This is a genomic window from Curvibacter microcysteis (genome assembly GCF_028649455.1).
GTDB lineage: Bacteria > Pseudomonadota > Gammaproteobacteria > Burkholderiales > Burkholderiaceae_C > Curvibacter > Curvibacter microcysteis.
This window is the reverse complement of sequence record NZ_JAQSIO010000001.1, coordinates 113,736-170,909: the sequence shown is the minus strand read 5'-3', so window position 1 is coordinate 170,909 and position 57,174 is coordinate 113,736. Positions and strand designations below refer to the sequence as shown.

The following is a 57,174-nucleotide window of genomic DNA, read 5'->3' as shown; positions in this document are numbered from 1 at the left end:
CCAGGCCCGGCATGCCGGTCATGGCGATCTCCAGGGGCACGGTGACGAAGCGCTCAATTTCTTCGGGCGAGCGGCCCGGCGCTTCGGTGGCCACCTGCACCTGCACATTGGTGACGTCGGGGAAGGCATCCACCGACAAACGCATGGCGGCGCGCATGCCGAAGGCGCACAGCACCAGGGCCAGCACGACCACCACCAGCCGCTGACTGAGCGCGGCACGGATCATGGAAACCATCATGGCCTTACTCCAGTTCAGCGCGCTTGCGCTCGTTGTTCAGGTGGAAAGCGCCTTCGACCACCACTTCGGTGCCTTCGCTCACGCCCTTGAGCACCGGGCGCAGCGCGCCGCTGGCGGCGCCCAGCTCCACCGGGGTCAGGCGGTACTGGCCTTCTCCGGTCTTGACGTAGACGTGGTCGCGGTCGTTTTCACGCACCACCGCCGCGCTGGGCAGGGCCAGCTGGCGCTGGGTGGCGCCCACGATGTGCATGGTGGCCAGCATTTGCGGCTTGAGTTCGCGCTGGGCGTTGTCCACCTGGGTGCGGATGGAGACGGTGCGGGTCTCAGGCGACACGGTGTCGCCCACCTGCACGATCTTGCCTTGCAGGCGCTTGGTGCCCAAGGCAGGCACCTCGATCTCCACGCCCTGGCCCGGCTGCACCGAGCGGGCCGATTGCTCCGGCAGGCCGCCCACCACCCACACATTGCCCAGGTCGGCCACGGTGAACAGCGGGTCGCCCGGCTGGGCCACCTGGCCTGAGCTGACCTTGCGCTCGATCACCACGCCCGACAGCGTGGCCAGCACGGCGGTTTGCGGGGCCAGTGTGCCGTCGGTGCGCAGCTTGTCGATGGCGGCTTGGCCCAGGCCCATCAGGCGCAGCTGGTCGCCGGCAGCGCGCAGCTCGGCACGGGCAATCGACAGTTCCGATTCGCGGCGTTGCAGTTCGGCCGAGCCGATCACGTCGGCCTGGATCAGCTGGCGTGCGCGCTCCACCGCGCGCTCGGCCAGCTGGCTGGCCGCGTTGGCGCGCAGGTAGCCCAGTTGGGCGGTGGTCAGTTCGGGGCTGGCCACATAGGCCAGGGCCTGGCCGGGCTTGACCCGGTCGCCGACCTCGGCCAGCACCTCGGTCACGCGGCCGGTGACGGAGGCGCCGATGCGGGTCACCAGGCGGTCATTGGCCTCGATGCGGCCCGCGATGTCCTGCGTGGGGGCCAGGTCGGCCTGGGCCAGCTTTTGCACCTGGAAGTTCTTGGCCATGTCGGCCTTGATGTTCACTTCCATCGGGTCTTGGCGCTGGGCCGGGGCGGCGGCTTCGGGGGCCGACTTGGCGCCGCAGGCGACCAGCAGCCAGGCCGTGCCCAGGGCGGCGCAGAGCAGGCTCAGGCGCAGCATGGCGGGGCGGGGGTCGGTGGCACGGGCCACGCGCAGCGGGCCGGTGGACTTCAGGGACGGTGTGGTGTTCGACATGTTGGGTTCAGCTGGGGGTTAGCGTGAAAAAAAGGGGGGCTTGGGGCCGGACGGGGCCCGGCTCAGGGCCGGTAGCTTTCGGCGTGGCGAGCGGCCAGCAGCTCCAGCTCGATGCGGGCGGCCTGCTGCTGGTAGCGTGCTTCCAGCAGGTCGGCGCGCACGCTGCGCAGCAGGCGCTGGGCGTCCAGCACGTCGAGGATGCCGCGCTCGCCAAAGCGGTAAGCGGCCTGGGCCACGCGCAGCGCGGCTTCGGCTTCGCGCACGGCGCCCAGGCTCAGGGCCTCGGTGCGCACGCGGGCGATTTCCAGCGACTTCCAGGCCAGCAGGATCTGCTGGCGCAGCTCGGCGCGGCGTCCGTCCAGGCGGCCTTGCAGGCGCTCCAATTCAGAGCTGGCCTCGGCGGTGGGGCCGGTGCGCTGGTCAAACAAGGGAATCTGCATGCTCACGCCCACTTGCTGCTGGCGGATCTCGGGGTCGCGCGTCTGGCTGTAGCGCAGCTCCACGCCCGGCAGCCGGCTGGCCTTGGCCTCGGCCAGGCGGGCCTGGGCGCGGTTGACCTCGGCTTGCAGGGCGCGCAGTTCGGGGTTGAATTGCTCAGCGCGCACGCGGGTTTCTTCCAGGCCGGGCAGGCCAGGATCGTCGTCCAGCGAGCCTTGCAGGCTCCAGCGGGCAGGCAGTTGGCCGGCGGCCAGGCGGTTCAGGGTCAGCAGGGCCTGTTCGGCTTGCAGCGAGGCGTTCTGCTGGCGCTGGCGGGCGTTGATGATTTCAGCGTCGGCCTTGATCATTTCGTAGCGCGGCGCTTCGCCGCTGTCCACGCGCAGGCGCACCCGCTCGCGCACCTGCTCCAGCAACAGCACCGACTCTTGGGCCGCCGCGGCCTCGGCGCGGCGCAGCAAGGCCTCGTAGGCGCGCAGGTGGACCTGGCTGATCAGCTCGTTGCGGGTTTGCTCGATTTGCTCGGCCGTGCTGCGTTCGCCAGCGCGGGCGGCGTCCTGGCGGGCGCTGCGCAGGCTGGGGTTTTCAATCAGCTGTGCCAAAGCCCAGCTTTGCACCTGACCCGGTGTGGCCGAAGCCAGCCGGGCGTTGTTGCGGCCGCCCGACCATTCCAGCTTGGGGTTGGGCAGTGCGCCAGCGCTGATCACCCCGGCGGCGGCCGTGTTGCGGGCGCGTTGGGCGGCCAGCAGCTCGGGGTTGTGGGCCAGCACGGTGCGGGTCAGCTGCTCCAGCGTCAGCGCCGCGCCCGTGCCGGACTCGGCGGCAGGGCGGGCCTCGGTCGGGGCCTGGGGCAGGGTCAGCAGGTCAGCGCTGGGCGCCTGGGCGGCCGGCATGCTGGGGCTTTGGGCGTGGCTCGGCAGGCTCCAGGCCAGGCAGGCGGCGGTCAGCAGCGACAAGGCCCAGGTCGGGGCCAGGCGCGAGGGCCGGGTGTTCGCCAAGAGGAGGACGTTCGCTTGTGAGGTCATGGTGAGGCAGCCCTGGGGGCAGCAAACAAAAAATGGGAGCAGGCCCGCACGCCAGGCGAAAGGCCGGTGGCGGGCGTGGTGAGGCGCATCAGCGCCAAGGCGTTGGCCGATGCCCTTGCAAGCGGTTGTAACCGCGGGGGGACATCCAGATCAAGGTGGGGAGAACGCGCAGCCGGACGGGGTCAGGCTGGGCGGGCCGCAGGGGCGGCTCAGGCTTGGCGCGGGGGGCGCAGCAGGGGCTGGGGCCAGACCGGCCGCGACTGCAGCGGGTGGGTTTCGGCCACCGGCACGCTGGCGCGTGGGGGCTCAGGATCGGCGACCGGGCTCCAGAACAGCTCGGTGCGGTCGTCGTTGGTGACTGGGGGTTGGTACAGCTGGATGCTGACGCGAAGGGCTTCTTCCAGCACATCGGGCTCGGCGGTCAGCACTTCGCAGGGCGAGGCTTCGGCCAGGACGTCGCCCATCAACGGGGTGTCGGGCTCGTCGCTCCAGACCACGGCGGTCGCTTCACCCTGAAACAAGGCGGCGGTCAGCAGCAGCACGGACAGCAGGTAAGCGAGCAACAAGCGCATGGGGCGTCGACAAGGTCCCAAAAGGGTTTTGTAACAGGGGAAGTCCCTTATTGTGTTCGGTCAGACCCCACAAGTTCCCGGGAACGCAAAAAAGACTGGGCTTTTGCAGGGCATCGTGGCGCCCCTGGCGCGTTTTGGCACGAATGCTGCACCGAAGCGGTGCGATGCCACCGTGTCCGTGGCGCCGTGCGCCACCACCTGGGCGCCCCTGTTTGTTTGCAGCCACGGAGCTCACCACCCATGAGGGCCATTCCCCCCATCGTTGCCGCCGCCCCTGAAGGGGACGGGGTGGGCGCGCCCGCCGAGGCCGCGCCCCAGCAGGTGGTCAAGATCCGGCGTGACTACAACAGCTGGGTGGCCAGCGAGACCCTGGAGGATTACGCCCTGCGTTTTGCGCCGCAGCGCTTTCGGCGCTGGTCGGTGTTCCGGGTCGCCAACACCGCGTTTGGCGCGGCGTCCTTCCTGATCCTGGAGGCGGTGGGCGCCACCTTGCTGGTGCAATACGGGTTTTTGAACGCGTTTTGGGCCATTTTGGCGACCGGGCTGGTGATCTTCCTGGCCGGGCTGCCCATCAGCGTGTACGCCGCGCGCTACGGGGTGGACATGGATTTGCTGACCCGGGGCGCTGGGTTTGGCTACATCGGCTCGACCCTGACCTCGCTGATCTACGCGTCCTTCACCTTCATCTTTTTTGCGCTCGAGGCCGCTGTCATGGCCTACGCGCTGGAGCTGGCGCTGGGCATTCCACCCTCCTGGGGCTACCTGATTTGTGCTTTGGTGGTGATCCCGCTGGTGACCCATGGGGTGTCGGTGATCAGCCGGCTGCAGGTCTGGACCCAGCCTTTGTGGCTGCTGATGCTGGTCGTGCCCTATGCCTTTGTGCTGCTGCGCGATCCTGGTGCGTTTGCTGGCATCACGCACTACGGTGGTGAATCGGGTGGCCATGTGGGCTTTGATTTGCACTTGTTTGGTGCTGCCTCGACGGTGGGCATCGCCTTGATCACCCAGATGGGCGAGCAGGCCGATTACCTGCGCTTCATGCCCCGGCCCGACCCGGCACGGCGCTGGCGCTGGTGGGCCGGCGTGCTGGCTGGCGGCCCGGGCTGGGTGCTGGTGGGGGTGGCCAAGATGCTGGGCGGCGCCTCGCTGGCCTACCTGGCCATCACCCACATGGTGCCGCCCGACCGCGCGGTCGACCCCAACCAGATGTACCTGGCGGCCTACGAGTACGTGTTTCCGAACTACGGCTGGGCGGTGGCGGCCACGGCCATCTTCGTCGTGCTGTCCCAGTTGAAGATCAACGTGACCAATGCCTATGCGGGCTCGCTGGCCTGGTCCAACTTCTTCTCGCGCGTCACGCACAGCCACCCGGGGCGGGTGGTGTGGGTGGTGTTCAACACCTTGATCGCCTTCATGCTGATGGAGATGAATGTGTTCGAGGCCCTGGGCGATGTGCTGGGCCTGTACTCCAACATCGCCATCGCCTGGATGATGACGGTGGTGGCCGACCTGGTGATCAACAAGCCGCTGGGCCTGTCGCCGCCGGGCATCGAGTTCAAGCGCGCCCACCTGTACGACATCAACCCGGTGGGGGTGGGCGCCATGGCCCTGGCCTCGGCCCTGTCCATCTCGTCCCACCTGGGGCTGTTCGGGCCGACCGCGCAGGCGTTTTCGGCCTTGATCGCGCTGGGCACGGCCCTGGTCACTTCCCCGCTGCTGGCCTGGGCCACGGGCGGGCGCTACTACATCGCGCGCCAGCCTGAGCCCGACACCGTGCCCGACGGGGCCAGCGGCAACGGCGCCTACCTGGGCAGCAGCCTGCGCCGCTGCGTGATCTGCGAGCGCGAGTACGAATCCCCCGACATGGCGCATTGCCCGGCCTACCGAGGCCCCATTTGCTCGCTGTGCTGCACCCTGGATGCGCGCTGCGGCGACCTGTGCAAACCCCACGCCAGCCTGTCCACGCAGTGGTCCTCGGCGCTGCGCTGGGTGCTGCCGCGCGGCATCTGGCCCTACCTGGACACCGGGCTGAGCCACTTCTTGCTGCTGGCCCTGATCATCGTGCCGGTGCTGGCCACGGTGTTTGGCCTGCTCTACCACCAGGAGCTGCGCACCTTGAGCGAGCTGGTGCCCGGCCTGTCGCTGGGCCAGGGCGCGCTGCGCTCGGGCTTTTTGAAGGCCTACATGGCCATGCTGGTGATCGCCGGCATCGTGGCCTGGTGGCTGGTGCTGGCGCACAAGAGCCGCCAGGTGGCCCAGGAAGAGTCGAACCGCCAGACCCGTTTGCTGATGCGCGAGATCGAGCTGCACCGCCAGACCGACGAGGCCTTGCAGACCGCGCGACAGGTGGCCGAGCGGGCCCGCCAGCAGGCCGACCAGGCCAACCAGGCCAAGAGCCGTTACATCAGCGCCATCAGCCACGAGCTGCGCACCCCGCTCAACAGCATCCTGGGCTATGCCCAGCTGATGGGCGAAGACGCGGGGGTGCCACCGCACCGCAAGCAAGCGGTGAACGTGATCCGGCGCGGCGGCGAGCACCTGCTGGGCCTGATCGAGGGCACGCTGGACATCGCCCGCATCGAGTCCGGCAAGATGACCCTCGAAGTGCGGCCCATGCGTTTTGCCGACTGCGTCAACGACGTGGCGGCCCTGTTTGACCTGCAGGCCGCGGCCAAGGGCCTGCGCTTCCAGTTCGAGGCCCGGGGCGAGTTGCCCGAGGCCGTGCGCGCCGACGAAAAGCGCCTGCGCCAGATCCTCATCAACCTGCTGGGCAATGCCATCAAGTTCACCAGCCGGGGGCAGGTGAGTTTTCGGGTGCGGCACCAGCGTGAAATGGCCACGCTGGAAATCGAAGACACCGGCCCCGGCATGAGCGCCGCCGAGCTGCAGCAGATCTTCGAGCCCTTTGCGCGCGGCAACACCGCCAGCGCGGGCTCGGGCGGCGCTGGCCTGGGCCTGACGATCGCCAAGATGCTGACCGACCTCATGGGCGGCGAGCTGACGGTGGACAGCACCCCCGGCCAGGGCTCGGTGTTCCGTGTGCGTCTGTTCCTGCCCGAGGTGCCCGCCCACACCGTGGCCGGCCCCAGCGCCCAGGCCCCGGCGCACGCGCCGCGCAGCGGCTACGAAGGCCGGCGCCGGCGCCTGCTGGTGGTCGACAACGAGGAACCCGACCGCGAGCTGCTGGTTCAGCTGCTGCAGCCCTTGGGCTTTGAACTGCGCACCGCCGCCAGCGGCCACGACGCGCTGGACCTGCTGGCCGCCGGCTACCAGCCCGACGCGGTCTTCATGGACCTGGCCATGCCCGGCATCGACGGCTGGGAGACGGTGCGCCGCCTGCGTGCCGCCGGCCACACCGAGGCGCGGGTGGCGATCGTGTCGGCCAATGCCTTTGACAAGGGCCTGGACAACGACGTGGGCATTGCCAGCGAAGACTTCCTGGTCAAGCCCGTGCGCCACACCGAGCTGCTGGACTGGCTGGAGCGCCGTCTGAGCCTGGTCTGGCAGCGAGGCAGCGCCGAAGCCGCGGAGCCCCGCGTGCCCGAGCGCTCGGCCACCGTCGCGGCCACCTTGTCCGCCGGCGCGGACGAGGTGCCGGCCTTGGCCCGTGAATTCCTGCCCGGCAGCGAGGCCCCCACCAAGCCCCAATGGCCCTCGGCGGCGCGCCTCAAAACACTGCTGGAGGCGGTCAACCTGGGCTATTACCGGGGCGTGATGAATGGCCTGGCCGACATCGAACGGCACGAGCCCGCCTGCACCGCTTGGGTCGAGGCCTGGCGCCTGATGGCGCGGCAGTTCCAGTTCGAGCGCCTGGCCGAAGAGATCGCGCGACAATCGCAGTCCCCGACCGAGCCCCATCGCCCATGACCCCCACCCCCCTCGACCAGACCCTGGACCGTGCCAATAGCGATGTGGTGCTGGTGGTGGACGACGTGCCCGACAACCTGGCCGTGCTGCACGACGCGCTGGACGAATCGGGCTACACGGTGCTGGTGGCCACCTCGGGCGAGGCTGCTTTGCAGCGCGCCCAACAAGCCCTGCCCGACGTGGTGCTGCTGGACGCCATGATGCCCGGCATGGACGGCTTCGAGGTGGCGCGCCGCCTCAAGGCCGACCCGCGCACCGCGCCCATCCCCATCATCTTCATGACCGGCCTGACCGAGACCGAGCACCTGGTGGCGGCGCTGGAAAGCGGCGGCGTGGACTATGTGACCAAGCCCATCAAGCCCAAAGAGGTGTTGGCGCGCATGAACGTGCACTTGCAGGGCGCGCGCCGGGCCCGGCAAGAGGCGCGTCAGGCGGGCCAGGCCCGCAATGCGCTGGACGCCTTTGGCTACGCCAGCATCACGGTGCGCGTCAGCGACGGGCGCCTGATGTGGCAGACCGCCTTGGCGCGCGACCTGTTGCAGCGCTACTTCGGCACCAGCGCCCCGGTCACGCCCGAGCCGGTGGTGGACTGGTTGCGCCGCCACCTGGCCGAGGCCCAGGCGGCCATCGAGCCGCCGCGCCTGAGCTTTGACCAGGGTTCGCGCCGCATCACCTTCCGCCTGCACCAGCAAACGGGCGACAGCGAGGGCGGCGGCGACTGGTTGATCGTCATGCAGGAGGTGTCGGACGAGGCCGTCATCGAGGCCATGAGCTTTTCGTTCAAGCTCACGGCGCGCGAGGCCGAGGTGCTGTACTGGGTGGTCAAGGGCAAGATCAACCGCGACATTGGCGACATCCTCGGCGCCAGCCCGGCCACCATCAAGAAGCACCTGGAGCGCGTGTTCGCCAAGCTCGGCGTGGAGACGCGCACCGCAGCGGCCGCCATGGCCATGAACCGCATCCGCCAGCTCAACCCCCAGTTCGAGGGCTGAGGCGCCGTCCCCTTAAACCTGGGCGTTGCCGTGCCCCCACACCAGCAGCCAGTTGTTGGCGGGCAGGGCGTGGCGCGCCTGCAGGCGCAGGCCGGCGCGCTGGGCTTCGGCCTGCACCGCGTCGAGCGCGCGCAGGCCCCAGGCCGGGTTGCGCGCCTTCAGGTCGGCGTCAAACGCCAGGTTGCTGGGCGCGGTGGGCAGGTCTGCAAACAGGTAGGGGCCGTAGGTGATCAGCTGGCCCCCATCGCGCAGCACGCGCGCAGCGCCTTGCATCAAGGCCGCGCAGCTGGACCAGGGCGCGATGTGCAGCATGTTGGCGCAAAACACCAGGTCCACGCGGTGGCCGGCGGGTAGCCAGTCGGCCTGGTGCACATCGAGTGCCAGCGGCGCGCCCAGGCGGGCTTGCAAAGCGGGCTCGGCCAGCGCGCGGCGCGCCTGCAAGGTGGCCAGGGCGCTGGGGTCGGGGTCGCTCATTTGCCAGTGCCAGCCGGGCAGGCCGGCACTGAAGTGCAGCGCGTGCTGGCCGGTGCCGCTGGCGATCTCCAGCGCCTGGCCCTGGGGCGGCAGCAGCGCCTGCAACTGGGCCAGGATGGGGCCCTGGTTGCGCTCGGCGGCGGGGGAGAACGGCAGCTCGGTGGGGTGGGTCATGGGTCGGGCTCGCTCAGGGCGGTTCAGGACTGGCCCGCGCGCGCGGCTGCCAAAGCGGCGGCTTCGCGCAGCTTGTCCTTCTTGCTCTTGCGCGCGCCCTTGATGCCGCCCGTGGCCTGCTCGGGCGTGGCGACCTCGCTGGGCTCAAAGCCGGCCAGTTGCTCGCGCGGCACGCGCTGCTGCTGGCGCTTTTCGATCAGGCGGAAGTGCGACTCCTGCGCGGCCGTGACAAAGCTCACCGCCAGGCCCGAGGCGCCGGCACGCCCGGTGCGGCCAATGCGGTGGGTGTAGTCGGCGGCGGCGCGCGGCAGGTCGTAATTGACGACCACGGGCAGGCGCACGATGTCGATGCCGCGCGCAGCCAGGTCGGTGGTCACCAGCACGCGGGCGCTGCGGTCCTTGAAGGCCTGCAACACCTCGCTGCGCTTACCCTGGCTCAGCTCGCCGTGCAGCGAAGCGGCATGCAGGCCGGCGCGCTGCAGCTTCAGGGCCACGGCTTCGGTGGCGTAGCGCGTGGCCACGAACACCAGCACCTGGGTCCAGCCCTCGGTCTCGATCAGGTGGCGCAGCAGCTGGGTGCGGCGCGACTCGTCCACCGCGATGGCGCGCTGCACGATGTCGGGCGCGGCCTGCTCGGTGGTGCTCAGCTCGATGTGGATGGGCTCGTGCAGCAGGCCGGCGATCAGCGCGTCCAGCGCCGCTGGGAAGGTGGCCGAGAACAGCAGGTTCTGGCGCTGCGTGGGCAGCAGGGCCAGCACGCGTTGCAGTTCTTCGGCAAAGCCCAGGTCCAGCAGGCGGTCGGCCTCGTCCAACACCAGGTGGGCCACCTGGTCGAGTTGCAGGGCGCGCTGCTCCACCAGGTCGAGCAGCCGGCCCGGCGTGGCCACCACCACCTCGGCGCCGCCGCGCAGGGCCAGCATCTGTGGGTTGATGGAGACGCCGCCGTAGAGCACGGCCAGGCGCAGTGGGTCGGCGCAGCGGCGCGCCAAGAGGTAGATGAACTCACCCACTTGCTGGGCCAGCTCGCGCGTGGGCACCAGGATCAGCACCCGCGTGGCGCGGCGTTCGCGCGCCGCACGCGGGGCCTCCAGGGCGGGCAACAGCTTTTGCAGCAGGGGCAGGGCGTAGGCGGCGGTTTTGCCGGAGCCGGTTTGGGCGCACACGCGCAGGTCGTGGCCGGCCAGCACCTGGGGAATGGCCAAAGCCTGCACCGGCGAGGGCTGGTCATAGCCGTGGGTCAGGGCCGCCTGGGCCAGGGCTGGCAGCAGGCCGAGCGCGCCAAAGTTCGAGGCCGTGGGCGATGCGGGAGGCGTCACCGAGGGCGTCGCAGCCGCGGGCGTGGCGTCGCCATCAAGCGCTGGGGTCTGGGGGCCGGGGGCGGCGGGGGAGGGGGAGCTGGACATTCAAGACCCGGTTGGTGGCTGGCGGCCGCGAGTGCGGCCCAAGTCGCTATTGTCGCAAACCGGCCTGCGGGGGCGGGGCAGCCCCCGGCGGGCGGGGGGCGCATCGGCGAGAATCACGCCTTTCGTCTCTCACCTCACCCCGGTAATTTTTCAATGGCCATTTTGTTGGCGCCCATGGAGGGCCTGCTGGATTTCGTGCTGCGCGACGTGCTGACCCGGGTGGGGGGCATTGACCGCTGTGTGTCGGAATTCATCCGCGTCACCGACGCCGTGCTGCCCGAGCGCGCCTTCTTCCGCATCGTGCCCGAGCTGCGCCATGGTGGCCGCACGCCCGCCGGGGTGCCGGTGCGCGCGCAGCTGCTGGGCTCGGACCCGGCCTGCCTGGCCGACAACGCGGCGCGCCTGGCCTCGCTGGGGCCGGCGGGCATCGACCTCAACTTCGGTTGCCCGGCCAAGGTGGTGAACCGCCACGGCGGCGGCGCCGCCTTGCTGCAAGAGCCGGAGCTGCTGCACCGCATCGTGTCGGCGGTGCGCCGCGCGGTGCCGGCGTCCATGCCGGTGTCGGCCAAGATGCGACTGGGTTTCAACGACGACCAACTGGCCGAGGACTGTGCCCGCGCCATCGCCGAGGCCGGGGCCGACGAGCTGGTGGTGCATGGCCGCACCAAGGCCCAGGGTTACAAGCCGCCCGCTTATTGGGACCGCATTGCCGACGTGCGCGCGGTGGTCCGCATCCCGGTGGTGGCCAACGGCGAGGTCTGGTCGGTGGCCGATGCGCGCCGCTGCCGCGCCGAGTCCGGCTGCCAGGACCTGATGCTGGGGCGCGGCATGGTGGCCCAGCCCGGTCTGGCGCTGGCCATCCTGGCCGACCAGGGCGTGGCGGCGGGGCGGGTGCCTGATTGGGCGGACGTGCAGCGCCTGCTGCTGTACTTCTGGCAGCTCAACCAGTCGCACATCGAGCCGCGCTCGCGCCCGGGCCGGCTCAAGCAGTGGCTCAATTACCTGCGCCGCAACCACCCCGAGGCCGAAGAGGCCTACCAAAGCCTGCGCACGGTCAATGACCCGCTCCAGGTCGAGGCCTGGTTGGACCGCCTGCCGGTCAATCAGGCGCCCGAGGCCGCGCTGGCCTGAGGCGGCGCGCGCGGTTCGCTTCAGGGTTTGGCGCTGGCCGCGGGCTGGGCGCTGCTTTGGGGGCTCAGTTGCAGCCGGTCCAGGTCAAAGCCTTGGGCGCTCAGGCGTTGCAGCAAGGCCTGGTAGGCCTGCGGGTCGACCTGGGGCTGGCGCGACAGCACCCACAAAAATTCACGTTGCGGCTCGCTCACGGCCACCAATTGGTAGGCCGGGTCCAGGTCGATCACCCAATAATCGCCCCAGACGGCGCTCAACCAGCCCAGCCAGACCGGGGCAAAGCGCACCTGCAGGCGGGGCGAGTCGGTGCCGCCCACCAGGCGGGCCGCGCCCTCGGCGCTGTCCACGCTGCCGTCGGCGCGTCGGCATTGGTTGAGCACGCGCACCTGGCCGTCGGGCCGCAGCTGGTAGTCGGCGCGGGTGTCGGCCACGCATTTTTGTTGGAAGCGGTTGGGGTACTTGGCGATTTCGTACCAAGTGCCCAGGTAGCGCGGCAGGTCCAGGCGGGCCACGGTTTGCAGCGGCGCGCTGGGGGCCGTGGCAGGCGCCGCGTGGCTCAAGGCGCCCGCGCCCAGCAGCAGGGCGGCAGCGGCCAGGGCGCGCCAGCGGGCGCGGGGCAGGGCAGAGGTCAGGGTTGAGGACATGGTCTCAAGGGGTTGGAGGGCCGGGGGCGGCCGAGGCGGTGGACACATTGTGCGGTGCGCCGGTCAAGCCTCGGTGAAGCCCGCCCAGCGCATCACAGGGTCATTTGAAAAATGGAATGGTGTTCCAAAAAATACTTGGGTAAACCCTGATTTGTCACGATCTGCTGCTAGACTTTTGGCCGCTGGCGCCATCCCAGGCGCCCACCCCCTGATAGGAGACCTGAGCGCATGAGCCCGACCGACCGCATCCGCAGCCCCGAACTTTTGGCCAAGGTGATGAGCGCCGCCGAGGCCGCCGCCCTGATCCCGGTGGGGGCGAACGTGGGCATGAGTGGTTTCACCGGTGCGGGCTACCCCAAGGCCGTGCCCCAGGCCCTGGCCGACCGGCTGGCTGCGCTGCACGCGGCGGGCGACACCTCGGCACGCATTGGCTTGTGGACCGGCGCGTCCACCGCCCCAGAGCTGGACGGCGCCTTGGCCAAGGCCGATGGCATCGAGATGCGCCTGCCCTACCAGTCCGACCCGACCTGCCGTGCGCTGATCAACGCCGGCAAGATGCACTACACCGACATGCACCTGTCCCATGTGGCGCAGTTCGCCTGGTTTGGCTTCTTGGGCAAGCTTGACGTGGCGGTGGTCGAGGTGGTGGCCATCCTGCCCGACGGGCGCCTCGTGCCATCCACCTCGGTGGGCAACAACAAGACCTGGCTGGACCAGGCCGACAAAATCATCATCGAAGTCAATGAGCTGCAAAGCGCTGGCCTCGAGGGCATGCACGACATCTACTACGGCACCGAGATCCCGCCGCACCGCAAGCCCATCCCGATGCTGCACACCGGCGACCGCATTGGCGAGCCCTACCTGCGCTGCGACCCCAAGAAGGTGGTGGCCGTGGTCCGCACCAGCCAGGCCGACCGCAACTCGGTGTTTGCCGCGCCGGACGCCGTGTCCGAACAAATTGCCGGCCACATCATGGAATTCCTGCAGCACGAGGTGAAGGCGGGCCGCCTGCCGCCCGAGTTGCTGCCCCTGCAGTCGGGCGTGGGCAATGTGGCCAATGCCGTGCTCAGCGGGCTCAACCAAGGGCCGTTCGAGAACCTGACCGCTTTCACCGAGGTGCTGCAGGACGGCATGCTCGAGATGCTGCGCTCGGGCAAGCTGAGCTTTGCCTCGGCCACCGCGCTGTCACTGAGCCCGGCGGCCACGGCTGAGTTCAATGCCAACATCGACTTCTACCGCCAACGCATCGTGTTGCGCCCGCAGGAGATCAGCAACCACCCCGAGCTGGTGCGCCGCCTGGGCGTGATCGCGATGAACGCGATGATCGAGGCCGATCTCTACGGCAACGTCAACTCCACCCACATCATGGGCTCGAGCATCATGAACGGCATTGGCGGCTCGGGCGACTTTGCGCGCAACGGCTACCTGTCTTTCTTTGTGACGCCCTCGGTGGCCAAGGGCGGGGCCATCTCGTGCATCGTGCCCATGGTCTCGCATGTGGACCACACCGAGCACGATGTGCAGGTCATCGTCACCGAACAAGGCCTGGCCGACCTGCGCGGCCTGGCCCCGACGCAGCGCGCCAAGCTGATCGTCGAGCGCTGCGCCCACCCCAGCTTCCGGCCCCAGTTGCAGGACTACATCGACCGTGCTGCGCGCGGCGCCCCGGGCCTGCACACGCCCCACCTGCTGAGCGAGGCCTTGAGTTGGCACACCCGCTTCCTCGAAACCGGCCACATGTGAAGTCCGCCCGCCGGGCCGGGCCAAGCGGAGCCAAGCCATGATCGTGCGCGACCGCCCCAACGGGCTGCAGCTGTTCCTTTTGATGCGCGGCTCCATCATGCCGCGCATCAGCCGCCTGCTGCTGATCAACATCGCGCTGGCCACGGTGGTCACGCTCAGCCACGGCGCGCTGTTCCACACCAAGATCACGCTGACGGCGATCCCCTTCACCTTGATCGGCCTGCCGCTGGCGATCTTTTTGGGCTTTCGCAACACCGCCGCATATGACCGCTACTGGGAGGCGCGCAAGCTCTGGGGCGAATTGGTGCTGCGCAGCCGCAACCTGGCGCGCCAGTGCCTGTGCCACATCGGGCCACCGCCCCCCAGCCAGCCCGACCTGCGCCAGGCCATGGTGCGGCGCGCCGGCGCGTTTTGCCACGCGCTGCGCCTGCTGCTGCGCGACACCCGCGACACCGCCCCGGTCCAGGCCGCGCTGCCCGCGGGCGAGTGGGCTGCCGTTGCCTCCAGCCGGAACCTGCCCCAGGCCTTGATGATGCGCATGGGCGCCGACCTGGCGGCCTGCCAGCGCGCGGGCCAGGTGGACGCGCAGATGGTGGTGCAGATCGACAACACCTTGTCGGCCATGACGGCCGCGGCGGCGTCTTGCGAGCGCATCAAGAGCACACCGGTGCCCTTTTCCTACACCTTGCTGCTGCACCGCACGGCCTACGTCTACTGTTTCTTGCTGCCTTTTGGTCTGGTCGACACCCTGGGCTTCATGACCCCGGTGGTCGTGGCCGTGGTGGCCTACACCTTCTTTGGCCTGGATGCGCTGGGCGATGAAATCGAAGAGCCCTTCGGCCTGCTGCCCAACGACTTGCCGCTGGACGCGCTGTGCCGGCACATCGACATCCAGCTGCTCGAAGCCCTGGGCGAGACCGACTTGCCCGCCCCTTTGCAGCCGGTCGACTACTGCTTGATGTAGGGGGGATGAGCGGTCAGAGCCCTGGGCCATACTGCAGGCCATGCTGTTCACGCTGACCCCTTTTGACTGGTGGACCCTGCACGGCTTGGTCACGGTGCTGGCGCTGCTGGTCTACATCATCACCTCCCATGTGGCGCGCCAGCGCCGCCAACCCGCGGCCGCCATCGCCTGGGTGTTCTTCATCCTGCTGATGCCGTATGTGGCCTTGCCGGCCTACCTGAGCTTTGGCTCGCGCAAGCGCAAGCGCCCGGGTCTGCACGCCGTGCCCCACGCCCTGGCCGCGCCCGGGGATGGCCACTGGGTGACCCGCACCCTGTGCGCGCTGGGCCAGCCGGCGCCCGCCACCTACCGTGACCTGAACCTGCACGCCGACGGGCGCGCGGCCCGCGAGGCTTTGCTCGCCGCCATCGCCCAGGCCCGGCACCGCATCGAGATCGCCACCTTCATCCTGAAAGACGACCTGCTGGGCACCGAGGTGATTGACGCCCTGTGCGTCCAGGCGCGCGCCGGCGTCCGCGTGCGCCTGCTGCTTGACGGCCTGGGCAGCCTGATGGCGGGCCGCCCGCGCTTGCAGCGCTTCACCGACGCGGGCGGCGAGCTGCTGCTGTTTGTGCCGCCCCTGCATTCGCCGCTCAAGGGGCGCACCAATTTGCGCAACCACCGCAAGCTGGTGCTGGCCGACGCCGGCCACCCGCAGGCCCGGCTGTGGTGCGGTGGACGCAACCTGGCGGCCGAGTACTTCGAGGGCCAGCCCGGGGTGCCCGTCTGGTGCGACCTGAGCTACGACCTGCGCGGCGCCCTGGTGCAGCAGGCCAGCCAGTTGTTTGAGCACGACTGGGCTTTTGCGGGGGGGCAGGCCCACCCGGCCGCCCTCTTGCCCACCGAGCCCGGCCACACCCAGGCCGCGCGGGCCCAGTGGGCCGCCTCCGGCCCCGACCAGGCCGACGACACGGTCTATGCCTTGCTGCTCACCGCCGTCTACCGGGCGCGCCAGAGCCTGAGCCTGGTCACCCCATACTTCGTGCCCGACCCGGCCCTGCTGATGGCCTTGTGCCTGGCGGCGCGCCGGGGGGTGGTGGTGGATTTGCTGCTGCCAGCGCGCTCCAACCACGGCCTGTCTGACTTGGCGCGCAACCGCGCTCTGCGCCTGCTGGTGCAGGCCGGTGGCCGGGTCTGGTTCTGTCCGGGCATGTTGCACGCCAAGCTGGTGATCGTGGACGACGAACTGGCCCTGGCCGGCTCCTCCAACCTGGACAGCCGCAGCCTGTTCCTCAACTACGAGTTGATGCTGGCCTTCCAGCCTGGCGAGGCGGTGCAGCGCTTCCAAGCCTGGTTCGACGAACACCGCGCCCAGGCCCAGCCTCACCACCCCCGGCCGGCCGGCCTGGTCCGTGACGTGCTGGAGGGCATGTTGCTGTGGACCGGCTTCGAGTTGTGAGGCCGCAGGGGGTGGGTCCAGCCTGATGAGTCAGGGCTTGCGCAGCGCTTAAAGTCGGGGCTTCAGGTCGATTGCAGGCCTGGTTTCGACGGAGTAGTCATGCGTTCCTATTTGCCGCGCCCGCTGGGCGATTCCGCCTCGCCTGAGGCCCCCATGGATTCATCCCGCCGCCGCGCCTGGCAGGCCCTGGGTGCTCTGGGCGCCAGTGCCTGGGCTGGCGTCGCTGCTGCCCAGACCGCCCTCGAAGGCGGCCCGCTGAAGATCGTGGTGCCTTACCCGCCTGGGGGCTCGTCCGACCGCGCGGCCCGCCTGGTGTCCGACGCCATCGCACCGCGCCTGGGTGTGCCGGTGATCGTGGAAAACCGTGTCGGCGCCGGGGGCCGCCTGGCCGCCCAGCAACTGCACCGCGACACCTCGGGCCACAACCAGGTTTTGCTGGCCAACCCCGCCACCATGGTGGTCGCTCCCCTGGTGTTCAAGGACAACGGCTACGACCCTGAACGCGATTACCAGCCCCTGGCCCAGGTCACGCGCTACGCCTTTGGTGTGGCCGTGGGGGCGGGTGTGCCGGTGCGCGAGTTCAGCCACCTGCGCGCTTGGATGCAGGTCAACCAGGCGCAAATCGCGGCTGGCGTGCCCGCCACGGGCAGCCTGCCGCACTTTTTTGTGCTGATGCTGGGCGAGCAACTGGGCCTGAAGATGCCGGTGGTCGGCTACCGGGGCTCGGCCCCCTTGCTGAACGACCTGATGGGCGGCCATGTGCCGATCGCGGTCGACACCCTGGACTCGCTGGAGCCCCTGCACAAGGCCGGCAAGCTGCGCATCCTGGCCGTGTCCAGCGAACGCCGCACCGCCTCCTTGCCCACCGTGCCCACCTTCCGCGACGTCGGCCTCAAGTTGTCGGCCGAAGGCTGGAACGTGCTCTACGCCCCCAGCAGCCTGCCAGCGGCGCGCGCCCAGCGCATCGCCCAGGCGGTGGCCGAGGCCATGGCCGACAAGGCCTTGCAGGCGCGTTTTGTGGCGGCGGACATGGAACCCGTGAGCAGCGGCCCCGAGGCCACGCGCCGCATGTTGACGGCTTTCCAGGCCCAGTGGGCCCCGGTGGTGCGCCAGTCGGGCTTCCAGCCTTGAGCTGGCCCAGCCTGACCCGGCCCCAAAGTTGCTAACAGCCCCCCAAGTCGATGTTTTGATGCACCGGCAAACCAACAACAGGGAGGAGCGCAGCATGCAAGCTGACGCAGTGCTGGAAGAAAACGGCCTCACGGCGCCCACGGTGATCGACATCGAGGCGTCCGGTTTTGGCCGTGGCAGTTACCCCATTGAGGTGGGCTTTGTGCTGGCGGATGGCGAATCGTGGTGCAGCCTGGTGCGGCCCGAGCCGGACTGGCTGCATTGGGACATCAGCGCGGCGGCGGTGCACCGCATCCCGCGCGACAGCCTGCTGCGCCACGGCCGCAGCTGCGCTGACGTGGCGCAGTTGTTGAACCAGCGCCTGCGTGGCCAGACGGTCTACACCGACTGCTGGGCCCACGACTACGCCTGGATCGCCCGCCTGTACGACGCCGCCGAGCGCAGCCCCAGTTTCAGGCTGGCCAATTTGCAAGGCCTGCTCAACGACACCCAACTGGCGCGCTGGGACCAGACCCGGGCCGAGGTCGCGGCCCGGCTGCGCCTGCACCGGCACCGCGCCAGTGCCGACGCGCGGGTGTTGCAACAAACCCTGGTGACCCTGCGCCATGCCTCGGCGGCGGGCGGGATCGCGCCTGCCAGCGAGCCCGGCCCAGGCTGAGCCCGCGGCGCTGGCCGCTGTGCCGGCTGGCCGCCAAGCAGAGCCCCTGGCGCCAGATTGATTTATGCAAAGCAATCGCTTGCTAAAAATAAATTGATTTGCTAACCTGCCGGACATGGAAAAACCTGTCCGACGCAGCCGCCGTGCGGCGTCCCCCTCTGCCACGCCGGGCACCGCCCCGAAAGTCCCCGTCAGCGCCGTGCCGCGCACGCCAGACGGCCCCGTTCTGTCCCTGGTGGCCACCGAGCCGCCACCCGCCACTGAGGCGCCGGCGCCCCCGGAAGTCCGCCGCCCGCGCGGCCGCCCCCGCAAGACGGCCGACGAGCTGGACGACGGCAACCGCCGCCGCAAGCTGATCGAGGGCGCGGCCCGCCTGTTCCGCACCAAGGGCTTTGACGCCGCCAGCACGCGCGACATCGCCGCCGCCGCCGGCATGCACAGCGGCTCGCCCTTCTACCACTTCGAAAGCAAAAGCGCCTTGCTCTACGCCGTCATGGACGAGGGCATGGTGCTGGCCGCGCACAGCCAGGCCAACGCCCTGGCCTTGCTGCCCGCCCAGGCCACGCCGCGCGAGCGACTGCGCGTGCTGGTGCGGCACCACTTCGAGATCTTGCTGGGCCCCCACAGCGACTTCATCCCGGTGATGCTTTACGAATGGCGTTCGCTCAGCGGCCCCCAGCGCAAGGGCATTGCCCGCGTCAAAGACGCCTACGAAGCCGCCTGGATGCCGGTGCTGCAGGCGCTGGCCGCGCAAGGCCTGCTGCAGGCCGAACCAGGGGTGGCGCGCCTGTTCATCTTTGGTGCGCTGAACTGGTCGGTGCAGTGGTTCGATGCCAAGCGCGGCCTGAGCCTGGATCAACTCACCGAACAGGCGCTGGCCCTGTTCATCCGGGAGGCCCCATGAAGCCCGCTGCGTCAACGGCTTACCGCTCCGCCTTCGCCCCCGGCCTGTTCGATGGCCAGGTGGTCCTGGTCACCGGCGGCGGCTCGGGGATTGGCCGCTGCGCGGCCCATGAACTCGCGCGCCTCGGCGCCCGGGTGGTTTTGCTGGGGCGCAACGCCGACAAGCTGGCCGCCGTGCGCGCCGAGATCGGAGCCGATGGCGGCCAAGCCAGCACCCTGGTGGCCGACATCCGCCAGGAAGACGCGGTGGCCACCGCCGTCGCCACCCTGCTGGCCGAGCACGGCCGCCTCCACGGCCTGGTCAACAACGCGGGGGGCCAGTACCTGGCGCCGCTGGAAAGCATCTCGGCCAAGGGCTGGGAGGCGGTGCTGCACACCAACCTCACGGGGGGCTTTCTGGTGGCGCGCGAGTGCTACCGCCAGCACCTGGCGGCGCACGGCGGCGCCATCGTCAACATCGTGGCCGACATGTGGGGCAGCATGCCCGGCATGGGCCACAGCGGCGCGGCGCGCGCCGGCATGGTCAGCTTCACCGAGACCGCCGCGCTCGAATGGGCCTGCCAGGGCGTGCGCGTGAACGCGGTGGCACCGGGCTACATCGCCTCCAGCGGCATGGACCACTACCCGCCCGAGGCCGCCGACCTGTTGCGCGCCATGCGCCACACCGTCCCCCTGGGCCGCTTTGGCAACGAGGCCGAGGTGTCGGCTGCCATCGTGTTCCTGCTCAGCCCGGCGGCCAGTTTCATCAGCGGCAGCACGCTGCGCGTCGATGGCGCGCGGCCCCAGGCCCGCCTGGGCTGGCCGATGCAAGGCCCCAGCGCCGAGGTGCAGCAGCGCCCGGCGGTGCGGCCGTTCGATGGGTTTCACCGCGCCCAGACCCCCCAGGTGTTTGCCGAACCCCAATGAGTGGCTGAGCCCCTCCACGACGAAGCCCCCGCCCCGGACGCCACGACCATGAGCCACTTTGAATCCTGCTGGAACCCGGCCTCGCCCCAGGCCTTGCAAGCCCGGTCAGCCCTGTTGGAGCGCCTCGTCGCGCTGCGTGCGCTCGAAGAGCGGGCTGCGGCGGCCTCGGCCCGCTCGCAAGCGGTGTTTGACAAGCGCGGCCAGCTGCTACCGCGCCAGCGCGTGGCCCTGCTGCTGGACCCGGGCCGGCCCTGGCTGCCGCTGGCCACGCTGGCGGGTTATGGGCAGGACACGCCCGAGCTGGCGCGCTCGGTGCCCGGTGGCGGCATGATCGCGGGCATTGGCTGGGTGTCGGGCGTGCGCTGCATGGTGGTGGCCAGTGACTCGGGCATCGAAGCCGGCGCCATCCAGCCCATGGGGCTGGAAAAGATCCTGCGCGTGCAGGAGATCGCGCTGCAAAACAAGCTGCCCTTTGTGCATTTGGTCGAGAGCGCGGGCGCCAACCTGATGCGCTACCGCGTCGAGGGCTTTGTCCACGGCGGCAGCCTGTTCCGCAACCTGGCGCGGCTGTCGGCGGCGGGCATCCCGGTGATCACCGTGCAGCACGGCTCGGGCACGGCGGGCGGCGCTTACATGCCGGGCCTGAGCGACGTGGTGATCATGGTGCGCGGGCGCTCGCGCGCCTTCCTGGCTGGGCCACCGCTGTTGCAGGCCGCCACCGGCGAGATCGCCACCGAAGAAGAACTGGGCGGCGCCGAGATGCATACCCAGGTTTCCGGTCTGGGCGAGCACCTGGCCGAAGACGACCGCGAAGCGCTGGCCCTGGCGCGCGAGGTGGTGGCCCAGTTGGGTTGGGGCGTGCCCGAAGCGTCCGCCGCCTTTGCCGAGCCGCGCTACCCCGCCGACGAGCTCTTGGGCCTGATGTCGGACGACCTGCGCCAGCCCGTGGACATGCGCGAGCTGATGCTGCGCCTGGTCGATGGCTCCGAGCTGCTGCAGTTCAAGCCCCTGTACGGCGCGGCCACCGTCTGCGTCCAGGCCCGCATCGAGGGCCAGCCCGTGGGCCTGATCAGCAACAACGGCCCGATCGACGTGGCCGGTGCCAACAAGGCCACGCACTTCATCCAATGGATGTGCCAGCTGGGTCACCCCCTGATCTACCTGCAAAACACCACCGGTTTCATGGTGGGCAAGGACAGCGAGCAGGGCGGCATGATCAAGCACGGCAGCAAGATGATCCAGGCCGTCAGCAACGCCACCGTGCCGCAAATCACCTTGCAGTGCGGCGCCAGTTTTGGGGCCGGCAACTACGGCATGTGCGGGCGCGGCTATGCGCCGCGCTTTTTGTTCACCTGGCCGAACGCGCGCACGGCGGTCATGGGCGGTGCGCAGGCGGCGCGCACCATGCAGATCGTGGCCGAGGCCGCGCTGGCGCGCAAAGGCCTGGCACCCGACCCGGTGCGCGCCCAGGCGCAGTTTGATCAGACCGTGGCGCTGTTCGAGTCCCAGGCCGATGTGTTCCACACCAGCGGCCTGCTGCTGGACGACGGCGTGATCGACCCGCGCGACAGCCGCGCCGTGCTGGCCCAGTGCCTGGCCCTGTGCGCCGAGGCCGAGGCGCGCCGCCTGCGGCCGCTGCAGTTTGGGGTGGCGCGCATGTAGACCTTGCGCTGCCCCCGGATCCCTCATGACCAAAACGGAGACCAACCATGCAATTCACCCATGAGCACCGTGAGATCCAGAACACCCTGAAGCGCTTCATCGACGCTGAGATCAACCCCCATGTGGACGCGTGGGAAGAGGCCGAGATGTTCCCCGCGCACGAGGTGTTCAAGAAGATGGGCCAGTTGGGCCTGCTGGGCCTGACCAAGCCCGAGGCCTATGGCGGCGCCGGCCTCGACTACAGCTACGGCCTGGCCATGGCCGAGACCCTGGGCCACATCGACTGCGGCGGCGTGCCGATGGCGATTGGCGTGCAGACCGACATGTGCACCCCCGCGCTGGCGCGCTTTGGCAGTGACGAACTGCGGCGCGAGTTCCTGGCCCCGGCGATCGCGGGCGATCAGGTGGGATGCATCGGCGTGTCCGAGCCTGGCGCCGGCAGCGATGTGGCCGGCATCAAGAGCGTGGCGCGCCGGGACGGCGACGACTACGTCATCAGCGGCCAGAAGATGTGGATCACCAACAGCCTGCAGGCGGACTGGATGTGCATGCTGGTCAACACCGGCGAAGGCCCGGTGCACAAGAACAAGAGCCTGGTCATGGTGCCGCTGCGCGACGGGCCCCGGGGCCGGCTGACCCAGGGCATCGAGGTGGCGCGCAAGATCAAGAAGATCGGCATGAACAGCAGCGACACCGGCCTGCTGTACTTTGACGAGGTGCGCGTGCCGCAGCGCAACCGCATCGGCGCCGAAGGCCAGGGCTTCATCTACCAAATGCAGCAGTTCCAGGAAGAGCGCCTGTGGGCCGCCGCGAGCTGCCTGCAGTCGCTGGACAACTGCTTGAGCGCCACCATCGGCTGGGCCCAGGAGCGCCGCTTGTTTGGCGGCACCCTGGCCGACCAGCAGTGGGTGCAGTTCAAGCTGGCCGAGATGAAGACCGAGCTGGAAAGCCTGCGCGCGCTGACCTACCGCGCCTGCGAGCTGTATGTGCAGGGCCAGGACGTGACCGAACTCGCCAGCATGGCCAAGCTCAAGGCCGGGCGGCTGAACCGCCTCATCCCCGACGGCTGCCTGCAGTTCTGGGGCGGCATGGGCTTCACCTGGGAGAACAAGGTCTCGCGCCTGTACCGCGACGGCCGCCTGGGCTCCATCGGCGGCGGCGCCGACGAGGTCATGCTGGGCATCCTGGCCAAGACGCTGGGCATCGCCAAGCGCCCCCAGGCCTGAACGGAGCGCCGCCGTGAGTGAATCCCTGCTGATCACCCGCCAGCCCCTGGGCAGCGGCCAGGCCGAGCACTGGACCCTGAACGACCCCGCCAGCCGCAACGCCCTGAGCCCGGCCCTGGTCGAGGCCTTGAGCGCCGCTTGCGCGCGGGCCCAGGGCGACCTGGCCCTGCGCGCCATCGTGTTGCAAGGCGCGGGGGGCAGCTTCTGTGCCGGCGGCAGCCTGGGCGGCTTCGCCCAACAAATCGGCCAGCCCCTGGCCCCCGGTCAGGCCGACCCCTTGCGGCCCATGAACCGCGGCTTTGGCCGCTTGTTGCAAGACCTGTGCGCCTTGCCTCAAATCCTGCTGGCGGCGGTGGATGGCCCCGCCATGGGCGGCGGCCTGGGCCTGGTCTGCTGCGCCGATTGGGTGCTGGCCTCGCCGCGCGCGGTGTTTGCCACGCCAGAGGTCACGCTGGGCATCGTGCCGGCGCAGATTGCCCCCTTTGTGCAGCGCCGTATGGGCGACGCGTCGGCGCGGCGCTGGTTGCTGTCGGGCCAGCGCGTCGACGCCCCCCAGGCCCAGGCCGACGGCTTGGTCCACACCGTGGTGGACGACCTGTCCGCGGCTGTGGCCGCGCAGCTGCAGGCCCTGGCCCCCAGCGCGCCGGCCGCGGTGGCCGCCACCAAGCGCTTGCTGAACCACCCCTTTGACACCGGTTTGGACGCCTGGCTGGACACGGCGGCCCAGGCCTTTGCCCAGTCGCTGCGCGGGCCCGAGGCCGCAGCCGGCCTGGCCGCTTTTGCCGCGCGCCGCCCGGCGCCCTGGAGTCAGCCATGAAACGCCTCTTGATCGCCAACCGCGGCGAGATCGCCCGCCGCATCATCCGCAGCGCCCACGCGCTGGGCCTGGAGACGGTGGCGGTGTTCTCCGAGCCCGACGCCCAGGCCCTGCATGTGCGCGAGGCCGGCCAGGCCTTTGCGCTGGGCGGCAGCCGCTCGGCCGACAGCTACCTGCGCGTCGACCGCCTGCTGGCGGCGGCCCGCGCCACCGGCGCCGACGCGGTGCACCCCGGGTATGGCTTCTTGAGCGAGAACGCCGACTTCGCCCAGGCGGTGCTCGACGCGGGGCTGGCCTGGGTGGGCCCGCCGCCGGACGCCATCCGGGCGCTGGGCAGCAAGGCGGCGGCCAAGGCGCTGGCCCAATCCCAGGGTGTGCCCTGCCTGCCCGGCTACGCGGGCGAGGATCAGCGCCCCGAGCGCTTCGCCACCGAGGCCGAGCGCATCGGCTACCCCGTGATGGTCAAGGCGGTGGCGGGCGGTGGTGGGCGCGGCATGCGCCTGGTGACCCAGCCCGCCGAGCTCGCCGCCGCGCTGGCCAGCGCGCGCTCCGAGGCGCTGGCGGGTTTTGGCTGTGGCGACCTGCTGATCGAACGCGCCTTGCTGGCGCCGCGCCATGTCGAGCTGCAGGTGTTTGCCGACACGCAAGGCCACTGCATCCACCTGGGCGAGCGCGATTGCTCGGTGCAGCGCCGGCACCAGAAGATCATTGAAGAAGCGCCCAGCCCGGCGGTGGACGCGGCCTTGCGCCAGCGCATGGGCGACTGCGCCGTGGCCCTGGCCCGGGCAGCGGGCTATGTGGGCGCGGGCACGGTGGAGTTCCTGCTCGACGGCAGCGACTTCTACCTGATGGAGATGAACACCCGGCTCCAGGTCGAGCACCCGGTCACCGAGGCCCTGACCGGGCTGGACCTGGTCGAGTGGCAGCTGCGCGTGGCGCGCGGTGAGCCGTTGCCGCTGCGCCAGGAGCAGGTCCGATTCGAAGGCCATGCCATCGAGCTGCGCCTGTGTGCCGAGGACGAGCACTTCCGCCCGCACACCGGGCGTCTGCTGCACTTCAGCGAGCCGCCCGGCGCGCGCCACTTCGAGCGCGCCGGCCTGGGCGGCCTGCGCTTTGACCACGCCCTGGCCACCGGCACCGAGGTCAGCCCGCACTACGACCCCCTGCTGGGCAAGCTGATTGCCCACGGCCCCACGCGCGAGGCGGCCATCGAGCACCTGCTGCGGGCCCTGGCCCAGACCGAGCTGCTGGGCCTGCCGAGCAACCGCGCCTTCCTGGCCGCCTGCCTGGACCATCCCGAGTTCCGCGCCGGCCAGGCCCTGATCCCTTTTGTGCAGCAGCACGGCCCGGCCTTGCGCGCCGGCCTGTTGGCGGCCGAGCAGCAGGCCCTGGCTCCGGCCGGCCCGGCCCTGGTGTGGCTGGCGCGTGCGCCGGCCGCGCAGTTGGCTTGCCCATTGGAGCGCCCACTGCGCCTGCGCCACCGCGACCAGGTGCAAAGCTGGTCGGTGGGCGAGGCCGGGCAGGGCGTTTTGCAGGGGCGCGACCCCCAGGGCCAGCCCTTCCAGCTGGGCCTGCAGCCACTGGCTGATGGCCGCCTGCTGCTGAGCCAGGACGGCCGCCAGTGGTCCGTGCGCGCCGTGGCCCTGGCCGGGCGACGCTGGCATGTGCAGCTTGCTGGTGTCGATGGCTGGCTGGAGGACGCCAGCTTCGAGCCGCTGCGCCGGGCCGGCGAGGGCGAGGCCGCGCGCGTGCTGCGTGCGCCCTTCAATGGCCGCGTGCTGCGGGTCGACGTGGCGCCCGGTCAGGCCCTGCTGGCGGGCCAGCCGCTGCTGGTGATCGAGTCCATGAAGCTCGAGCATGTGATCGCGGCCAGCGCCCCCGCCCAGGTGGCGGAGCTGCTGGTGGCGCCAGGCCAGCAGGTGGCGCCGGGTCAAGTCCTGTTGCGGCTGGCGCCGGCCCAGCCTGCAGCCGCCCCCGTTTTGGAGTCCGTGGCATGAGCCCCATCCCGATGAACCCCGATGAACTGCGCGCCGACCGGGCCGCCCTCAGCGACCTGGTGGCCCGCTTCGCTCGCGAGGAGATCGCCCCCCATGTCAGCGACTGGGATGCGGCGGGCGAGTTTCCGCGCGCGCTGTACCGGCGCGCGGGCGAGCTGGGCCTGCTCGGCCTGGGCTATCCCGAGGCCCATGGCGGCACCCCCGCGCCGTACGCGCTGCGCCTGTCGCTGTGGCAGGCCCTGTGCCGGCATGGCGGCAGCGGCGGCGTGCTGGCCAGCCTGCTGTCGCACAACATCGGCTTGCCGCCGGTGCTGGCGCATGGCAGCGCGGCGCTGTGCCAAGAGGTGATCCCGCCGGTGCTGCGTGGCGAGCAGATCGCCGCGCTGGCCATCACCGAGCCCGGTGGCGGCTCGGACGTGGCGGCGCTGCGCTGCACGGCCCGGCGCGACGGCGACGACTACGTGATCGAGGGCGAAAAGACCTTCATCACCTCGGGCCTGCGCGCCGACTGGCTCACCGTCGCGGTGCGCACGGGCGAGCCCGGCAGCAAGGGCGCGGGCGGCATCTCGATGATCGTGGTGCCGGGCCACAGCGCGGGCCTCACGCGGCGGCCGCTGCAAAAAATGGGCTGGCACTGCTCGGACACCGCGCAACTGCACTTTGACCGCGTGCGCGTGCCGGCCCGCTACTGCCTGGGCGAGGAGGGGCAGGGCTTTCGCATGATCATGGGCAACTTCAATGCCGAGCGTTTTGGCATGTCGGCGGCGGCCTTGGGCTTCAGCGAAGCCTGCTTCGACGAGGCCCTGGCCTGGGCGCGCCAGCGCCACACCTTTGGTGCGGCCCTGGTCGAGCGCCAGGTGATCCGCCACAAGCTGGTCGACATGCAGATGCGCATCCAGTCCACCGCCGCCTGGCTGGAGGCCGTGGCGGCCCGTGCCGATGCCAGAGACACGGGCGCCGACTGGGTGGCGCAGGTCTGCCTGTTGAAAAACCACAGCACCCAGACCCTGCAGTTCTGCGCCGACCAGGCGGTGCAAATCCTCGGCGGCATGGGCTTCATGCGCGGCACCGTCAGCGAGCGCCTGTACCGCGAGGTCAAGGTCATGATGATTGGCGGCGGCGCCGAGGAAATCATGAAAGACCTGGCCGCCCGACAATGGGGCTTATGAGCAAAACCCACGCCCCCCTGCCCGAAGCCTTTGAGCCCGAGTTTGAAACCGGCCTGAAGAAGATCTTTGAAGAAATGATCGTCTTCAACACCGTGCTCGGCCTGAAGATCACCTCGCTCAAGCCCGAGACCGTGACCGCGCGCATCGACATGAAGCGCGAGCTGATCGGCCACTTCAGCTACAACCGACTGCACGGCGGCGTCGCCGCGGCCGGCCTGGACGCGCTGGGTGGCCTGGCGGTGATGGCCGCCATCGGCGCGCGCCACATGGACGAGCCGCCACTGGAGCGGCTCAAGCGCTTTGCCAAGCTCGGCACCATCGACCTGCGCATCGACTACCTGCGCCCCGCCATTGGCGAGTACTTCACCCTGCACGCCGAGGTGCTGCGCCTGGGCTCGCGCGTGGCCTCCACGCGCATGGAGTTCCGCGGCCCCGACGGCACCCTGATGTCCACGGGCACCGGGGCCTACATCGTTTCTTGAGGTGCGCCTGGTCCGGGCGCACTGGTTTGTTTCATCCCGAAGGAGACACCCATGAGCCCCAGCGACAAGGCCATCATCACCTGTTCCATCACCGGCGTTTTGACCGACCCGGGCCAGCACGCCGTGCCGGTCAGCCCAGCCGAGTTGGCCGCCGAGGCGCGCCGTGCCTACGACGCCGGCGCCTCGGTGGTGCATGTGCACTTCCGCGATCAAAACCCGGGCCGCGGCCACCTGCCGAGCTGGGACCCGGCCGTGGCCCTGGCCTGCACCGAGGCCATGCGCGAGGCCTGCCCCGGCTTGATCATCAACCAGACCACCGGCGTGGTCGGCCCCGACTACCAGGGCCCGCTGGACTGCCTGCGCGCCACCCGGCCCGAGATGGCGGCCTGCAACGCGGGCTCGCTCAACTACCTCAAGGTGCGCGCCGACGGGCGCTGGGCCTGGCCACCGATGCTGTTCGACAACCCGCCCGCCAAGGTGAAGGACTTCATCGACGTGATGCACGAGACCGGCACCAAGCCCGAGTTCGAGTGCTTTGATGTGGGCATCGTGCGCTGCGTCGAGATGTATGTGCAGACCGGGCTGTACACCGGCCTGCCCGAGTACAACTTTGTCATGGGCGTGGCCTCGGGCATGCCGGCCGACCCGGAGCTGCTGCCGATCCTGCTCAAGCTCAAGCTGCCGGGCGCGCCCTGGCAAAGCACGGTGATCGGCCGCGCCGAGATCTGGCCCGTGCACCGCCGCACCGCCGAGCTGGGCGGGCACCTGCGCAGCGGCCTGGAAGACACGTTCTACCTGCCCGATGGCGAGAAGGTGCGCAGCAACGGCCCGCTGATCGAGCAGCTGGCGCGCTACGCCCGGGAGGCCGGGCGCGAGGTGGCCAGTCCGTCCGAGGCGCGCCAGATCCTGGGCCTGGCACCGGCCGCCGCCTCCCCAGGCGCACTTGTAAATTAGTTCTTCAGGGTCTTGTTTGTTGGCTGTGGCGCTCCATATGGCGTTGAGAATGCGGGCTGGCTCCCGTTGCATGCTGCGGCGGGCCGGCCTGTCCTCTGAAGGAGTTCTGATCCATGTTGACCGCCCCGTCTTTTTTGTCGGCCCGTATGGGCGCACACCGTGGTCGCCACTGGCTGGCTGGCCTGGCCCTGGTGCTGGCCGCCTCGTTCGCCTGGGCCCTGCCCACCCCCAAAGACATTGAGCAAGCCGTCAATGCCGGCGAGTACCGCCAGGCCGAGACCCTGCTGCGCGAGGTGCTCAAAGAAAAACCCAACAGCGCCAAGGCCCATTACCAGCTGGGTGAAGTGCTGGCCCGCGAAGGCCGCAACGGCGACGCCCGCCAGGCCCTGCTGGAAGCCCAGCGCCTGGACCCCAGCCTCAAGTTCGCATCCGACCCGCAGCGTTTCCGCAACCTGCTCGACAAGATCCCGCTGTCTGACAACAAGCCCGCCCTGTCCTCGCCAGCCAGCAGCAGCGCCAGCGCGGGGGCGCCGCTGAACACGCCGGCCGCCACCCCGGCCCCGGTGAGCAAGTCCCCGGCCAGCGCGCCGGCCTCGGGCGGGGGCTTTCCCTGGTTTTACCTCGTGATCGCCGGCGGTGTGCTGTTCGTGGTCTGGAAGATCGCTTCGCGCGTGCTGACCCCGCCGGCCCCGGCCATGGCGGGTGCCGGAGTGGGCGCCGGTGCCGGTGCCGCCATGGGGGGCAACGGCTTTGGCCGCGCTCCCACGGCGCCGGGCTACGGCCAGCCTCCGGTCTATGGTCAACCTGGTTATGGCCAGCCAGGCTATGGTGCGCCCGCCTCGTCGGGCCCTGGCATTGGCGGTGTGGTGTTGGGCGGCTTGGCCGGTGCTGCCGCCGGCTACGGCCTGGCCAAGGTGCTGGAGCATGGTGACGATCGCAGCAGCGGCAGTGCAGGCTCGGGGTCCCAGTCGGGCAGTGGCCACAGCGTGAACGACACCAGCGGCGGCTACACCCCCATCGACAACCCGCCCGACTACGGCGCCTTCGATGCTGGCAGTGGCTCGTCGGACTCCTGGGACAGCAGCGGCGACGCTGGGGGCTCGGACGACAACAATTGGTGAGTCTCCGTGCGGAGCGCAGCCGGTTTTGTACCTGGTGCTCCGTCAGTCCCCCTCCCCACGCAAAAGGCCAACCCACGGGTTGGCCTTTTGGTTGATATCGGGTGCTGCCGCTGATGGCGGTTCGCGGCGGTCGGGCCCCCAGCCCCTCAGGGCTTCACATAGTCCGACACCACTTTCCATTTGCCGTCCTGGATTTGGGACAGCCGACTCAAGTCATTGCCCAGGCGCTTTTGCGGGCCGAAGCTGGACTCGGGGCTGCCGAAGATGTCGGGCGGGTTGACCATGGTGTCCATGGCCTTGATGAAGCTGTCGGTGCTCAGGTTGGGACCGGCCTTCTGCGCGGCGCGGGCAAAGGCGTCCACCGCCAGGTAGCCGTAGACCGAGAACACCGTGGGGTCGTCGTTGAACTTGGTCTTGTATTTGTTGGCCCAGAAGCGCAGCGGCTGGGAGGCCTCATCCAGGTAAGGGTGTTGCACGGTCATGGTGGCGTACAAGCCGTCCATGGGTTTGCCGCCCAGCTTGTGGATCAGGTCGGTGTAGGCCGCGCTGGAGCCCAAAAAGGTGGGGTTGAAGCCGGTCTTGCGCGCTTCGCCAATGGCGCCGATGGTCTCGCGGATGATGGTGCCCAGCACCACGAAGTCGCAGTCGGCGGCTTTGAGCTTGGCGATTTGCGAAGAAAAGTCCGTGGCGCCACGCTTGTAGGAGGTTTTTTCGGCGAACTCACGGCCCTGGGCCTTGAGCGCCGCCTCGCCGCCGCGCATGACTTCCAGGCCGAACTCGTCGTCTTGGTACAGGGTGCAGATCTTTTTGGCGTTCTTTTCCTGCATCAGCTTGGGGGCGGCCAGGCGGATTTGGTCGTAGTAGGTGGCTGCGAAGGAGTACTTCAGGCGGTGGAAGGGCTCGTACATCTCGCGCGCGGCGGTGATGGGGTAGAAGTTGAGCACGTTCTTTTCAAACTGCACCGGCATGGCGGCGAGGTTCTGCGCGGTGCCGATGTGAGCCACCATGGCGAAGATCTTGTCCTGGTTGACCAGCTTTTGCGCTGCCAGCACGGCCTTTTTGGGGTCGTAGCCCGAGTCCTCGATCAGGAGCTTGATCTTGCGGCCGTGGATGCCGCCTTGTTCGTTGATCTCGTCCACCCGCAGCATCATGCCCAGGCGGTCTTGCTTGCCAAAGCCCGCCAAGGGCCCCGACAGGTCCTGGATGGAGCCGATCACGATGGTGTCTTTGCTGACCCCCTGGCTTTGCGCCCAAGTGGGGCCAGCCGAGACGGCCAGCAGGGTCAGTGCGGGAATCCAACATCTCTTCATGGGGGTCTCCTGGTGTGGAGCCTTCGTTATACGGGGGGCTGGGGTGGGCAACACCGGCACTTTCCCTAGGATGGCGTCCACATGCCGATAATGGCGGCTTTGCCTGCAAGCCCCCGCATGCGTCTACCTTCTTTTGCCTCATTCAAGCTGGCAGACCTCCCGGTCTGGTTGAAGGCCCATTGGCGGGGTGTGCTGCTCGGCCTGGCGGGCCTGGGCGCTGCGCTGGTGGTGCTGATCTTGGTGGCGGGCGTGCTGCTGTACCCGCAGCTGCCGGACACCTCGGCGCTGTCCAATTACCAGCCCAAGCAGCCCTTGCGCGTCTACACCGCCGATGGCGTGGAGATAGGCGGTTTTGGCAGCGAGCGCCGGGTCTACCAGCGCATCGACCAGATTCCCCAGCTCATGAAGGACAGCCTGCTGGCGGTGGAAGACTCGCGCTTTTACAGCCACCACGGCATTGACCCGATTGGCATCGTGCGGGCCTTGGGCTCCATCTTCAGCGGCGGGCGCATCCAGGGGGCCTCGACCATCACCCAGCAGGTGGCGCGCACCTTCTTCTTGAACCGCTCGCGCAGCCTGGACCGCAAGTTCAAGGAGGCGCTGCTGTCCTTGAAGATCGAGTCCCAGCTCAGCAAGGACCAGGTGCTGGAGCTGTACATGAACCAGATCTACCTGGGCTCGCGCGCCTATGGTTTTGAAGCGGCGGCACAGACTTACTTTGGCAAGACCCTGTCGGCACTGAGCCCAGCGGAGTGCGCCATGCTGGCAGGTCTTCCGCAGAACCCCTATTTTGTGAACCCGATCCGCAACTTTGAGCGCGCCCGGGCGCGCCAGCTGGTGGCTTTGTCGCGCATGCGTTCGCAAGGCGTGATCGACGAGGACCAGTACCAGGCGGCCAAGGCGCAAAAGCTCAGCATCCGCCGCCTCAACGAGGTCGATGTGCACGCCGAGTACGTGGCCGAGATGGCGCGTCAGCAGGTCTACGCCCAATATGGCGAGCTGAGCTACACCACGGGCCTGCGCGTCACCACCACCTTGCGCGCGGCCGACCAGGAGGCCGCCTACAAGGCGCTGCGCCGCACCCTGCTGGAGCGCGAGCTGCGCCAACCCTGGCGCGGCCCCGAGGGCGAAGAAAAGCTGGCCGCGGACCTGGACGACCAGGACCCGGCGGTGGCCCAGGCCCTGTCTGACTTTGACGACGACGAAGAGCTGCGCGTGGCCATCGTCACCCAGGCCTCGCCCAAGGCCGTGACCGTGGTGTTGGCCTCGGGCGAGGTGCTGCACCTCGACGGCGCGGCCCTGCGCCAGGTCCAGCCTGGCCTGGCCACCAATGCCCCGAACAAACTGCGCGTACGCCGCGGCGCCGTGCTGCGCGCCCTGCAACAAGGCAAGAACTGGGTGTTGACCCAGTGGCCTGAGGCCGAAGGCGCCCTGGTCTCGCTGGACCCACACAACGGCGAGGTGCGCGCGCTGGTGGGGGGCTTTGACTTTCACCGCAACCAGTTCAACCACGTCACCCAGGGCTGGCGCCAGCCGGGCTCCAGCTACAAGCCTTTCATCTACTCCGGCGCGATCGAGAACGGTGTGCAGCCCGAGACCGTGATCAACGACGCCCCGCTGACCAATGTCGGCGACTGGGACCCGCAAAACGACGACGGCAGCACCGACGGCCCGATCAGCCTGCGCACCGCGCTGGCGCGCTCCAAGAACCTGGTGTCGATCCGCCTGCTGCAACTGCTGGGCCCGAACGCGGCGCGCGAATGGACCAGCCGCTTCGGTTTCGACCCCGAGCGCCAACCCGACAACCTGACCCAGGCCCTGGGCAGCGGCAGCACCAACCCGCTGCAACTGGCCACGGCCTATGGCGTGTTGGCCAACGGGGGCTACCGGCTCAAGCCGCAGTGGATCCGCCGCATCACCGACGCGCAGGGCCAGACCGTGTTCGAGGCCCCGGAGCAAAGCCTGGCCGACGGCGAGCGCGTGGTGCCCGCGCGCAACACCTTCCTGGTGGCCAGCCTGTTGCAGGACGTGACCCGCGTGGGCACGGCTGCGCGTGCCCAGGCCACGCTCAAACGTCCCGACCTGTATGGCAAGACCGGCACCACCAACGACGTGGTCGATGCCTGGTTTGCCGGCTTCCAGCCCGGTTTGGTGGCCGTGGTCTGGGTGGGGCACGACACGCCCAAGAGCCTGGGCAGCCGTTCCTCCGGCTCGGCCCTGGCCCTGCCGGCCTGGATCGACTACATGAGCACCGCCCTGCGCCATGTGCCGGTGCAAGAGCTGCAAGCGCCCGAAGGCGTGGTGCGCGCCGAGGGCGACTGGCGCTACGCCGAGTGGGCCGACGGCAGTTTCATCCGCTCTCTGGGCCTGGACGGCCAGGTGATCAGCCCGGCCCTGGCCCTGCACCCGGCCCAGGCCGAGCCCCCCGCGCCGGCGGCGGAGACCGCTGCGCCAGCCGCCTCGAAATAGGGCTTTGGGGCCGTGCCCCAGGGGGAAGACTGTCCAGTCCAACACCTTACAATTCCCGGTTTGATCGCCAAAAGCGTGTGGGTCAGGGCGGGTCCCGGGCCCGCTGAGTCCGCTGTTTGGCATCGACACCGTCGCATTTGATCTTGAAGGGTTCTCTGCTTTGTCGACCACGGAAAACGATATGACGCCCGCTGTGGTGGTCCCCCTCCACCGCATCCTGCTCCTGAGCCACGCGCTGGGCGGCGGTGTGGCCAGCCATGTTTCGGACCTGTTGGTCCTGCTGGGTGCCACCGTTGAGGTCGATGTGCTGCGCCCTGCCGGCGAGGGCCTGGTGCGTCTGAGCACCCCAGGCCAAGCCGATCGGGTGCTGGACGCCACCGACTGGCCGCGGCTGAGTGAAGCCCTGCGCAGCCGAGGCTACAGCCGGCTCCAGGTGCACCATGTGGATGGTTTTGCCCCCGAGGTGCTGGGCCTGCCCGCCGCCCTGGGCACGCCTTACGACGTCACGCTGCACGACTACCTGGCCTACTGCCCCCGCTACAACCTGTCCAGCCCGCGCGGCGGCTATTGCGGCGAGCCCGAACAAGCCGCTTGCCAGCGTTGCGTGCAGTCGCGTCCCCACGCCTGGGGCTGGTCGATCGTCGAGTGGCGCGAGCGCCTGCACACCTTCCTGGGGGCCGCCTCGCGCTTGCTGGCGCCGTCCCAGTTTGTGGCGCAGCGTGTGAACGCGCACTACCCGGATCTGCAGATCACGGTCCTGCCCCACCCTCCGCGCGCCGACTGGTTGGAAGCCCCCCGGGCTGACTTCAAGGTCGCCGTGCTGGGCGGGCTGTCGCGCATCAAGGGCCTGGAGGTCTTGCGCCTCACGGCCGAGCGTGCGCGCGAACACACGCTGCCCGTCACCTTCACCCTGCTGGGCAGCGCCGAAACCCCGCTGGAAGAGTGGCCGGACCTGCCCGTGCAGGTGCGTGGCACCTACCACGACCCGGACCTGCCGGCGCTGCTGGCGCTGGAGCGGGTGGATGCGATCTGGTACCCCGGCCCCTTCCCTGAAACCCACTGCTACACCCTGGACGTGGCCATGGCCTCGGGCCTGCCCATCCTGGCCAGCGCGCGTGGCGCCCTGGTGGAGCGACTGCAGGCCCACCCCGGCGCCGTGCTGATGGACGCCGACAGCTCGGCGGACGCCTGGTTGCAGGCCCTGCTGCGCATGGCCAAGGGCTCGCTGCTCCCCGCGCCGGCCGACCTGAGCGCCGCATGGCCCCAGGCCGAAGGCCAAGCCCAGCGCCGCCAAGCCTATGCCCAGACCTTGCTGGCGCCGGTCCTGGCCCAGCCTGTGCCGGTGCGCGGTGACGACGCCCAGGCCCTGGCGGCGGTGCTGACCAGCCCCAAGCCCGAGCCCGACTTGACGCTGCAGGCTTTGTTTGACTACGGGGTGTCCAGCGGCCACCGGCATGCCCGCACGGTGTTGCGCCAGCGCCTGGTGGAACTGGACCGCGACGTGGCCGTCTTGAAGATGCACACCGAGCGCGCCGGCATCCACTGGAGCGATCTGCTGGACACGGCGGTCAGTGTGCAGGCCGACTTGCGCGGCCGGCTCGACGCCGCCGCCGCCGTGCAAGCGGACCTGTTGGGTCGCCTGGACGCCGCTGCCAACACCCAGGCCAATCTGCTGGGCCGCCTGGACGCGGCCGCCACGGTGCAGTCCGACCTGTTGGGGCGCCTGGATGTTGCCGCCGGAGCCAAGGTGGAATTGCGTCAACAACTGGATGCTTCCGTGCGGGCGCAGACTGAACTGCGCCAGCAGTTGGATGCCGAGCTCCGCGCGCAATCGGAGTTGCGTCAGCAATTGGATGCTGCGGCCAATGTGCAAAACGACCTGCGCCAGCGTTTGGAGTCGGCGGGCCATATTCAGGCCGAGCTGAATGTGCACCTGCGGACTGCGCGTGGTGAGTTGCAGGCGCAGCAGTCGGCCTTTGAAGCCAGCCAGCAAGACCTGCGCCGCGGCCAGGCCCGCATCATCGAGCTGGAGCAAAGCACCTCCTGGCGCGTCACCGCTCCGCTGCGCAGCGTCGGGGCCCTGACCAAGAAGAGCCGCCAGCGCCTGGGCACAGCCCGCCGCCTGCTGGTGCGTGGCATCGAGCGCACGCCGATGCTGCTGTCCATGCTGCGCAACGAAGGCCCGCGCGCCGTGGCCCGCCGCATCCGGGACCGGCTCAATCCCCCGGTCTACCAGCCGACACCGCGCCCCATGCCTGAAATGCTGGGCCTGGGCCCGCTGAGCCTGCCGACCTGCCCGGACGCCAAGCGCCCGCGCTTTTCGATCGTCATCCCGGTCTACGAGCAGCACCAGTACACCTTCAACTGCCTCAAGAGCCTGGGTGAGCACACCGACCTGTCGGACGTCGAAGTGATCGTGGTGGACGACGCCTCGCCGCACCCGGTGTCCGAGGCCTTGCCTGACATCCAGGGCGTGCGCTTTGTGCGCAACCCGCAGAACCTGGGCTTCATCGGCAGCTGCCACCACGGTGCCGACATCGCCCGGGGCGAGATGCTGGTCATGCTCAACAACGACACCCAGGTCACCGCCGGCTGGCTGGAGGCCTTGCACTCGGTGTTCGAGCAGCGCCCCGATGCGGGCCTGGTCGGTGCACGCCTGATCTACCCCAATGGCACGCTGCAAGAAGCCGGTGGCATCGTGTGGCAAGACGGCTCGGCCTGGAACTGGGGCCGCGGCGACGACCCGGACCGCCCAATCTACAACTACCTGCGCGAGGCAGATTACTGCTCGGGCGCCTGCCTGCTGATCCGCCGCAGCGACTGGGACGCCCTGGAGGGTTTCGACCGCGCCTACACCCCGGCTTACTACGAAGACACCGATCTGGCCTTCCGCATCCGCGCGGCCGGCAAGCGCGTGTACTACCAACCGCAAGCCACCATCGTGCACTACGAGGGCATCAGCTCGGGCACCGATGAAACCCAGGGCATGAAGCGCCACCAGGTGATTAACCGCGAGGTCTTCCTCAAGCGCTGGCTGCCGGTGCTCAAGTCGCACCGCCTCAATGGCATGGAGCCGCTGCGCGAAGTGGACCGCCCGGCGCGCGGCCGCATCCTGATCGTCGAGGCCTGCATGATCACGCCCGACCAGGACTCGGGCTCGGTGCGCATGCTGGCCATGTTGGAGCTGCTGGTCGAGCAAGGCTTCAAGGTCAGCTTTGTGGCCGACAACCTCGAATGCCGCCAGCCCTATGTGGGTCAGTTGCAGCGCATTGGCGTGGAGGTCTGGTTCAGCCCCTACATCCAGTCGGTGGCCGAGTTGCTGGAGCAGCGCGGCAAGCTGTACGACACCATCATGTTCTGCCGCCACTACATCGCAGCGCCCTACATGGGCCGCATCCGGGAGTGGGCGCCGCAGGCCACCATCGTGTTCGACACGGTGGACTTGCACTACCTGCGGGAGCAGCGCCTGGCCGAGCTGGAAAACTCGGAAAGCCTCATGGCCATCTCGCGCAAGACGCGCGAGCAAGAGCTGGGCGTGATCCGTCAGTGCGACATCACCGTGGTGACCAGCCCGGTCGAGGTGGAGGTGCTGGCCACCGAGACCCCGGGGGCCCAGATCCGCGTGGTGTCCAACATCCACGAAGTGCGCCCGGGCGGCCCCGGCTACGCCGAGCGCGAAGGCCTGCTGTTCATCGGTGGCTTCCGCCACCCGCCCAACATCGATGCGGTGGAGTGGTTTGTGGGCGAGGTTTGGCCTCTGCTGCGGCCGCGCCTGCCTGAGCTGACCTTCACCGTGGTGGGCAGCCACATGCCGCCAGCGATCAAGGCGCTGGAGGGCGACGGCATCATCGTGCATGGCTATGTCGAGGACGTGGACCCGCTGATCGACAGCGCCCGCGTCTCGCTGGCGCCGCTGCGCTACGGTGCGGGCGTCAAGGGCAAGATCAACCAGGCCATGGCCTACGGCCTGCCCGTGGTGGCGACGGTGGTCGCTGCCGAAGGCATGAGCCTGCGCGCCGGTGTGGACTTGCTGGTGGCCGATTCGCCTCAGGCCTTTGCCGATGAAATCGTGCGCCTGTACCAGGACGAGTCGCTCTGGAACACCCTGGCCGCCAACGGCCGCGCCAACATTGAGCAGTACTTCTCGCGCGCCACGGCCGCCAAGGCCTTGGCGGCAATGGTGGTGCCGCGCTGAAGCGCCCGCCAAACACAAAAGGCGCCCCTGGGGGCGCCTTTTTTTTGGGCTGGACGATCCTGGCCCCCGGGGCCGTGGGGCCTCAGCGGAAGTAGCCCGACACCACCTTCCACTTGCCGTCCTGCAGCTGCGACAGGCGTGACGAGTCATTGCCCAGGCGCTTGGTGGCGGTGTAGCTCAGCTCGGGGCTGCCGAAGATGTCGGTGGGCACGGTCAGGCTGTCCATGGCCTTCACAAAGCTGTCGGTGCTCAGGTTGGGGCCGGCCTTCTGGGCTCCGCGAATGAACAAGTCCATCAAGGTGTAGCCATAGGCCGAGAACACGGCCGGGTCTTCATTGAACTTGGTGCGGTACTTGGTGGCCCAGAAGCGGATCGGCTGGGCCGCCTCGTCCAGGTAGGGGTTTTGCACCGTCATGGTGGCGTACAGGCCGTCCATGGACTTGCCGCCCAGCTTGTGGATCAGGTCGGTGTAAGCCGCGACCGAGCCCAGGAAGGTGGGGTTGAAGCCGGTCTTGCGCGCCTCGGCGATGGTGCCAATGGTCTCGCGGATGATGGTGCCCAGCACCACCAGCTCGCAGTTGGCCGCCTTCATGCGCGCCACCTGGGACGAGAAGTCGGTGGCACCGCGCTTGAACGAGGTTTTCTCAGCCAGTTCGGTGCCCATGCTTTTGACACCGGCCTCGGCGCCGCGCAGCACCTCGAGGCCAAACTCATCGTCTTGGTAGATGGCGCAGACCTTCTTGGCGTTTTTCTCTTGGGCCAGGCGGGGCACGGCAATGCGCATCTGGTCGTAGTAGGCGCTGAGGAAGGCGTACTTGAGCTTGTGCGTGGGCTCGTACATCTCGCGTGCGGCGGTCAGGGGCATGAAGTTGACCACGTTCTTGTCGAACTGCACGGGCATGGCGGCGTTGTTCTGCGCCGTGCCGATGTGGCCGGCCATGAGGAAGATCTTCTCCTGGTTGACCAGCTTCTGCGCGGCCAGCACGGCCTTCTTGGGGTCGTAGCCCGAGTCTTCCACCAGCAGGCGCAGCTTGCGGCCGTGGATGCCGCCTTGCTCATTGATTTCTTCGACGCGCAGCTGCATGCCATTGCGCGCCTGCTTGCCGTAGCCGGCCAAGGGGCCGGACAGGTCCTGGATGCTGCCCAGCAGGATTTCTTCTTTGCTCACCCCCTGGCTTTGGGCCAGGGCGCTGCCGGCCAGCAGGGACAGGCTCAGGGCGAGGGCGGTACGGGTCGGGGTGGGACGCATCGGGAAGGCTCCTGGGAAAGAAGGGTTGGGCGTGGAAGGGGGTGGCGTGGGGCTGCTGGGCGGCGATGGGCCTCAGCGGTACATGGCCTCGATCTGGGCCGTGTACTTTTTCTCGACCAGCTTGCGTTTGAGCTTCATGGTCGGCGTCAGCTCTTCGTCCTCGGCGCTGAGCTGGGTGTCGAGCAGGAAGAACTTCTTGATCTGCTCGACGCGGGCGAACTGGGTATTGACCTGGTCGAGCACGCTCTGGATCAGCGCCTGCACCTCGGGGGCGCGGGTCAGGCTGGCGTAGTTGCTGAAGGGCACGTCGTGGTCCTGGGCATACTTCTCGACGTTTTCCTGGTCGATCATGATGATCACCGTCAGGTAGGGGCGGCGGTCACCGATGACCACCGCGTCGGTGATGAAGGGCGAGAACTTGAGTTCGTTTTCCAGCTCGCTGGGCGTGATGTTCTTCCCGCCCGCGGTGATGATGATGTCCTTCATGCGGTCGGTGATGCGCAGGTAGCCGTCGTCCTCGATCACGCCCACATCGCCGGTGTGCAACCAGCCGTCGGGGCTGATGGTTTCAGCGGTCTTCTCGGGCTGGTTCAGGTAGCCCTTGAAGACGTTGGGGCCGCGCACCTGGATCTCGCCGGTGGCGGGGTCGATGCGCACCTCGTTGTAGCTCGCAGCCGGCCCGATCGAGCCCGGCTTGATGCGGTGGGCGGGCACGCCGGTGGCGGCGCCGCAGGTTTCGGTCATGCCCCAGACCTCGAGCATGGGCACGCCCAGGGCCAGGTACCACTTGACCAGCTCGGGCGAGATGGGCGCCGCCCCCGTGACCAGGAAGCGGGCGCGGTGGATGCCGATCATCTTGCGCACATTGTTCAGGGCCAGCCAGCGCGCCAGGGTGAACTGGGCTTTCAGGCTGGTGCTCACGGGCTGGCCGGCCAGCACGCGCTCGGCTATTTGCCGGCCCACGCCAATGGCCCAGCCGTAGACCGCCTGCTGCAGGGCGCTGGACTCCTTGAGTGCGATCATCACGCCGGAGTAGAACTTCTCCCACACCCGGGGCACGGCGGTGAACACCGTGGGGGCGATCTCGCGCACGTTCTCGGGCACGGTTTCGGGGTTCTCCACGAAGTTCAGTTTGGAGCCGGTGTAGAGCGAAAAGTACTCGCCGCCCATGCGCTCGGCGATGTGGCACAGCGGTAAAAAGCACATGGCCTCGTCGTTTTCATCGCGCGAGATCAGGGTGTTGTAGCCGCGCACGGTGTAGACCAGACCGGCGTGGGTGTGCATGGCGCCCTTGGGTTTGCCGGTGGTGCCGGAGGTGTAGACCAGGATGGCCAGGTCCTCGGGGCGGCAGGCTTTGACGCGGCGCATCAGCTCGTCGGGGTGCTGGGCATTGAAGTCGCGGCCCAGGGCGCGCAGCGCGTCCAGGCTGATCACGCCGGGGTCACGCAGCTCGCGCAGGCCTTCCATGTCAAAGACCACGATGTGGCGCAGGCCGGGCAACTGGTCGCGCACTTCCAGCGCCTTGTCCAGTTGCTCGTCGTCTTCCACGAACAGCACCGAGGTGCGCGAGTCTTCGCACAGGTAATGCACCTGGCTGGCCGCGTCGGTGGGGTAGATGCCGTTGGACACACCGCCACAGCTGAGCACAGCCAGGTCGGCCAGCACCCACTCGATCACCGTGTTGGCCAGGATGGAGGCGGTGTCGCCCGGCGCAAAGCCCAGGCTCATCAGGCCGCCGGCCACTTCGCGCACTGCGTCTGCGCTTTGCTGCCAGGTCCAGCTGCGCCAGATGCCCAGCTCTTTTTGCCGCATCCACACCTGGGGGGCGCGCGCCTGGGCGGCGTTCCAGAACAGGGCGCTGAGGGTCTCGCCGGGCATCACGATCTCGGTGCGGGGCTGGATGTGCCCCAGGTTCCAGAGTTGGCTCATGTCCGCTTACCTCCAGTTTTTCTTCTTCTTCCAGCGCCGCTCGCCGCGCACGCCTTCGTCCTTCATGCCGAGGTAGAACTCCTTGATGTCGTCCTTCTCGCGCAGGCGGGCACAGCTGTCTTCCATGACGATGCGGCCGTTCTCGAGCACGTAGCCGTAGTCGGCGGCGTTCAGCGCCATGTTGGCGTTTTGCTCGACCAGCAAGAGGGTGGTGCCGCGCTCGCGGTTGATGCGCACCACGATCTCGAAGATTTCTTTGGTCAGCTTGGGGCTCAGGCCCAGGCTGGGCTCGTCTAGCAGGATCAGCGCGGGCTGGGCCATCAGGGCGCGCGAGATGGCCAGCATCTGCTGCTGGCCGCCCGAGAGCAGGCCGGCGTCCTGGCTGGCGCGCTCGCGCAGGATGGGGAAGTAGCCGTACACGGCCTCGATGTCGCGCGCCACGGCGTCGCGGTCGCTGCGCGTGTAGGCGCCCATCAGCAGGTTGTCGTGCACCGACAGCAGGGGGAAGACCTCACGCCCTTCGGGCACATGCGACAGGCCTTGGCGCACGATCCGCGACGGGTCTTGCGCGGTGATGTCCTGGCCGCGGAACTCGATCGAGCCCTTGCGCGGGTCGATGATGCCGGAGATGGTCTTGAGGATGGTGGTCTTGCCCGCGCCATTGGAGCCCAGCACGGTGGCGATCTCGCCTTCGCGCACCTGCAAGCTGACGCCCCGGATGGCCTTGATCGGCCCGTAGGCGCTTTCCACGTTGAGCAGCTTGAGCACGGCGTGGGTGGCGTTAGCCGCCGCGCCCGCCGGGGCGCTGGGAGGGGTGGCCAAGGCGGTGGCGCTCATGCCGCACTCCTTTCAAAGGCGCTGCCCTCGGGGCGGCGCAGGTTGCTCACATCGTCGATGGTGCCCAGGTAGGCTTCGACCACACCGGGGTGGGTCTGCACCTCGCGCGGGCTGCCCGTGGCCAGCACCTCGCCCTGGTTCATGGCCAGCACGCGGTCGGACACGCGCGAGACCAGGGTCATGTCGTGCTCCACCATCAGCACGGTGATGCCCAGCTCTTTTTGGATGTCCTGGATCCAGAAGGCCATGTCTTCGGTTTCCTCGACGTTGAGGCCCGATGACGGCTCGTCCAGCAACAGCAGGCGTGGCTCGGTGCAGAGCGCGCGCGCCAGCTCAACCACTTTGCGCACGCCATAGGGCAGGCCGGCCACCATCGAGTCGCGGTGGTGCTGCAGGTCCAGCAGCTCGATCACTTCTTCGGCCTTGCGCCTTGCCTGCAGCTCGGCCTGGCGGGTGCGGGGGCCAAAGAACAGGTCGCTCCACAGCCCGCTTTGCCGGTGCGTGTGGCGCCCGATCAGCAGGTTGTGCAGCACCGTGGCGTGTTCGAACAGCTCGATGTTCTGGAAGGTGCGCGCAATGCCCAGGCCGGCGATCTGGTGCGGCGCTTGATCGGTCAGGCGCAGCACGCCGCCCGGGCCGCGGTAGTCGATCTCGCCGGTGGTGGGCGTGTAGATGCGGCTGATCAGGTTGAACACCGTCGTCTTGCCCGCTCCGTTGGGCCCGATCAGGGTGAAGACCTCCCCTTGGCGCACGTCAAAGCTCACCTGGTTGACCGCCAGCACCCCGCCAAAGCGCACGCTGAGCTGGCGCGCCGACAGCAAAATGTCATCGTTCACAGCCAAACCTCCTGGATTCAAGTGAAGGGGTGAAGACGCTCCCGGGCCGCCCCAAGGCCACCGGAGCCCCCTTGGGGGGCAGCGCCCTGCACGCAGTGAGGGAGCGTGGGGGCAGACACCGGCCGCCGCCGGGCCGCCCCAAGGCGGCCGGGGCCCCCTTGGGGGGCCGCGACCCACACGCAGTGGGGGAGCGTGGGGGCATCATTTCAAGCGATCAGATTTCTGGAAGGTCTTCTGCCGCTTGAACATGCCCTTGCGGTAGAAGGGGAAGATCTGCAGCCAGGTCCGCACCTTGAGCCAGCGCCCATACAGGCCCATGGGCTCGAACAGCACGAAGGCGATCAACACCAGGCCGTAGACCAGGCCTTGCAGGCCCGGCGCCTGGCCAATGGCGTCGGGCAATGCGTCCTTGGACAGGGCGATCAGCTGCGGCATGGAGATCAGGAACAGCGCGCCCAAAAAGGCCCCGTGCACCGAGCCCAGACCGCCGATCACGATCATCAGCAGCAGGTCGATGGACTGCAGGATGTTGAACTGGTCGGGCGAGATGAACTGCAGCTTGTGCGCGTACAGGGCTCCGCCCACACCCGCCAGCGCGGCCGACAAGGCAAAGGACAAGGTCTTGTAGCGCGCCAGGTGAATGCCCATGCTCTGGGCCGAGATTTCAGAGTCGCGGATGGCGACAAAGGCGCGCCCGGTGGGCGAGCGCAGCAGGTTCAGGATGCCCAGGGTGCTGATCACGGCGATCAGCAGGCAGATGAAGTAGAAGGACTCCGCGCTGTCGGCCTTCCAGCCCAGCATCTCGGGCGCCTTCAGGTGCTTGCCCGCGTTGCCGCCGGTGACGCTTTCCCAGCGCGCAAACACCTCTTCGACGATGAAACCAAAGGACAGCGTGGCCATGCCCAGGTAAATGCCTTTGACGCGCAGCGCCGGCAAGCCGACCACCAGGCCCACCGCCGCCGACAGGCCGGCCGCGCAGGCCAGGGCCAGCGGGAAGGGCCAGCCCATGCCGGTCAGCGCCGCCTGCGTGTAAGCGCCCACGCCCAGGAAGGCCGCGTGCCCCAGCGAGAACAGGCCGGTGAAGCCCGCCAGCAGCATCAGGCCCAGGCCGACGATGCCGTAGATCAGCACAAAGGTGAGCTGGGCCAGCCAGTACTCGGGCACCAGCCAAGGGGCCCCCAGCAGGGCCAGCACCAGGGTGCTGTACCAGAACACATGGCCACCGTGTTTGGCCAGGGCGATGTCCTGGGCGTAGTCGGTCTTGAACAGAAAGCGCATGGGTCAGAACTCCTGGCCGGGGCGCGCCACCGGGGCAGCGCTGAACGCGGGGGAAGGGCAGAGTTGGCAGGGGGTGTTCATGCGCGTCACACCTTCTTGCGCAGCTTGTCGCCGAACAGGCCGTTGGGCTTCACCATCAGCATGATCAGCACCACGATGTAGGCCGCGATGTCTTTCACGCCTTCAGGCAGGTAAAAGCCCGCCAGCGATTCGACCAGGCCAATCACCAAGCCACCGACGATGGCCCCGGGCAGGCTGCCAAAGCCCCCGACCACCGCGGCCGGAAAGGCCTTCAAGCCGATGAAGCCCATGTTGGCGTGCACAAAGGTGATGGGTGCCAGCAGCAGGCCGGCCACCGAGGCCACCGCCGCGGCCAGGCCCCAGACCAGGCCGTTGAGGCGCTGCACCGGGATGCCCATGTAGTAGGCCGCGAGCTGGTTCTGCGAGGAGGCCTGCATGGCAATGCCCAGCACGCTGTAGCGGAACAGCGCAAACAGCAGGGCACAGAGGCCGGCGGTGGCGGCGATCACCACCGCTTGCTCGGCGTTCAGGGTCAGGCCGGCCCAGCTCCAGGCCAGGTCTTTGTAGGGCACGGGCAGGGTGTGGGTTTCGGTGCCGATGTTGGGGATCATGGTCACCAGGCCGCGCAGCACGTAGCCAATGCCGATGGTGAGCATGACCACTGAAAACGCGGGCTGGCCCAGGATGGGGCGGATCACCGCGCGCTCCAGCACAAAACCAAACAAGGCCATGGCCGCCACGCTGGCCGGCACCGCCAGCCAGAAGGGGAAGCCCAGCACCGTCATCAGGCCCAGACCCGCAAAAGCGCCCAGCATCATCAGCTCGCCCTGGGCGAAGCTGACGGTTTCGGTGGCTTTGTAGATGAGCACAAAACCCAGGGCGATCAGGCCGTAGATGCACCCCTGAGAGATGCCACTGATCAGCAGTTGCACAAATTGCACATCGGCTCCCCAATGATTTATGCCAAGCAATTGCTTGGCATAAATAATGTAGCGGCCGACCTGCTGACTTCACACTCGGGGCTAACCCTGATCGGGGTCGCTGTGGCGGCGCTGGAGGGGTGGATGGCGCGATGGTGCGGCGCGCGGCCGCGTCTGGCAATCCGGGTCAGGGCGCTACCGCCGGCCCAGGCCCTGGTGTATAAGCGCGGCGCTTCAGGCGCCGTCGCGCGGGATGGGGCGCGGGCGGCCCTGGTCGTCGATGGCCACATAGGTCAGTGTGGCCTGGGTGACCTTGATGTACTGGCCTTGGGCGCGGAAGCGCTCGGCATAGACCTCGACGCGCACCGTCATCGAGGTGCGGCCAATGCGCTCCATCACCGCATAGAAGGACAGGATGTCGCCCACCCGCACCGGCTGTTTGAAGATGAACTCATTGACCGCCACTGTGGCCATGCGGCCTTGGGCGTAGCGCGCGGGCAGCACCGAACCCGCCAGGTCGACCTGGGCCATGACCCAGCCGCCGAAGATGTCGCCATTGGCATTGCAGTCGGCGGGCATGGGAATCACCTTCAGCACCAGTTCCTGGTTCTGGGGCAGGCGTTCCTGAAAGTCGCGCTCGGTGGAGGGGTGGTCGGACATGGGCACAATCTCGGTAAAACTACAGTCTGGAATTGTCCGTCATGCGCCGCTCTGGCGAACCCGCCCCACCACCCTCCAGCGCCGCCACGGCGCCCCCCCGGTCCCAGGACTGGCAAACCCTGGCCCGGCTTTTTCCTTACCTCTGGCAGTACAAGTGGCGGGTGCTGGCCGCGCTGCTCTTCATGGTGGGGGCCAAGGCCGCCAACGTGGGCGTGCCGGTGCTGTTGAAGAACCTGGTGGACGCGTTGTCCTTCAAACCCGGCGACCCCCAGGCTGTGCTGGTGGTGCCGGTGGCGCTGTTGCTCGCCTATGGCGGCCTGCGCTTGTCGACCTCGCTGTTCACCGAGTTGCGTGAGTTGGTCTTCGCCAAGGCCACGCAGGGCGCGGCGCGCAGCATCGCCTTGCAGACCTTTGAGCACCTGCACGCGCTGAGCCTGCGTTTTCACCTGGAGCGGCAAACGGGCGGCATGACGCGCGACATCGAGCGCGGCGTGCGCGGCATCGAGTCGCTGATCTCGTATTCGCTTTACAGCATCGTGCCCACGCTGATCGAAGTGACCCTGGTGCTGAGCATCCTGGCGATCAAGTTCGATGTCTGGTTTGCCTGGATCACGGTGGCCGCGCTGGCGGTCTACATCAGCTTCACCGTGCTGGTCACCGAGTGGCGCACCCAGTACCGGCGCCAGGCCAATGAGTTTGACTCGGCGGCCCACACGCGGGCGGTGGATTCGCTGCTCAACTACGAGACCGTCAAGTACTTCAACAACGAACGTTTCGAGGCCGGCCGCTACGACGAAAGCCTGGAGCGCTTGCGCCGTGCGCGCCTGAAGGCCCAGACCACGCTGTCCCTGCTGAACACAGGCCAGCAACTGATCATCGCCATCGGTTTGGTGGCCATGCTGTGGCGTGCCACCCAAGGCGTGGTGGACGGGCGCATGACCCTGGGCGACCTGGTGATGGTCAACGCCTTCATGATCCAGCTCTATGTGCCGCTGAACTTCCTGGGCGTGATCTACCGCGAGATCAAGCAAAGCCTGACCGACCTGGACAAGATGTTCACCCTGATGGCGCGCGAACGCGAGATTGCCGACACGCCCGGGGCCCAGCCCTTGCAGACCGGCGATGCGCCCGAGTTGCGCTTTGAGAACGTGGTGTTTGCCTACGACCCCGGGCCTCAGGGCCGGCCCATCCTGCGGGGCGTGAGCCTGGTCATCCCGGCGGGCAAGACGGTGGCCGTGGTCGGGCCCTCGGGCTCGGGCAAGTCCACGCTGGCGCGCCTGCTGTACCGCTTCTATGACGTGCAGCAAGGCCGCATCACCATCGCCGGACAGGACATCCGCCAGGTGACCCAGGCCAGCGTGCGCCAGGCGATTGGCATCGTGCCGCAGGACACGGTGCTGTTCAACGACACCGTGGCCTACAACATCGCCTATGGCCACCCGGGCAGTGACCAGGCCGAGGTCGAGGCCGCCGCGCGGGCTGCGCGCATCCATGACTTCATTGCAGCCTCGCCCGCGGGTTACCAGACCCTGGTCGGTGAGCGGGGTCTGAAGCTGTCCGGCGGCGAAAAGCAGCGTGTGGCGATCGCGCGCACCTTGCTGAAGAACCCGCCCATCCTGATCTTTGACGAGGCGACGTCGGCACTGGACTCGGCCAACGAGCGCGCCATCCAGGCCGAGCTGCAAACGGCGGCGCGCAACAAGACCTCCCTGGTGATCGCGCATCGGCTCTCCACCGTGGTGGACGCGCACGAGATCCTGGTCATGGAGGCCGGCGAAATCATCGAGCGCGGCACCCACGCCGAGCTGCTGGCCCGACAAGGGCGTTACGCGCGCATGTGGGCGCTGCAGCAAAGTGGGGAATGAGCCCCGCCGGCGTGCTGTGGTCCGCAAGGCGCAGCCTGTGGACCGCCGCGCCCTTCTTGCGCTGATTTTTGTTGTTTGACTCCTTCTTGAACCCATGAAACCACTGCTTCTTGTTTTGCATGGCCTCACCGATGGCCACCGTGCCCAGTTGGCCCAGAGCCTGGACCTGATCTACGCGCCCACGCCTGCCGAGCGCGCTGCCGCTGTGGCGGCGCACGGCGCCCGCGTGCAACTGGTGTTGACCATTGGCGCCACCGGCTTGACGGCCGCCGAGATGGACGCCATGCCCCAGCTCAGCCTGGTGTGCGCCCTGGGCGCGGGCTATGAAAACATCGACGTGGCCCATGCCAAGCAACGCGGCGTGGTGGTGGCCACGGGCGCCGGCACCAACGAAGACTGCGTGGCCGACCACGCCATGGGCTTGTTGCTGGCCGCGGTGCGCGGCATTGCCCACCTGGACCAGCAGACCCGCCAAGGCGTTTGGCGCGACGTGCTGCCGCTGCCGCCCAATGTGTCGGGCCGGCGCCTGGGCCTGCTGGGCCTGGGTGGCATCGGGCGCAAGATCGCGCGCCGCGCCGAGGGCTTTGACATCGAGATCGGCTACCACAACCGCAGCCCGCGCAGCGACGTGGCCTACCGCTACTTCGACCAGTTGACGGCCCTGGCCGCGTGGGCTGACTTCCTGGTCGTGGCCACGCCGGGCGGACCGGCCACGCGCCATTTGGTCAATGCTGAGGTGCTGCAAGCCCTGGGCCCGCGCGGCACCCTGGTCAACATCGCCCGCGGCAGTGTGGTCGACACCGCGGCCCTGGCCGCTGCTCTGCGCGAGGGGCGCCTGGGCGCGGCCGGCCTGGATGTGTACGAGAGCGAGCCGCGCCCGCCCGCCGAGCTGATCGAGCTGCCGAATGTGGTCCTGACCCCGCACGTCGCAGGCTGGTCGCCCGAGGCCGTGCAGCGCTCGGTGGACCAGTTCCTGGCCAATGTGCAGGGGCACCTGTCGGGGCAGGGGCCAGTGGCGCCGGTCTGATAAGGGCGCCGAATCGGCGCGCTTTTGTGGCGGGGGCGACTGGTCAGCGGGGTCCGAAGGTGCTCATAATCGCGCCCCATGGAAACCAAATGGCTTGAAGACTTCGTCAGCCTGGCCGAGACCCGCAGCTTCAGCCGATCGGCTCAGCTGCGCCACGTCACGCAGCCAGCCTTCTCGCGCCGCATCCAGGCGCTGGAAGCATGGGCCGGCACCGATCTGGTGGACCGCAGCTCTTACCCCACCCGCCTGACCCCGGCGGGCGAGACCCTTTACGCCCAGTCCCTGGAGATGCTGCAGGCGCTGCAGACCACGCGCGCCATGCTGCGCGGCCACACCAGTGCCGGCAAGGACGTGGTCGAGTTCGCGGTCCCGCACACCCTGGCCTTCACCTTCTTCCCGACCTGGGTGTCCAGCCTGCGCGAGAAATTCGGCCCGCTCAAAAGCCGGCTCATCGCGCTCAATGTGCACGACGCGGTGATGCGCCTGGTGGAAGGCAGCTGTGACCTGCTGATCGCCTACTACCACCCCTCCCAGCCCTTCCAGATCGACCCGGACCGTTACGAGATGGTCAGCCTGGGCGAGGAGGTGCTGTCCCCCTACGTCAAGCCCGACGCCGACGGCCGCCCCCAGTACCTGCTGCCGGGCCGCCCAGGCCAGCCCTTGCCCTACCTGGGCTACGCCCCCGACGCCTACCTGGGCCGCATGGTGGAGGTCATGCTCAAGCAGTCGGGCACCGCCATCCACCTGGACCGGGTGTACGAGACCGACATGGCCGAGGGCCTCAAGGCCATGGCCCTGGAGGGGCACGGCATCGCCTTCTTGCCGCTGAGCGCGGTCAAAAAGGACTTGCGCGCGCGCCGCCTGGTCAGCGCCCTGCCGCCCGATGCGCCGCGCCTGGAGGTCACCATGGAGGTCCGCGCCTACCGCGAGCGCCCCACCGGGGCCAGCCGCGATCTGCCCAAGGACCGCGCCGAAGCGCTGTGGCGCTTCCTAATGGCGAATCCTGCCTGAGGCCTTGAAACTTCATGCAAATTCCGCATGAGGTTTGACGCTCTGGGCATTTATGCTTTTTGTGCATGATGCGCTTGCAAAAAGGCATTGGTTTTTGCGGCGCGCCGTCTCTACAGTTCGGGGCGCTTCACAGCCCACCTGCCGCCTCGACGTGGCAGGGACGCCCCTCTGTGAAAGCCCATAAAAACCACAAGGACATCCCATGTTCCCGATCTGCGAGACAAGCACACCCATTCCCTTCGGGCCCACCGGTCCCCAGTCAGGCTCCGCCACGCCTGGCACAAAGACTGCTTGTTGACAGTGTCCTCCCGCTCCAATGCGAGCCGTCGCTGTGATGCACCAACTGGGTGCGACCGGTGTACCCTTGCTGGCGTGGGTGATTGCGATGTCCCGAAGGCGACTCCTTGGCGTTTGACGCCTTGGTTTGCGCTGGGGTCTACCCCAGTACACACACGAATTGCCGGGTAATCCCTCGGTACCGCCTCCCTAAAATTGCGCTTTCCTTAATCTCATCCGTCCCATCCAAAGGAGATTCCATGAAGAAACATTTGCTCGCTTTTGCCGTCACCGCCCTCGCGGCTGGCAGCGTGCTGGCACAGGCCAACGACACCTTGGCCAAGGTCAAGGCGTCCGGGGCCATCACCCTGGGCGTGCGCGACTCTTCGGGCGCCCTGTCCTACACCCTGGGCGACGGCAAATACGCTGGCTACCACGTTGAACTGTGCCAACGCATCGTGACCAACGTCGAGAAGGCTGTCGGCAAGAAGCTGGAGATCAAGTACGTCTCCGTGACTTCGCAAAACCGCATCCCGCTGGTGCAAAACGGCACCGTGGACATCGAGTGCGGCTCCACCACCAACAACGCCGGTCGCCAAAAGGACGTGTCCTTCCTGGACACCGCCTACGTGGAAGAAGTCCGCATCGCTGTGAAGGCCGCTTCGGGCATCACCGGCATCGCCCAGCTCAATGGCAAGAACGTGGCCACCACCACCGGGACCACCTCGGTGCAATTGCTGCGCAAGCACGAGCGCTCGACCGGCGTGGACTTCAAGGAAGTCTTCGGCAAGGATCACGCTGACAGCTTCTTGCTGCTGGAGTCGGGCCGCGCTGACGCTTTCGTGATGGACGCCCAGATCCTGGCTGGCAACATTGCCAACGCCAAGACGCCTGCGGACTTCAAGATCGTGGGTGAAGTGCTCAACGTCGAGCCCATCGGCATCATGGTTCGCAAGGACGACGCCGCTTTCAAGAAGCTGGGCGACGAAACCATCCGCGACATGGCCAAGTCGGGCGAGCTGGCCAAGCTCTATGACAAGTGGTTCGTGCAGCCGATCCCTCCGAAGAACACCCGCGTGGGCCTGCCCGCCAGCGACGCCACCAAGGCTGCTTGGGCCAACCCCAACGACAAGCCGGCTGAAGACTACGCCAAGAAGTGATCGGGCCTGAGGCCTCTTGACCCCCGGCCCAGCGGGCCTGGGGTCTCGGTTCCCTGCGTGCCCACCCGAGTTCTCGCCCACAAGGCCTGGACCCGGGGCGGCCGCACAAGCGTTTTAAAAATCAACCAAATGGAGAAGCCTGTATGGCCATGAACTGGCAATGGGAAGTCTTCCTGCAAGACCCCGGTGGGGCTTACCCAACGTATTGGCAATGGATGCTGTCTGCCTGGGGCTGGACCGTGTCGGTGGCGCTGCTGGCGCTGCTGGTCGCCCTGCTGATCGGTGCCGTGATCGGGACGATCCGCACCCTGCCTGACAGCCCTTGGCTCACCCGATTCGGCAATGCCTGGGTCGAGCTGTTTCGCAATATTCCGCTCTTGGTCCAGATCTTTCTCTGGTACCACGTCATCCCGGCGTTTTTCCCGGCCTTGAAGGACGTGCCTGGCTTTGTGCTGGTCGTGCTGGCCCTGGGCTTCTTCACCTCCTCGCGCATCGCCGAGCAGGTGCGCGCCGGCATCCAGGCGCTGCCGCGCGGTCAGCGCTATGCGGGCATGGCGCTGGGCTTCACCACGCCGCAGTACTACCGCTATGTGATCTTGCCGATGGCGTTTCGCATCATCATCCCGCCGCTGACCAGCGAGACCATGAACATCTTCAAGAACTCGTCCGTGGCGTTTGCCGTCTCGGTGGCCGAGCTGACCATGTTCGCCATGCAGGCGCAGGAAGAAACCTCGCGCGGCATCGAGGTCTACATCGCCGTCACGGGCCTGTATGTGGTGTCGGCTTTCGCCATCAACCGCATCATGGCGTTCATTGAGAAGCGTTCGCGCATCCCGGGCTTCATCGTCCAGGGCGGCACCGGAGGAGGGCACTGACATGACAACCCCCACGCTCATCACTTTGTGTATCGCTGCCCCCCGAGGGGGCGCATGCCTGCCTTGGGGCGGCCCTACGGAGGCATTGGATATGACCCCCACGCTCATCACTGCGTGTATCGCGGCCCCCCGAGGGGGTGCATGCCTGCCTTGGGGCGGCCCTACGGAGGCATGACATGAACTTCGACCTCTCTTTCTACAGCTGGGACCTCATCAGCAAATTCGTTGCCAAGGGGTTCTACTTCAGCATCATGCTGACCATCGTGTCCACGATTGGCGGCGTGCTCTTCGGTACGGTGCTGGCGCTGATGCGCCTGTCGGGCAAGAAGATTCTGGACGTGCCGGCCACCATCTACGTCAACGGTATGCGCAGCATTCCGCTGGTGATGGTGATCCTGTGGGTGTTCCTGCTGGCCCCGTTTGCCATCGGCCGCCCCATCGGCGCCGAGGTCTCGGCCACCATCACCTTCATCGCGTTTGAGGCCGCTTACTTCAGCGAAATCATGCGCGCCGGCATCCAGTCGATCCCGCGGGGTCAGGTGTTTGCCGGTCAGGCCCTGGGCATGACCTACGGCCAGAACATGAAGCTGGTGATCCTGCCGCAGGCCTTTCGCAACATGCTGCCGGTGCTGCTGACGCAGACCATCATCTTGTTCCAGGACACCTCCCTGGTCTACGCGATTGGCGCCTACGACATGCTCAAGGGCTTCGAGACCGCGGGCAAGAATTTCGGTCGCCCGATCGAGGCCTACGTGTTGGCCGCTGTCATTTACTTCGTGATCTGCTTTGCGCTGTCCAGCCTGGTCAAGCACTTGCATAAGAAGATCGCCATCATCCGCTGAGGCGGAACAGAGTGAGGAATAGCCATGATTGAACTCAAGAACGTTTCCAAGTGGTATGGCAGTTTTCAGGTGCTGAACGACTGCTCGACCAAGATCAACAAGGGCGAAGTGGTGGTGGTGTGCGGGCCTTCGGGCTCGGGCAAGTCGACCCTGATCAAGACCATCAACGCGCTCGAGCCCTTCCAGAAGGGTGAGATTTACGTCGACGGCACGGCCGTGCACGACCCCAAGACCGACCTGCCCAAGCTGCGCAGCCGCGTGGGCATGGTGTTCCAGCACTTCGAGCTGTTCCCCCACCTGTCGGTGACGGAGAACCTGACGATTGCCCAGGTCAAGGTGCTGGGCCGCAGCGCCGACGAGGCCAAGAAGCATGGCCTGAAGTACCTGGAGCGCGTGGGCCTGATCGCGCACAAGGACAAGTTCCCAGGTCAGCTCTCGGGCGGCCAGCAGCAGCGCGTGGCGATTGCACGTGCGCTGTCGATGGACCCGATCGTGATGCTGTTTGACGAACCCACTTCGGCGCTCGACCCCGAAATGGTCGGCGAAGTGCTGGACGTGATGGTGAGCCTGGCCAAGGAAGGCATGACCATGATGGTGGTCACGCACGAAATGGGCTTTGCGCGCAAGGTCAGCAACCGCGTGATCTTCATGGACGTGGGTGGCAAGGTGCTGGAAGACTGCTCCAAGGACGACTTCTTCAACAAGCCCGAAGAACGCCAGCCGCGCACCAAGGACTTCCTCAACAAGATCCTGCAGCACTGAGCGCGGGTGGCCGGCACCGCGCCGGTCTCCGCCCAAGAAAAAAGCCCCGTCGGTGACGGGGCTTTTTGCGTTCTGGGGCCGGGGGCCAGGGCCTGGCCCCGCCAGGCTCAGGCCTTACTTCTTGCGTTCGGCAATGGCTTTTTCAGCCTGGGCCACCAGGTCGGCACCGACCGTGACCTTCCACTTGTCAAACACCGGGCGGGTGGCCTTGACGAAGGCTTCGCGCTCGCCCGGGCTCAACTGGGTGATGGTCACGCCCAGGCCGCTGATTTCCTTGAGCAAAGGCTTGTCGGACTCGACCAGGCCCTTGCGGGCGATGGCGATTTCTTCCTTGCCGGCGTCGATCGCGGCTTGGCGCACGATCTCGCGGTCGGCCGGGGTCCAGGAGTTCCAGATGTCCTTGTTCACGACGAAGACCAGCGGGTCGCAGATGTAGCCCCACATGGTCAGGTGCTTCTGGCCCACGGTGTGCAGCTTGGCCGCCGTGAAGATGGACATCGGGTTTTCTTGGCCGTCCACGGCGCCGCTGGCCAGCGCCGGCTGGGCATCGGCCCAGCTCATCTGCGTGGGGTTGGCACCCAGGGCGGTGAAGGTGTCCAGGAACAGGGGAGAGCCCACGACACGGATCTTCATGCCCTTGAGGTCTTCGGGCTTCTTGATCGCCATCTTGGAGTTGGAGATCTCGCGGTAGCCGTTTTCACCCCAGGCCAGCGGCACGACGCCGGCTTGGTCCAGCACCTTGAACAGGTTCTTGCCCACTTCGCCTTGGGTCAGCGAGTCCACGGCCGCAAAGTCGGGCATCAGGAAGGGCAGGGAGAACAGGTTGAGCTGCTTGACTTGGGGCGACCAGTTGATGGTCGAGCCCACGGCCATGTCGATCACGCCTTGGCGCAGCGCGCTGAATTCGCGCGTCTGGTCGCCCTGGATCAGCGACACGCCCGGGTACAGCTTGATGTTGATGCGGCCCTGGGTGCGCTCACGCACTTTGTTGGCCCACAGCTCGCCGCCCTTGCCCCAGGGGAACGCGGTGCCCAGCACCAGGGACATGCGGTACTCGGCCTTGTAGGTCTGGGCGTTGGCCGCCCCTGGCAATGCGGCCAGGGCGACCGCGCTCAGGGCCAGGCCCAGCAGGCCGCGCTTGAGGCGGGAAGTTTGGTTTTTTGTCATGTCGGTCTCCTAAAAAAGCTCAGTCGCAAATCGTTGTCTGGGGGCGGTCGGCCGGCTCAATAGCCCAGCTGACGCGGCAGCCACAAGGCCAGCTCTGGGAACACCAGCACCAGCACCATGACCAAGAACATCGAGAACAGCATCCAGCCCACCCACTGCACGGTCTCTTCCATGCGCACCTTGGCGATGCGGCAGGACACCATCAGGTTGACCGCCAGCGGCGGGGTGAACTGGCCCAGTGCGACCTTGAGCGTCAGGATGACGCCGAACCACACCGGGTCCCATTTGTAGTACTGCACGATGGGCAGCAGCAGGGGCACGAAGATCAGGAAGATGGACACGCCGTCCAGGAACATGCCGACCGTGATCAGCAGCAGGATCAGCAAGGCCAGCACCCCGTACTCACCCAAGCCCGAGTTGACGATGGCGCGCGTCACCGGGTCGATCACGCCCAGGGTGGACAGCGAGAAGGCAAAGATGCCCGCCAACGACACCACGATCAGGATCACGGCCGACAGTTCGCCCGACTCGCGCAGGATCACAAACAGGTCGCGGAAGCGGATGGTGCGGTGAATGAACATGCCCACGAACAGGCCGTAGAACACCGCCACCACAGCGGCCTCGGTCGGCGTGAACCAGCCCGCGCGCATGCCGCCGAGGATCAGCACCGGCGCCGCCAGGCCCCAGACGGCTTCGCGCAGGCTTTTCCAGAACGGTGGGCGGGGCAGGGTGGACTCCAGCGCGCCCATCTTGTGCTTGCGCGACAGCCACACGGCCGGCACGATCAGCGCCAGGCCGGCCAGCACGCCGGGGATCATGCCCGCGGCAAACAGCGCGGGCACCGAGGCGCCAGGCACCAGCACCGAGTACACGATGAAGGCCACAGAAGGCGGGATCAGGATGTCGGTGGCCGCCGCCGCGCCCACCACACTGGCCGAAAAGCTGGCCGGGTACCCGGCGCGCGACATGGCCGCGATCATCACCCCGCCCACGGCCGCCGCATTGGCCGGGCCGGAGCCCGAGATGCCCCCCAGGAACATCGCCACGGCAATCGCCACCAGGGGCAGCATGCCCGGGCCGCGACCCACGATGGCGATGGCGAAGTTGACCAGGCGCAGGGCCACGCCCGAGCGGTCAAAGATCGAACCCACCAGCACGAACATGGGGATGGCCAGCAAGGGGTACTTGCCCAGGCCGGCGTAGAAGTTTTGCGGCACGGCCAGCAGGCCGAACCACTGCGAGTCGGCGTTGGCAATCGCAATCGCTGCCGCCCCGGCCAGGCCCAACGAGGCGCCAATCGGCACCCCAGCCAGCATCATGGCCAGGAACACAATGAAGAGCAGTGTGGCGATCATTCGGACGCTCCCGGCACCAGGCCGCGCAGGCGGCGCAGGAACAGACCAAACGCGCGCAGGGCGATCGCCAGCGAGATGATGGGCATCCACATCGAATACCACCACTGCGGCACCCCAATGCCTGGTGAGGTTTCGCCAAAGCGGTAGTCGTCCCAGACCACGCGCACGCTGAGCACCGCGATCAGGCCAAACAGCAAGGCCACCATCAGCGCGCCAAAGCACGCCAGGCCGCGCCGACGCGCCATCGAGCCGCTGTCAGAGAAGTACTCGATGCGGATGTGGCGGTCCCGCGCCACGGCGCCCGAGCCCGCCACCAGGGCCAGCACGATCATCAGAAAGACCGAGAACTCCTCCGTCCAGGCAAACGAGGAGCTGGTGAAGTAGCGCACCAGCACGTTGGCAAAGGTGATCAGGGCCAGCGCGGCCATGATCAGCACGGTCAGCCAGTCTTCGATGGCCAGTGGCACGCGGGTGGGTTCGTCTGCCTCGGCGGACGCGGCAGGGGCAAGCTCAGGCGGCTTGGACTCAATGGAGGACATGGTGGGGCATCAAGGTTGGCAAAGGGCTGCAGCAAAGGTCGACTCGCTGCAGGGCCCGGGTAGCAGCCTCGGCGATGACCGCGGGCCATGGTAGCGGTAACTCGCCCAGGCACGCATTGGTATTATCCTCTTACGTTTGGAGGCGCCCGCCGCACCCGGCCGCGCCCTGGCTCCTGGGGGACTCTGGCCCGAAGGGGTGCTGGGATGCGAAAATCCAGCCCCATGACCGACCTCCTCAAGATCACCCGCCCCGATGACTGGCATTTGCATGTGCGCGATGGCGACGCCCTCGCCACCGTCGTGCCCCACACGGCCGCCCAATTTGGCCGCGCCATCATCATGCCCAACCTCAAGCCGCCCGTGACCACGGCCGCCCAGGCCGTGGCCTACCGCGACCGCATCCGTGCCGCGGTGCCGGCCGGGATGCGCTTTGAGCCCTTGATGACCCTGTACCTGACCGACAACCTGCCGCCCGAGGAAATCGCGCGAGCCAAGGCGGCCGGCGTGGTGGCCTGCAAGCTGTACCCGGCGGGCGCCACCACCAACAGCGACGCCGGCGTGACCGACCTGCGCAAGATCTACCCCGTGCTCGAAGCCATGCAGCGCGAAGGCCTGTTGCTGCTGGTGCACGGTGAAGTCACCTCGGCCGACATCGATTTGTTCGACCGCGAAGCGGTGTTCATCGACACCCAACTGATCCCGCTGCGCCGCGACTTCCCCGAGCTGAAGATCGTGTTCGAGCACATCACCACGCGCGAAGCTGCCGACTACGTGCATTCCGCCGACCGCTTCACCGGCGCCACCATCACGGCCCACCACCTGCTGTACAACCGCAACGCCATCTTCACCGGTGGCATCCGGCCGCATTACTACTGCCTGCCGGTGCTCAAGCGCGAAACCCACCGCCAGGCCCTGGTGGCGGCGGCCGTCGGCGGCAACCCGCGCTTCTTCCTGGGCACGGACAGCGCCCCGCACCCGGCCCACCTCAAAGAGCACGCCAGTGGTTGCGCGGGTTGCTACACCGCCCACGCGGCCATTGAGCTGTATGCCGAGGCCTTTGATCAGGCCGGTCACCTGGCGCAACTGGAAGCCTTTGCCAGCTTCAACGGCGCGGACTTCTATGGCCTGCCGCGCAACTCCGGCACCATCACCTTGAAGCGCGAAAGCTGGACCCCGCCGGAGAGCTTTGCCTTCGGTGAGGCGCAGCTCAAGCCGCTGCGCTCGGGCGAATCGCTGCCCT

46 protein-coding genes (2 of these 46 running past the window's edge) are annotated in these 57,174 nt (G+C 68.1%); 28 read left to right on the top strand and 18 right to left on the bottom strand.

Annotated features, from left to right (window positions below; translation table 11 throughout):
• From PSQ39_RS00710 to PSQ39_RS00695, 4 genes are all read right to left on the bottom strand, one after another.
• Positions 1-238: the start of an efflux RND transporter permease subunit gene (locus PSQ39_RS00710; RefSeq protein WP_273924677.1), read on the bottom strand. Its footprint begins 2,852 nt before the window's first position; the window shows 238 of its 3,090 coding nt (coding positions 1-238); its start codon is at positions 236-238; its stop codon lies beyond the left edge, outside the window.
• Positions 239-242: 4 nt separating this feature from the next.
• Positions 243-1,391 carry an efflux RND transporter periplasmic adaptor subunit gene (locus PSQ39_RS00705; protein WP_409241986.1) on the bottom strand — a complete coding sequence of 383 codons (1,149 nt, stop codon included), beginning with the start codon at positions 1,389-1,391 and terminating at the stop codon, positions 243-245.
• A 137-nt stretch (positions 1,392-1,528) separates the two neighbouring features.
• Positions 1,529-2,926, bottom strand: coding sequence for a TolC family protein (locus tag PSQ39_RS00700; protein WP_273924675.1), 1,398 nt, complete (start codon positions 2,924-2,926; stop codon positions 1,529-1,531).
• A gap of 209 nt (positions 2,927-3,135) precedes the next feature.
• On the bottom strand, positions 3,136-3,498 hold the full coding sequence (locus PSQ39_RS00695; RefSeq protein ID WP_273924674.1) for a hypothetical protein: 363 nt from the start codon (positions 3,496-3,498) through the stop codon (positions 3,136-3,138).
• A 240-nt stretch (positions 3,499-3,738) separates the two neighbouring features.
• On the opposite strand from PSQ39_RS00695, the gene PSQ39_RS00690 reads away from it, so the two are divergent.
• Positions 3,739-7,365, top strand: coding sequence for an ATP-binding protein (locus PSQ39_RS00690; RefSeq protein ID WP_273924673.1), 3,627 nt, complete (start codon positions 3,739-3,741; stop codon positions 7,363-7,365).
• Positions 7,362-8,357 carry a response regulator transcription factor gene (locus PSQ39_RS00685; RefSeq protein ID WP_273924672.1) on the top strand — a complete coding sequence of 332 codons (996 nt, stop codon included), beginning with the start codon at positions 7,362-7,364 and terminating at the stop codon, positions 8,355-8,357. The genes PSQ39_RS00690 and PSQ39_RS00685 overlap by 4 nt, the downstream gene beginning before the upstream one ends.
• 12 nt (positions 8,358-8,369) lie before the next feature.
• On the opposite strand, the gene PSQ39_RS00680 is transcribed toward PSQ39_RS00685, so the two are convergent.
• Both PSQ39_RS00680 and PSQ39_RS00675 read right to left on the bottom strand, forming a co-directional pair.
• Positions 8,370-9,005: a DUF938 domain-containing protein gene (locus PSQ39_RS00680; RefSeq protein WP_273924671.1), complete on the bottom strand. Its 636-nt coding sequence runs from the start codon at positions 9,003-9,005 to the stop codon at positions 8,370-8,372.
• 23 nt (positions 9,006-9,028) lie between these two features.
• Positions 9,029-10,408 carry a DEAD/DEAH box helicase gene (locus PSQ39_RS00675; protein WP_273924670.1) on the bottom strand — a complete coding sequence of 460 codons (1,380 nt, stop codon included), beginning with the start codon at positions 10,406-10,408 and terminating at the stop codon, positions 9,029-9,031.
• Between the two features lie 153 nt (positions 10,409-10,561).
• Between PSQ39_RS00675 and PSQ39_RS00670 the strand changes: the two genes are divergently transcribed.
• Complete coding sequence (locus PSQ39_RS00670; protein WP_273924669.1) at positions 10,562-11,539, top strand: tRNA dihydrouridine synthase; 978 nt, start codon at positions 10,562-10,564, stop codon at positions 11,537-11,539.
• Positions 11,540-11,559: 20 nt separating this feature from the next.
• On the opposite strand, the gene PSQ39_RS00665 is transcribed toward PSQ39_RS00670, so the two are convergent.
• Complete coding sequence (locus PSQ39_RS00665) at positions 11,560-12,180, bottom strand: lipocalin family protein (protein ID WP_273924668.1); 621 nt, start codon at positions 12,178-12,180, stop codon at positions 11,560-11,562.
• A gap of 228 nt (positions 12,181-12,408) precedes the next feature.
• Between PSQ39_RS00665 and PSQ39_RS00660 the strand changes: the two genes are divergently transcribed.
• The 15 genes from PSQ39_RS00660 (at position 12,409) to PSQ39_RS00590 (ending at position 29,351) form a co-directional block, all read left to right on the top strand.
• Positions 12,409-13,923, top strand: a complete 1,515-nt coding sequence (locus tag PSQ39_RS00660; protein ID WP_273924667.1) for an acetyl-CoA hydrolase/transferase family protein — start codon at positions 12,409-12,411, stop codon at positions 13,921-13,923.
• A gap of 37 nt (positions 13,924-13,960) precedes the next feature.
• On the top strand, positions 13,961-14,887 hold the full coding sequence (locus PSQ39_RS00655; protein WP_273924666.1) for a bestrophin family protein: 927 nt from the start codon (positions 13,961-13,963) through the stop codon (positions 14,885-14,887).
• A 40-nt stretch (positions 14,888-14,927) separates the two neighbouring features.
• Positions 14,928-16,325 (top strand): phospholipase D-like domain-containing protein, encoded by a 1,398-nt coding sequence (locus PSQ39_RS00650; protein WP_273924665.1) that lies wholly within the window; start codon positions 14,928-14,930, stop codon positions 16,323-16,325.
• Between the two features lie 153 nt (positions 16,326-16,478).
• Positions 16,479-17,456 carry a tripartite tricarboxylate transporter substrate-binding protein gene (locus tag PSQ39_RS00645; RefSeq protein WP_273925591.1) on the top strand — a complete coding sequence of 326 codons (978 nt, stop codon included), beginning with the start codon at positions 16,479-16,481 and terminating at the stop codon, positions 17,454-17,456.
• Positions 17,457-17,550: 94 nt separating this feature from the next.
• Positions 17,551-18,114, top strand: coding sequence for a 3'-5' exonuclease (locus PSQ39_RS00640; RefSeq protein WP_273924664.1), 564 nt, complete (start codon positions 17,551-17,553; stop codon positions 18,112-18,114).
• A 115-nt stretch (positions 18,115-18,229) separates the two neighbouring features.
• Positions 18,230-19,018, top strand: coding sequence for a TetR/AcrR family transcriptional regulator (locus PSQ39_RS00635; protein ID WP_273924663.1), 789 nt, complete (start codon positions 18,230-18,232; stop codon positions 19,016-19,018).
• Positions 19,015-19,923, top strand: coding sequence for an SDR family oxidoreductase (locus tag PSQ39_RS00630; RefSeq protein WP_273924662.1), 909 nt, complete (start codon positions 19,015-19,017; stop codon positions 19,921-19,923). The genes PSQ39_RS00635 and PSQ39_RS00630 overlap by 4 nt, the downstream gene beginning before the upstream one ends.
• A 48-nt stretch (positions 19,924-19,971) precedes the next feature.
• Positions 19,972-21,585: an acyl-CoA carboxylase subunit beta gene (locus tag PSQ39_RS00625; protein ID WP_273925590.1), complete on the top strand. Its 1,614-nt coding sequence runs from the start codon at positions 19,972-19,974 to the stop codon at positions 21,583-21,585.
• A 47-nt stretch (positions 21,586-21,632) separates the two neighbouring features.
• Positions 21,633-22,811, top strand: a complete 1,179-nt coding sequence (locus PSQ39_RS00620) for an acyl-CoA dehydrogenase family protein (RefSeq protein WP_273924661.1) — start codon at positions 21,633-21,635, stop codon at positions 22,809-22,811.
• A 13-nt stretch (positions 22,812-22,824) separates the two neighbouring features.
• Positions 22,825-23,628 carry an enoyl-CoA hydratase/isomerase family protein gene (locus PSQ39_RS00615; RefSeq protein ID WP_273924660.1) on the top strand — a complete coding sequence of 268 codons (804 nt, stop codon included), beginning with the start codon at positions 22,825-22,827 and terminating at the stop codon, positions 23,626-23,628.
• Positions 23,625-25,625, top strand: a complete 2,001-nt coding sequence (locus tag PSQ39_RS00610) for an acetyl/propionyl/methylcrotonyl-CoA carboxylase subunit alpha (protein WP_273924659.1) — start codon at positions 23,625-23,627, stop codon at positions 25,623-25,625. Before PSQ39_RS00615 ends, PSQ39_RS00610 begins: the two co-directional genes overlap by 4 nt.
• Entirely contained in the window at positions 25,622-26,794 is a 1,173-nt protein-coding gene (locus tag PSQ39_RS00605) for an acyl-CoA dehydrogenase family protein (RefSeq protein ID WP_409241966.1), read from the top strand. The genes PSQ39_RS00610 and PSQ39_RS00605 overlap by 4 nt, the downstream gene beginning before the upstream one ends.
• On the top strand, positions 26,791-27,276 hold the full coding sequence (locus tag PSQ39_RS00600) for a thioesterase family protein (protein ID WP_273924658.1): 486 nt from the start codon (positions 26,791-26,793) through the stop codon (positions 27,274-27,276). The genes PSQ39_RS00605 and PSQ39_RS00600 overlap by 4 nt, the downstream gene beginning before the upstream one ends.
• Positions 27,277-27,327: 51 nt before the next feature.
• Positions 27,328-28,230, top strand: coding sequence for a BKACE family enzyme (locus tag PSQ39_RS00595; RefSeq protein WP_273924657.1), 903 nt, complete (start codon positions 27,328-27,330; stop codon positions 28,228-28,230).
• A 113-nt stretch (positions 28,231-28,343) separates the two neighbouring features.
• The gene (locus tag PSQ39_RS00590) at positions 28,344-29,351 is read left to right on the top strand and encodes a tetratricopeptide repeat protein (protein WP_273924656.1); all 1,008 of its coding nucleotides are present in this window, start codon (positions 28,344-28,346) and stop codon (positions 29,349-29,351) included.
• 146 nt (positions 29,352-29,497) lie between these two features.
• On the opposite strand, the gene PSQ39_RS00585 is transcribed toward PSQ39_RS00590, so the two are convergent.
• Positions 29,498-30,661, bottom strand: a complete 1,164-nt coding sequence (locus tag PSQ39_RS00585; RefSeq protein WP_273924655.1) for an ABC transporter substrate-binding protein — start codon at positions 30,659-30,661, stop codon at positions 29,498-29,500.
• Between the two features lie 117 nt (positions 30,662-30,778).
• Here PSQ39_RS00585 and PSQ39_RS00580 point away from each other — a divergent pair, with 117 nt between their 5' ends.
• Both PSQ39_RS00580 and PSQ39_RS00575 read left to right on the top strand, forming a co-directional pair.
• Entirely contained in the window at positions 30,779-33,130 is a 2,352-nt protein-coding gene (locus PSQ39_RS00580; protein ID WP_273924654.1) for a penicillin-binding protein 1A, read from the top strand.
• Positions 33,131-33,311: 181 nt separating this feature from the next.
• Positions 33,312-37,325 (top strand): glycosyltransferase, encoded by a 4,014-nt coding sequence (locus PSQ39_RS00575; RefSeq protein WP_273924653.1) that lies wholly within the window; start codon positions 33,312-33,314, stop codon positions 37,323-37,325.
• 82 nt (positions 37,326-37,407) lie between these two features.
• On the opposite strand, the gene PSQ39_RS00570 is transcribed toward PSQ39_RS00575, so the two are convergent.
• From PSQ39_RS00570 to PSQ39_RS00540, 7 genes are all read right to left on the bottom strand, one after another.
• Positions 37,408-38,574 carry an ABC transporter substrate-binding protein gene (locus PSQ39_RS00570; RefSeq protein ID WP_273924652.1) on the bottom strand — a complete coding sequence of 389 codons (1,167 nt, stop codon included), beginning with the start codon at positions 38,572-38,574 and terminating at the stop codon, positions 37,408-37,410.
• 72 nt (positions 38,575-38,646) lie between these two features.
• A complete protein-coding gene (locus PSQ39_RS00565; RefSeq protein WP_273924651.1) occupies positions 38,647-40,503 on the bottom strand; it encodes an AMP-dependent synthetase/ligase in 1,857 nt (618 codons plus the stop codon).
• A gap of 6 nt (positions 40,504-40,509) precedes the next feature.
• Positions 40,510-41,340 (bottom strand): ABC transporter ATP-binding protein, encoded by an 831-nt coding sequence (locus PSQ39_RS00560; protein ID WP_273924650.1) that lies wholly within the window; start codon positions 41,338-41,340, stop codon positions 40,510-40,512.
• The gene (locus PSQ39_RS00555) at positions 41,337-42,176 is read right to left on the bottom strand and encodes an ABC transporter ATP-binding protein (protein WP_273924649.1); all 840 of its coding nucleotides are present in this window, start codon (positions 42,174-42,176) and stop codon (positions 41,337-41,339) included. The genes PSQ39_RS00560 and PSQ39_RS00555 overlap by 4 nt, the downstream gene beginning before the upstream one ends.
• A 201-nt stretch (positions 42,177-42,377) precedes the next feature.
• Positions 42,378-43,454, bottom strand: a complete 1,077-nt coding sequence (locus tag PSQ39_RS00550; RefSeq protein ID WP_273924648.1) for a branched-chain amino acid ABC transporter permease — start codon at positions 43,452-43,454, stop codon at positions 42,378-42,380.
• A gap of 86 nt (positions 43,455-43,540) precedes the next feature.
• Complete coding sequence (locus PSQ39_RS00545) at positions 43,541-44,416, bottom strand: branched-chain amino acid ABC transporter permease (RefSeq protein WP_273924647.1); 876 nt, start codon at positions 44,414-44,416, stop codon at positions 43,541-43,543.
• 213 nt (positions 44,417-44,629) lie between these two features.
• Positions 44,630-45,055 carry an acyl-CoA thioesterase gene (locus PSQ39_RS00540; protein ID WP_273924646.1) on the bottom strand — a complete coding sequence of 142 codons (426 nt, stop codon included), beginning with the start codon at positions 45,053-45,055 and terminating at the stop codon, positions 44,630-44,632.
• A gap of 41 nt (positions 45,056-45,096) precedes the next feature.
• On the opposite strand from PSQ39_RS00540, the gene PSQ39_RS00535 reads away from it, so the two are divergent.
• The 7 genes from PSQ39_RS00535 to PSQ39_RS00505 all read left to right on the top strand — a co-directional run bounded on the left by PSQ39_RS00535 (position 45,097) and on the right by PSQ39_RS00505 (position 52,873).
• Positions 45,097-46,920, top strand: a complete 1,824-nt coding sequence (locus PSQ39_RS00535; protein ID WP_273924645.1) for an ABCB family ABC transporter ATP-binding protein/permease — start codon at positions 45,097-45,099, stop codon at positions 46,918-46,920.
• 94 nt (positions 46,921-47,014) lie between these two features.
• Positions 47,015-47,947 (top strand): 2-hydroxyacid dehydrogenase, encoded by a 933-nt coding sequence (locus PSQ39_RS00530; RefSeq protein WP_273924644.1) that lies wholly within the window; start codon positions 47,015-47,017, stop codon positions 47,945-47,947.
• 78 nt (positions 47,948-48,025) lie between these two features.
• Positions 48,026-48,958: a LysR substrate-binding domain-containing protein gene (locus tag PSQ39_RS00525; protein ID WP_273924643.1), complete on the top strand. Its 933-nt coding sequence runs from the start codon at positions 48,026-48,028 to the stop codon at positions 48,956-48,958.
• Between the two features lie 536 nt (positions 48,959-49,494).
• Positions 49,495-50,394 carry a transporter substrate-binding domain-containing protein gene (locus PSQ39_RS00520; RefSeq protein ID WP_273924642.1) on the top strand — a complete coding sequence of 300 codons (900 nt, stop codon included), beginning with the start codon at positions 49,495-49,497 and terminating at the stop codon, positions 50,392-50,394.
• Between the two features lie 149 nt (positions 50,395-50,543).
• Positions 50,544-51,269, top strand: coding sequence for an amino acid ABC transporter permease (locus PSQ39_RS00515; protein WP_273924641.1), 726 nt, complete (start codon positions 50,544-50,546; stop codon positions 51,267-51,269).
• A gap of 176 nt (positions 51,270-51,445) precedes the next feature.
• A complete protein-coding gene (locus tag PSQ39_RS00510; RefSeq protein ID WP_273924640.1) occupies positions 51,446-52,111 on the top strand; it encodes an amino acid ABC transporter permease in 666 nt (221 codons plus the stop codon).
• A gap of 24 nt (positions 52,112-52,135) precedes the next feature.
• Positions 52,136-52,873, top strand: coding sequence for an amino acid ABC transporter ATP-binding protein (locus PSQ39_RS00505; protein ID WP_273924639.1), 738 nt, complete (start codon positions 52,136-52,138; stop codon positions 52,871-52,873).
• Between the two features lie 114 nt (positions 52,874-52,987).
• Here the strand turns inward: PSQ39_RS00505 and PSQ39_RS00500 are convergent, their stop codons facing one another.
• Genes PSQ39_RS00500 through PSQ39_RS00490 form a run of 3 tightly spaced genes read right to left on the bottom strand, consistent with a single transcriptional unit; the run spans position 52,988 to position 55,934 of the window.
• Entirely contained in the window at positions 52,988-54,040 is a 1,053-nt protein-coding gene (locus PSQ39_RS00500; protein ID WP_273924638.1) for a DctP family TRAP transporter solute-binding subunit, read from the bottom strand.
• Positions 54,041-54,096: 56 nt separating this feature from the next.
• Positions 54,097-55,395, bottom strand: coding sequence for a TRAP transporter large permease (locus tag PSQ39_RS00495; protein ID WP_273924637.1), 1,299 nt, complete (start codon positions 55,393-55,395; stop codon positions 54,097-54,099).
• On the bottom strand, positions 55,392-55,934 hold the full coding sequence (locus tag PSQ39_RS00490; RefSeq protein ID WP_273924636.1) for a TRAP transporter small permease: 543 nt from the start codon (positions 55,932-55,934) through the stop codon (positions 55,392-55,394). Before PSQ39_RS00490 ends, PSQ39_RS00495 begins: the two co-directional genes overlap by 4 nt.
• A 222-nt stretch (positions 55,935-56,156) precedes the next feature.
• Between PSQ39_RS00490 and pyrC the strand changes: the two genes are divergently transcribed.
• A protein-coding gene (gene pyrC, locus PSQ39_RS00485; RefSeq protein ID WP_273924635.1) for a dihydroorotase crosses the window boundary here: on the top strand, positions 56,157-57,174 show its 5' portion. It continues 14 nt past the right edge of the window; only the first 1,018 of its 1,032 coding nucleotides appear in the window; its start codon is at positions 56,157-56,159; its stop codon lies beyond the right edge, outside the window.

Excerpts from the sequence above, each read along its gene's own strand:
- PSQ39_RS00610 (WP_273924659.1), top strand. The coding sequence starts at position 23,625 with ATGAAACGCCTCTTGATCGCCAACCGCGGCGAGATCGCCCGCCGCATC.
- PSQ39_RS00665 (WP_273924668.1), bottom strand. The coding sequence starts at position 12,180 with ATGTCCTCAACCCTGACCTCTGCCCTGCCCCGCGCCCGCTGGCGCGCC.
- PSQ39_RS00625 (WP_273925590.1), top strand. The coding sequence starts at position 19,972 with ATGAGCCACTTTGAATCCTGCTGGAACCCGGCCTCGCCCCAGGCCTTG.
- PSQ39_RS00525 (WP_273924643.1), top strand. The coding sequence starts at position 48,026 with ATGGAAACCAAATGGCTTGAAGACTTCGTCAGCCTGGCCGAGACCCGC.
- PSQ39_RS00510 (WP_273924640.1), top strand. The coding sequence starts at position 51,446 with ATGAACTTCGACCTCTCTTTCTACAGCTGGGACCTCATCAGCAAATTC.
- PSQ39_RS00585 (WP_273924655.1), bottom strand. The coding sequence starts at position 30,661 with ATGAAGAGATGTTGGATTCCCGCACTGACCCTGCTGGCCGTCTCGGCT.
- PSQ39_RS00620 (WP_273924661.1), top strand. The coding sequence starts at position 21,633 with ATGCAATTCACCCATGAGCACCGTGAGATCCAGAACACCCTGAAGCGC.
- PSQ39_RS00670 (WP_273924669.1), top strand. The coding sequence starts at position 10,562 with ATGGCCATTTTGTTGGCGCCCATGGAGGGCCTGCTGGATTTCGTGCTG.
- PSQ39_RS00680 (WP_273924671.1), bottom strand. The coding sequence starts at position 9,005 with ATGACCCACCCCACCGAGCTGCCGTTCTCCCCCGCCGCCGAGCGCAAC.
- PSQ39_RS00560 (WP_273924650.1), bottom strand. The coding sequence starts at position 41,340 with ATGAGCGCCACCGCCTTGGCCACCCCTCCCAGCGCCCCGGCGGGCGCG.
- PSQ39_RS00580 (WP_273924654.1), top strand. The coding sequence starts at position 30,779 with ATGCGTCTACCTTCTTTTGCCTCATTCAAGCTGGCAGACCTCCCGGTC.
- PSQ39_RS00575 (WP_273924653.1), top strand. The coding sequence starts at position 33,312 with ATGACGCCCGCTGTGGTGGTCCCCCTCCACCGCATCCTGCTCCTGAGC.
- PSQ39_RS00565 (WP_273924651.1), bottom strand. The coding sequence starts at position 40,503 with ATGAGCCAACTCTGGAACCTGGGGCACATCCAGCCCCGCACCGAGATC.
- PSQ39_RS00595 (WP_273924657.1), top strand. The coding sequence starts at position 27,328 with ATGAGCCCCAGCGACAAGGCCATCATCACCTGTTCCATCACCGGCGTT.
- PSQ39_RS00570 (WP_273924652.1), bottom strand. The coding sequence starts at position 38,574 with ATGCGTCCCACCCCGACCCGTACCGCCCTCGCCCTGAGCCTGTCCCTG.
- PSQ39_RS00660 (WP_273924667.1), top strand. The coding sequence starts at position 12,409 with ATGAGCCCGACCGACCGCATCCGCAGCCCCGAACTTTTGGCCAAGGTG.
- PSQ39_RS00685 (WP_273924672.1), top strand. The coding sequence starts at position 7,362 with ATGACCCCCACCCCCCTCGACCAGACCCTGGACCGTGCCAATAGCGAT.
- PSQ39_RS00695 (WP_273924674.1), bottom strand. The coding sequence starts at position 3,498 with ATGCGCTTGTTGCTCGCTTACCTGCTGTCCGTGCTGCTGCTGACCGCC.
- PSQ39_RS00650 (WP_273924665.1), top strand. The coding sequence starts at position 14,928 with ATGCTGTTCACGCTGACCCCTTTTGACTGGTGGACCCTGCACGGCTTG.
- PSQ39_RS00675 (WP_273924670.1), bottom strand. The coding sequence starts at position 10,408 with ATGTCCAGCTCCCCCTCCCCCGCCGCCCCCGGCCCCCAGACCCCAGCG.
- PSQ39_RS00590 (WP_273924656.1), top strand. The coding sequence starts at position 28,344 with ATGTTGACCGCCCCGTCTTTTTTGTCGGCCCGTATGGGCGCACACCGT.
- PSQ39_RS00500 (WP_273924638.1), bottom strand. The coding sequence starts at position 54,040 with ATGACAAAAAACCAAACTTCCCGCCTCAAGCGCGGCCTGCTGGGCCTG.
- PSQ39_RS00550 (WP_273924648.1), bottom strand. The coding sequence starts at position 43,454 with ATGCGCTTTCTGTTCAAGACCGACTACGCCCAGGACATCGCCCTGGCC.
- PSQ39_RS00655 (WP_273924666.1), top strand. The coding sequence starts at position 13,961 with ATGATCGTGCGCGACCGCCCCAACGGGCTGCAGCTGTTCCTTTTGATG.
- PSQ39_RS00490 (WP_273924636.1), bottom strand. The coding sequence starts at position 55,934 with ATGTCCTCCATTGAGTCCAAGCCGCCTGAGCTTGCCCCTGCCGCGTCC.
- PSQ39_RS00700 (WP_273924675.1), bottom strand. The coding sequence starts at position 2,926 with ATGACCTCACAAGCGAACGTCCTCCTCTTGGCGAACACCCGGCCCTCG.
- PSQ39_RS00515 (WP_273924641.1), top strand. The coding sequence starts at position 50,544 with ATGAACTGGCAATGGGAAGTCTTCCTGCAAGACCCCGGTGGGGCTTAC.
- PSQ39_RS00600 (WP_273924658.1), top strand. The coding sequence starts at position 26,791 with ATGAGCAAAACCCACGCCCCCCTGCCCGAAGCCTTTGAGCCCGAGTTT.
- PSQ39_RS00530 (WP_273924644.1), top strand. The coding sequence starts at position 47,015 with ATGAAACCACTGCTTCTTGTTTTGCATGGCCTCACCGATGGCCACCGT.
- PSQ39_RS00705 (WP_409241986.1), bottom strand. The coding sequence starts at position 1,391 with ATGCTGCGCCTGAGCCTGCTCTGCGCCGCCCTGGGCACGGCCTGGCTG.
- PSQ39_RS00635 (WP_273924663.1), top strand. The coding sequence starts at position 18,230 with ATGGAAAAACCTGTCCGACGCAGCCGCCGTGCGGCGTCCCCCTCTGCC.
- PSQ39_RS00520 (WP_273924642.1), top strand. The coding sequence starts at position 49,495 with ATGAAGAAACATTTGCTCGCTTTTGCCGTCACCGCCCTCGCGGCTGGC.
- PSQ39_RS00640 (WP_273924664.1), top strand. The coding sequence starts at position 17,551 with ATGCAAGCTGACGCAGTGCTGGAAGAAAACGGCCTCACGGCGCCCACG.
- PSQ39_RS00495 (WP_273924637.1), bottom strand. The coding sequence starts at position 55,395 with ATGATCGCCACACTGCTCTTCATTGTGTTCCTGGCCATGATGCTGGCT.
- PSQ39_RS00535 (WP_273924645.1), top strand. The coding sequence starts at position 45,097 with ATGCGCCGCTCTGGCGAACCCGCCCCACCACCCTCCAGCGCCGCCACG.
- PSQ39_RS00605 (WP_409241966.1), top strand. The coding sequence starts at position 25,622 with ATGAGCCCCATCCCGATGAACCCCGATGAACTGCGCGCCGACCGGGCC.
- PSQ39_RS00540 (WP_273924646.1), bottom strand. The coding sequence starts at position 45,055 with ATGTCCGACCACCCCTCCACCGAGCGCGACTTTCAGGAACGCCTGCCC.
- PSQ39_RS00690 (WP_273924673.1), top strand. The coding sequence starts at position 3,739 with ATGAGGGCCATTCCCCCCATCGTTGCCGCCGCCCCTGAAGGGGACGGG.
- PSQ39_RS00645 (WP_273925591.1), top strand. The coding sequence starts at position 16,479 with ATGGATTCATCCCGCCGCCGCGCCTGGCAGGCCCTGGGTGCTCTGGGC.
- PSQ39_RS00630 (WP_273924662.1), top strand. The coding sequence starts at position 19,015 with ATGAAGCCCGCTGCGTCAACGGCTTACCGCTCCGCCTTCGCCCCCGGC.
- PSQ39_RS00505 (WP_273924639.1), top strand. The coding sequence starts at position 52,136 with ATGATTGAACTCAAGAACGTTTCCAAGTGGTATGGCAGTTTTCAGGTG.